At 58.5% G+C, this 57,671-nt stretch carries 52 protein-coding genes and 1 pseudogene (1 of these 53 running past the window's edge); 41 read left to right on the forward strand and 12 right to left on the reverse strand.

Translation table 11 applies throughout. From position 1 onward, the window contains the following. Positions 1 to 653: 653 nt before the first annotated feature. Together FJ145_15260 and FJ145_15265 are read right to left on the reverse strand one after the other, a co-directional pair. The gene (locus tag FJ145_15260) at positions 654 to 1,808 is read right to left on the reverse strand and encodes a cobalamin-independent methionine synthase II family protein (GenBank protein MBM4262774.1); all 1,155 of its coding nucleotides are present in this window, start codon (positions 1,806 to 1,808) and stop codon (positions 654 to 656) included. A gap of 99 nt (positions 1,809 to 1,907) precedes the next feature. Beyond that, positions 1,908 to 2,576, reverse strand: coding sequence for a hypothetical protein (locus FJ145_15265; protein ID MBM4262775.1), 669 nt, complete (start codon positions 2,574 to 2,576; stop codon positions 1,908 to 1,910). A gap of 156 nt (positions 2,577 to 2,732) precedes the next feature. On the opposite strand from FJ145_15265, the gene FJ145_15270 reads away from it, so the two are divergent. The 13 genes and pseudogenes from FJ145_15270 to FJ145_15330 all read left to right on the forward strand — a co-directional run bounded on the left by FJ145_15270 (position 2,733) and on the right by FJ145_15330 (position 12,590). Then, entirely contained in the window at positions 2,733 to 3,569 is an 837-nt protein-coding gene (locus FJ145_15270) for an alpha/beta fold hydrolase (GenBank protein ID MBM4262776.1), read from the forward strand. A gap of 173 nt (positions 3,570 to 3,742) precedes the next feature. Then, entirely contained in the window at positions 3,743 to 4,579 is an 837-nt protein-coding gene (locus FJ145_15275) for an alpha/beta hydrolase (protein MBM4262777.1), read from the forward strand. 33 nt (positions 4,580 to 4,612) lie between these two features. Continuing rightward, a pseudogene (locus FJ145_15280) lies at positions 4,613 to 4,938 on the forward strand (DUF4256 domain-containing protein). A 34-nt stretch (positions 4,939 to 4,972) separates the two neighbouring features. Then, entirely contained in the window at positions 4,973 to 5,260 is a 288-nt protein-coding gene (locus FJ145_15285) for an ester cyclase (protein MBM4262778.1), read from the forward strand. Positions 5,261 to 5,327: 67 nt separating this feature from the next. Next, a complete protein-coding gene (locus FJ145_15290) occupies positions 5,328 to 5,630 on the forward strand; it encodes a hypothetical protein (GenBank protein ID MBM4262779.1) in 303 nt (100 codons plus the stop codon). A gap of 158 nt (positions 5,631 to 5,788) precedes the next feature. Next, positions 5,789 to 6,619, forward strand: a complete 831-nt coding sequence (locus FJ145_15295; GenBank protein MBM4262780.1) for an alpha/beta fold hydrolase — start codon at positions 5,789 to 5,791, stop codon at positions 6,617 to 6,619. Between the two features lie 155 nt (positions 6,620 to 6,774). Then, a complete protein-coding gene (locus tag FJ145_15300) occupies positions 6,775 to 8,604 on the forward strand; it encodes a hydantoinase B/oxoprolinase family protein (GenBank protein ID MBM4262781.1) in 1,830 nt (609 codons plus the stop codon). Next, complete coding sequence (locus FJ145_15305) at positions 8,601 to 8,861, forward strand: hypothetical protein (protein ID MBM4262782.1); 261 nt, start codon at positions 8,601 to 8,603, stop codon at positions 8,859 to 8,861. Before FJ145_15300 ends, FJ145_15305 begins: the two co-directional genes overlap by 4 nt. Then, on the forward strand, positions 8,854 to 9,408 hold the full coding sequence (locus tag FJ145_15310; GenBank protein ID MBM4262783.1) for an isochorismatase family protein: 555 nt from the start codon (positions 8,854 to 8,856) through the stop codon (positions 9,406 to 9,408). Before FJ145_15305 ends, FJ145_15310 begins: the two co-directional genes overlap by 8 nt. Position 9,409: 1 nt before the next feature. After that, a complete protein-coding gene (locus tag FJ145_15315; GenBank protein MBM4262784.1) occupies positions 9,410 to 10,423 on the forward strand; it encodes an ABC transporter substrate-binding protein in 1,014 nt (337 codons plus the stop codon). A gap of 40 nt (positions 10,424 to 10,463) precedes the next feature. Beyond that, entirely contained in the window at positions 10,464 to 10,745 is a 282-nt protein-coding gene (locus tag FJ145_15320; GenBank protein MBM4262785.1) for an HNH endonuclease, read from the forward strand. Positions 10,746 to 10,895: 150 nt separating this feature from the next. Next, on the forward strand, positions 10,896 to 11,630 hold the full coding sequence (locus FJ145_15325) for an HAD family hydrolase (GenBank protein ID MBM4262786.1): 735 nt from the start codon (positions 10,896 to 10,898) through the stop codon (positions 11,628 to 11,630). A 156-nt stretch (positions 11,631 to 11,786) separates the two neighbouring features. Then, positions 11,787 to 12,590, forward strand: coding sequence for a ComF family protein (locus FJ145_15330; GenBank protein MBM4262787.1), 804 nt, complete (start codon positions 11,787 to 11,789; stop codon positions 12,588 to 12,590). A 5-nt stretch (positions 12,591 to 12,595) separates the two neighbouring features. On the opposite strand, the gene FJ145_15335 is transcribed toward FJ145_15330, so the two are convergent. Beyond that, positions 12,596 to 13,336, reverse strand: a complete 741-nt coding sequence (locus FJ145_15335; protein MBM4262788.1) for a creatininase family protein — start codon at positions 13,334 to 13,336, stop codon at positions 12,596 to 12,598. 112 nt (positions 13,337 to 13,448) lie between these two features. Continuing rightward, positions 13,449 to 13,847 carry a gamma-glutamylcyclotransferase gene (locus tag FJ145_15340; protein MBM4262789.1) on the reverse strand — a complete coding sequence of 133 codons (399 nt, stop codon included), beginning with the start codon at positions 13,845 to 13,847 and terminating at the stop codon, positions 13,449 to 13,451. 186 nt (positions 13,848 to 14,033) lie between these two features. Between FJ145_15340 and FJ145_15345 the strand changes: the two genes are divergently transcribed. After that, positions 14,034 to 15,197, forward strand: coding sequence for a metalloregulator ArsR/SmtB family transcription factor (locus tag FJ145_15345; protein MBM4262790.1), 1,164 nt, complete (start codon positions 14,034 to 14,036; stop codon positions 15,195 to 15,197). Then, a complete protein-coding gene (gene metH / locus FJ145_15350; GenBank protein ID MBM4262791.1) occupies positions 15,184 to 18,879 on the forward strand; it encodes a methionine synthase in 3,696 nt (1,231 codons plus the stop codon). The genes FJ145_15345 and metH overlap by 14 nt, the downstream gene beginning before the upstream one ends. Before the next feature lie 46 nt (positions 18,880 to 18,925). Here the strand turns inward: metH and FJ145_15355 are convergent, their stop codons facing one another. Further along, on the reverse strand, positions 18,926 to 20,008 hold the full coding sequence (locus FJ145_15355) for an ornithine cyclodeaminase family protein (protein ID MBM4262792.1): 1,083 nt from the start codon (positions 20,006 to 20,008) through the stop codon (positions 18,926 to 18,928). A 120-nt stretch (positions 20,009 to 20,128) separates the two neighbouring features. Beyond that, positions 20,129 to 20,602 (reverse strand): DUF1178 family protein, encoded by a 474-nt coding sequence (locus FJ145_15360; protein ID MBM4262793.1) that lies wholly within the window; start codon positions 20,600 to 20,602, stop codon positions 20,129 to 20,131. Between the two features lie 127 nt (positions 20,603 to 20,729). On the opposite strand from FJ145_15360, the gene FJ145_15365 reads away from it, so the two are divergent. The 7 genes from FJ145_15365 to FJ145_15395 all read left to right on the forward strand — a co-directional run bounded on the left by FJ145_15365 (position 20,730) and on the right by FJ145_15395 (position 27,377). Continuing rightward, the gene (locus FJ145_15365; GenBank protein ID MBM4262794.1) at positions 20,730 to 21,890 is read left to right on the forward strand and encodes an N-acetyltransferase; all 1,161 of its coding nucleotides are present in this window, start codon (positions 20,730 to 20,732) and stop codon (positions 21,888 to 21,890) included. 89 nt (positions 21,891 to 21,979) lie between these two features. Continuing rightward, entirely contained in the window at positions 21,980 to 22,756 is a 777-nt protein-coding gene (locus FJ145_15370; GenBank protein MBM4262795.1) for an ABC transporter permease, read from the forward strand. A 55-nt stretch (positions 22,757 to 22,811) separates the two neighbouring features. Continuing rightward, the gene (locus FJ145_15375) at positions 22,812 to 23,810 is read left to right on the forward strand and encodes an ABC transporter substrate-binding protein (protein ID MBM4262796.1); all 999 of its coding nucleotides are present in this window, start codon (positions 22,812 to 22,814) and stop codon (positions 23,808 to 23,810) included. 21 nt (positions 23,811 to 23,831) lie between these two features. Next, positions 23,832 to 24,626, forward strand: a complete 795-nt coding sequence (locus FJ145_15380) for an ABC transporter ATP-binding protein (GenBank protein MBM4262797.1) — start codon at positions 23,832 to 23,834, stop codon at positions 24,624 to 24,626. Positions 24,627 to 24,702: 76 nt separating this feature from the next. Then, positions 24,703 to 25,740, forward strand: coding sequence for a phosphoribosylformylglycinamidine cyclo-ligase (locus tag FJ145_15385; GenBank protein ID MBM4262798.1), 1,038 nt, complete (start codon positions 24,703 to 24,705; stop codon positions 25,738 to 25,740). Between the two features lie 3 nt (positions 25,741 to 25,743). Next, positions 25,744 to 26,406: a phosphoribosylglycinamide formyltransferase gene (locus tag FJ145_15390; protein ID MBM4262799.1), complete on the forward strand. Its 663-nt coding sequence runs from the start codon at positions 25,744 to 25,746 to the stop codon at positions 26,404 to 26,406. Then, the gene (locus tag FJ145_15395; protein MBM4262800.1) at positions 26,403 to 27,377 is read left to right on the forward strand and encodes a flippase-like domain-containing protein; all 975 of its coding nucleotides are present in this window, start codon (positions 26,403 to 26,405) and stop codon (positions 27,375 to 27,377) included. The genes FJ145_15390 and FJ145_15395 overlap by 4 nt, the downstream gene beginning before the upstream one ends. Here the strand turns inward: FJ145_15395 and mgtE are convergent. Next, positions 27,365 to 28,849, reverse strand: a complete 1,485-nt coding sequence (gene mgtE, locus FJ145_15400; protein ID MBM4262801.1) for a magnesium transporter — start codon at positions 28,847 to 28,849, stop codon at positions 27,365 to 27,367. The genes FJ145_15395 and mgtE overlap by 13 nt on opposite strands. Before the next feature lie 12 nt (positions 28,850 to 28,861). Here mgtE and FJ145_15405 point away from each other — a divergent pair, with 12 nt between their 5' ends. Both FJ145_15405 and FJ145_15410 read left to right on the forward strand, forming a co-directional pair. Continuing rightward, positions 28,862 to 30,277, forward strand: a complete 1,416-nt coding sequence (locus FJ145_15405; GenBank protein MBM4262802.1) for a DegQ family serine endoprotease — start codon at positions 28,862 to 28,864, stop codon at positions 30,275 to 30,277. A gap of 8 nt (positions 30,278 to 30,285) precedes the next feature. Further along, on the forward strand, positions 30,286 to 30,480 hold the full coding sequence (locus tag FJ145_15410; GenBank protein ID MBM4262803.1) for a twin-arginine translocase TatA/TatE family subunit: 195 nt from the start codon (positions 30,286 to 30,288) through the stop codon (positions 30,478 to 30,480). A 137-nt stretch (positions 30,481 to 30,617) separates the two neighbouring features. Here the strand turns inward: FJ145_15410 and FJ145_15415 are convergent, their stop codons facing one another. Together FJ145_15415 and FJ145_15420 are read right to left on the reverse strand one after the other, a co-directional pair. After that, positions 30,618 to 31,271, reverse strand: a complete 654-nt coding sequence (locus FJ145_15415; GenBank protein MBM4262804.1) for a methyltransferase domain-containing protein — start codon at positions 31,269 to 31,271, stop codon at positions 30,618 to 30,620. Positions 31,272 to 31,299: 28 nt separating this feature from the next. Further along, positions 31,300 to 31,494 (reverse strand): helix-turn-helix domain-containing protein, encoded by a 195-nt coding sequence (locus FJ145_15420; GenBank protein ID MBM4262805.1) that lies wholly within the window; start codon positions 31,492 to 31,494, stop codon positions 31,300 to 31,302. Between the two features lie 230 nt (positions 31,495 to 31,724). Here FJ145_15420 and FJ145_15425 point away from each other — a divergent pair, with 230 nt between their 5' ends. From FJ145_15425 to FJ145_15435, 3 genes are all read left to right on the forward strand, one after another. Further along, complete coding sequence (locus FJ145_15425; GenBank protein MBM4262806.1) at positions 31,725 to 34,841, forward strand: AsmA family protein; 3,117 nt, start codon at positions 31,725 to 31,727, stop codon at positions 34,839 to 34,841. Then, positions 34,838 to 35,107 carry a glutaredoxin family protein gene (locus FJ145_15430; protein ID MBM4262807.1) on the forward strand — a complete coding sequence of 90 codons (270 nt, stop codon included), beginning with the start codon at positions 34,838 to 34,840 and terminating at the stop codon, positions 35,105 to 35,107. The genes FJ145_15425 and FJ145_15430 overlap by 4 nt, the downstream gene beginning before the upstream one ends. A gap of 134 nt (positions 35,108 to 35,241) precedes the next feature. Continuing rightward, positions 35,242 to 35,604 (forward strand): hypothetical protein, encoded by a 363-nt coding sequence (locus FJ145_15435; GenBank protein ID MBM4262808.1) that lies wholly within the window; start codon positions 35,242 to 35,244, stop codon positions 35,602 to 35,604. Positions 35,605 to 35,689: 85 nt separating this feature from the next. On the opposite strand, the gene typA is transcribed toward FJ145_15435, so the two are convergent. Next, positions 35,690 to 37,522, reverse strand: coding sequence for a translational GTPase TypA (typA, locus tag FJ145_15440; protein MBM4262809.1), 1,833 nt, complete (start codon positions 37,520 to 37,522; stop codon positions 35,690 to 35,692). Positions 37,523 to 37,768: 246 nt separating this feature from the next. On the opposite strand from typA, the gene FJ145_15445 reads away from it, so the two are divergent. From FJ145_15445 to FJ145_15495, 11 genes are all read left to right on the forward strand, one after another. Then, the gene (locus tag FJ145_15445; GenBank protein ID MBM4262810.1) at positions 37,769 to 38,509 is read left to right on the forward strand and encodes an HD domain-containing protein; all 741 of its coding nucleotides are present in this window, start codon (positions 37,769 to 37,771) and stop codon (positions 38,507 to 38,509) included. A 240-nt stretch (positions 38,510 to 38,749) separates the two neighbouring features. Continuing rightward, on the forward strand, positions 38,750 to 40,531 hold the full coding sequence (locus FJ145_15450; protein MBM4262811.1) for an ABC transporter ATP-binding protein: 1,782 nt from the start codon (positions 38,750 to 38,752) through the stop codon (positions 40,529 to 40,531). Continuing rightward, a complete protein-coding gene (locus FJ145_15455) occupies positions 40,532 to 42,346 on the forward strand; it encodes an ABC transporter ATP-binding protein (protein MBM4262812.1) in 1,815 nt (604 codons plus the stop codon). Next, positions 42,321 to 43,469 carry a hypothetical protein gene (locus FJ145_15460; protein MBM4262813.1) on the forward strand — a complete coding sequence of 383 codons (1,149 nt, stop codon included), beginning with the start codon at positions 42,321 to 42,323 and terminating at the stop codon, positions 43,467 to 43,469. The genes FJ145_15455 and FJ145_15460 overlap by 26 nt, the downstream gene beginning before the upstream one ends. A 211-nt stretch (positions 43,470 to 43,680) precedes the next feature. Next, positions 43,681 to 44,739, forward strand: a complete 1,059-nt coding sequence (locus tag FJ145_15465) for a zinc-binding dehydrogenase (GenBank protein ID MBM4262814.1) — start codon at positions 43,681 to 43,683, stop codon at positions 44,737 to 44,739. Positions 44,740 to 44,865: 126 nt separating this feature from the next. Beyond that, entirely contained in the window at positions 44,866 to 45,927 is a 1,062-nt protein-coding gene (locus tag FJ145_15470; GenBank protein ID MBM4262815.1) for an amidohydrolase, read from the forward strand. Between the two features lie 162 nt (positions 45,928 to 46,089). Further along, complete coding sequence (locus FJ145_15475) at positions 46,090 to 47,127, forward strand: TAXI family TRAP transporter solute-binding subunit (protein MBM4262816.1); 1,038 nt, start codon at positions 46,090 to 46,092, stop codon at positions 47,125 to 47,127. A gap of 33 nt (positions 47,128 to 47,160) precedes the next feature. After that, complete coding sequence (locus FJ145_15480) at positions 47,161 to 48,198, forward strand: TAXI family TRAP transporter solute-binding subunit (protein ID MBM4262817.1); 1,038 nt, start codon at positions 47,161 to 47,163, stop codon at positions 48,196 to 48,198. A 37-nt stretch (positions 48,199 to 48,235) separates the two neighbouring features. Then, positions 48,236 to 49,270: a TAXI family TRAP transporter solute-binding subunit gene (locus tag FJ145_15485; protein MBM4262818.1), complete on the forward strand. Its 1,035-nt coding sequence runs from the start codon at positions 48,236 to 48,238 to the stop codon at positions 49,268 to 49,270. 34 nt (positions 49,271 to 49,304) lie between these two features. Then, a complete protein-coding gene (locus FJ145_15490; GenBank protein ID MBM4262819.1) occupies positions 49,305 to 50,354 on the forward strand; it encodes a TAXI family TRAP transporter solute-binding subunit in 1,050 nt (349 codons plus the stop codon). A gap of 129 nt (positions 50,355 to 50,483) precedes the next feature. Continuing rightward, positions 50,484 to 52,445, forward strand: a complete 1,962-nt coding sequence (locus tag FJ145_15495) for a TRAP transporter fused permease subunit (protein ID MBM4262820.1) — start codon at positions 50,484 to 50,486, stop codon at positions 52,443 to 52,445. Positions 52,446 to 52,465: 20 nt separating this feature from the next. Here the strand turns inward: FJ145_15495 and FJ145_15500 are convergent, their stop codons facing one another. Then, complete coding sequence (locus FJ145_15500) at positions 52,466 to 53,524, reverse strand: hypothetical protein (GenBank protein ID MBM4262821.1); 1,059 nt, start codon at positions 53,522 to 53,524, stop codon at positions 52,466 to 52,468. A gap of 333 nt (positions 53,525 to 53,857) precedes the next feature. Continuing rightward, positions 53,858 to 54,838: an ABC transporter substrate-binding protein gene (locus FJ145_15505; GenBank protein MBM4262822.1), complete on the reverse strand. Its 981-nt coding sequence runs from the start codon at positions 54,836 to 54,838 to the stop codon at positions 53,858 to 53,860. 190 nt (positions 54,839 to 55,028) lie between these two features. Here FJ145_15505 and ilvD point away from each other — a divergent pair, with 190 nt between their 5' ends. From ilvD to FJ145_15520, 3 genes are all read left to right on the forward strand, one after another. Then, a complete protein-coding gene (gene ilvD / locus FJ145_15510; GenBank protein MBM4262823.1) occupies positions 55,029 to 56,702 on the forward strand; it encodes a dihydroxy-acid dehydratase in 1,674 nt (557 codons plus the stop codon). Between the two features lie 119 nt (positions 56,703 to 56,821). Beyond that, positions 56,822 to 57,100 (forward strand): hypothetical protein, encoded by a 279-nt coding sequence (locus FJ145_15515; GenBank protein MBM4262824.1) that lies wholly within the window; start codon positions 56,822 to 56,824, stop codon positions 57,098 to 57,100. Between the two features lie 155 nt (positions 57,101 to 57,255). Beyond that, a protein-coding gene (locus FJ145_15520) for an alpha-hydroxy-acid oxidizing protein (GenBank protein ID MBM4262825.1) crosses the window boundary here: on the forward strand, positions 57,256 to 57,671 show its beginning. 664 nt of this gene lie beyond the right edge of the window; only the first 416 of its 1,080 coding nucleotides appear in the window; it begins with the start codon at positions 57,256 to 57,258; the stop codon falls past the right edge of the window.

Raw genomic sequence — 57,671 nt, forward strand, 5'->3', positions numbered from 1 at the left:
ATCGGCGAATTAAACCGAACGATTTGCGCTGATGCCTTCGCTCCTCCAGAGTTCCACTTCGATCGACACAGTGTCATCGGTTTTCCCGGTCGCATGAATAATTCGGGCTAGGCACTTGAGATATTCGTCTCGTCCCAAGTTAACCCCGGGCCATCCAGTATGAGTGCGAATCTATTGTAACGCCAAGATTCGCAACCCAACGGCGCGGTATCAAAGTCGCGTCGGCACCCTAATCGATCAGCATCGCGACGTCATTCACCGTCTTGTTGGTGTTGGAAACACGCAGGGCAACGTGGGCTACCGGAGCTGGCGGATTGAAGAGGTGAGAGTCATACGACGGCGCTAGGTTATTCCTTGATTACCTCTTTCACAAAATCCACTGCTTGTTGTGGACGGGCCAACCCGCGGGCTACTCACGAATGCAGTCGGTTTGAGATCAACGTCAGGTATGACGATGTAAACTTTCGTGCGATCTGGCAAACATATTGTGTCAGGCAGGCGGATGAGGCCGTTTTCGACGATTCCTTCTATAGTCGTTGCACCCATCGTTCACCCCGGCTTCCGAGACATGTGCGTTAGTCCAGCATGCACTTCGGCTAGCCGCCAAATCGCGCCTGTGACTGGATAAGTGCGGCAAGGTCAACCAAAGTATCTCATCGACGCCCCCACAGTTCCTTCGTCGCCAGCCTTGCTCCCTCGGCCATCGCTTCGAATTTAGCCCAGCAGATTTGCGCGCTGCCGACGCGCGGGCCCAGGCCGCAGTCGGTGCCGGCCATGACGTTTTCGCGGCCGACGATTTTGGCGTAGCGCACCAGGCGATCGGCGATGGCTTGCGGGTGCTCGACGATGTCAGTGGCATGACCGACCACGCCCAGCACCAGCACTTTGCCGGCGGGGAGTTTGACTTCTTCCCAGACGCGCCATTCGTGTTCGTGGCGCGGGTTGGCGGCTTCGATGGAGACCGTGTTGGCTTTGACTTTTAGAATCAAATCGATGATGTCGCGCAGTGGAATGTCGTATTTGTGCGGCCCGTGATAGCTGCCCCAGCAGGTGTGAAAGCGCACGCGGTCCGGCGGGATGTCGCGCAGGCCGTGGTTCAACGCGTCGACGCGCAGCTCGGCGTACTTGCGATACTCCGGCACGGTCATCTTCGACATGAACTGCCAGCCGTCGGGGAGATCGGGATCGTCGATCTGCAATAAAAACCCGGCATCGACGATGGCTTTGTATTCTTCGTGCATGGCATCGGCAATCGCCGTCAAATACTGCTCATCGCTCGCGTAGTAATCGTTTTTCATCCAGTGCTCGATGGTCCCCGGGGCGATCGCAGGGAGAAACGCTTCTTCGTATTTCTGCCCCTGCAATGCGGCTTTGAAGTCGGCGAGCTCGGCCTTGAGCGACTCATGGCCGACGTATTTCAACGGCGCGTTGCAGAAGACCCGTTTAACATTATCGCCGCGGTGATAGGTGCGCGCTTCGAAGTAATCGCTGAATTCGGTCAGATCGCGAGCGAAGATGGTTGAGGCGTGGTCGCTGGCTTTGACCTCCCGCTCTATGAACCCGCTTAGCCGGTCGCGCGCATAGCGGGAAAAGTTGGACTTCCCCTGCTCGCCATCGTTGATGATGTCGAGGCCGCAGGCGATCTGTTTTTTGACGATGTCGCTAACCGCCGTGCTGACCCGTTTGGCAAATGCATTGGCATCGAGGGCCTTGCCCGCGACCTGCGCATTGTGCAGGTCTTTTAAATCCGCCGGCTGCGGCAGCGCGCCGGCGTGGGTGGTTAATATTCTTTCGGAACTATATTTCATTGATTTCCCCCGACGATAAATAAATAGGACGGTACCTTTCTGAAAGGTGCTGTGCCGTTTTCCGAAACACGAAACTCTAAACCCGAAACACGAAACTCTTTAAGCATACGCGTCGTAGATGCCCTCGAACTTGGCGACTTTGAAGCGCACCATGTTGCGCGCCGCGACCCGAACGGCTTCCTTTTGCCGATCGGTGTTGGCGTTTTTCGCTATGGTCTCGGCGGCCATCGCCGTGTGTTCTTTGTCGACTTTGCCGTGCACCGCGAAAAACGTCCGCGCCCGGCTATCCATGCCGTAGTATTTCTCCAGCGCCGTGTCGAATTCCTCCGAATAGCGCTGCACCATGGTTTCGTTGACCAGCGCGCCGGCCCGGGTCTCCGCCTGTTCGCCGACGAACATGCCGCGAATAATCGCTCCGGTGTGAGCGACGCACTCGTAGATCATGATGCCGTTCTCAAAATCCGCTTCCGTCAAACCCATCGCTAGACCGAACCGCTTCATCAGTCCCGGGTGCGATTGCTCTTCGGTGAACAGCTCGACGAATTGATTGTACACCGCCTGGTTGCTGGCATTTTTCACCATGCAGTAGGCGAGCCCCTTGTTGATGACGTGATTGGATAAATAGTGCTGCAGCGCAAAACCGGTTATGCGCTTTTTCGACAATTTGCCGGCGCGCAGCTCGGTGAAGTAGCGCGTGTTCATGAGTTGTTCGACACCGGGATTGATAATCTCTTTCATGAGCGAATCGATGAAAGCTTGGTTTTCCATGGCGAACTCCTTCGAAAACTGATGGTTGCGCTATGAAGACTCGCAGAGCGGCAAAAAGGTGTCAAGCTTGGTTGTCAGGCCGAGGCAAATTTACGTTGACAGGCGGGTCAGACCCTCCCTATAGATAGTCAGCGCGCCAGATTGACGGAGGGATCCATGCCGAGAGTTAAGATCGATGACTTTGAGATCTACTACGAAAGTCAGGGCTCCGGTGAAGCCGTGCTCTTGGTTCCGCCCAACTGGTGGCCGTGCGCGACGTGGAACGTGCAAGTGGTGCCGACGCTGGCAATGAAATATTGCACGATCATTTATGATCAGCGCGGCACAGGCAACAGCGACAAACCGAAGGACGGCTACACCGTCGCCCAGTTCGCGCAGGACGGCATTCAATTATTGACGAAACTTGGTGTGGCGAAATGTCATCTGGTTGGCTTCGCCATCGGCGGGCAGGTCGTCCAGGCGATGGCGATCGCGCGGCCCGATCTGGTGGCGAGCTTGACGATTTCAACGACCGGTTCGGGCTCCCGCGGTCTCGACGGCAAGCCGCGCGACGTCGGGCCGGAGGCGCTGAACGAAATCGCCAAGATCGGGTTCGAAAAATATATTCTCGAACATATCGACAACGATCACATGGCGTACAATCCGGAGTATTATCACTCGCACCGCGAGCAGGCGGCGAGGTTGGCTAAAGCATTGTGGTCGGGACAGAGCACGGTGGAGCAATATCGCGTTCACGAGTTGGCGCGCTTGACTTGGGACACCTTGGCCGAGGCTCCAAAAGTGAAAGTGCCGACGCTGGTGCTGTGCGGCGCCGACGACGGCATCCAGCGCCGCGGCAGCACGCCAGAGGCGGCGGCGCGGGCGCTGGCGCCGCTGATTCGCGGCGCGGAGCTGGCGTTGATACCCGGCGTGCGCCACATGACCTTTTGGGATGGCACCGGCGCGCTGGCAAAGCTGCAAGAATTCTTCGCGCGCCATCCGATTTCGCAGTAAGAAGAAATTTAACCACAAGGTTCACGAAGGGTTCGTAGGGGCGACCGGCCGGTCGCCCTCACCTTCCGAACTTCGTGTGCTTCGTGGTGATATTGGAATTCTTGCCCGCAACAAGCTCTGCGGCCTTTGTGTCTTTGCGCGAGATACTTCTGAAACGAGCAATGAGGTGAACTATGCCAATAGCGAAGTTGGGCGATATCGAAGTGTACTACGAAGTCGCCGGCAGCGGTGAGCCGGTGTTGATGGTGCCGGCCTCTTGGTGGCCGTCGGATACCTGGAACGTGGGCGTGGTCGAATTTCTGTCCAAACGCTTCCAAACCATCATCCTCGACTGCCGCGGCTGCGGCCGGAGCAGCGCGCCGAAGGACGGCTACACGGTGCCGCAATTCTCTAGAGATTGCATCGCGCTGTTGGCTCATCTCGGCGTCAGCCGCTGCCACGCCGTCGGCTTCGCGCTGGGCGGGCAGATTTTGCAGGCGATGGCCATCGAGCGGCCCGATCTCGTCGCAACGCTGACCATCGCGGCCTCAGGAGCGGGAGCAAAAACCTTGGGCGGCGGGCAGCGAAGCTTAGACCCTGGAACCGAGCAACAGATCGCCGCCGCCGGCTTCGAGCGCTACATCCGCAATTACATCGAAAACGACACCATGGCGTTCAATCCGAAGTTTTACCGCGAGAACCCAAACACCGTCGCAGCATTAGCCAATGCCGTTTGGTCCGGCCAGAGCACGGTCGAAATCTTCCGCAAACACGAAGACGCGCGGCTGACGTGGGACACGCTCGGCAGCGCACCTAAAGTGAAAGTGCCGACGTTGATCATCTGCGGCGCCGACGACGACGTCGCCCGCCGCGGCAGCACGCCCGTGGGAACGGCCAAGCGGTTGGCGGAGGTGACACCTGGCGCGGAGTTGTTCTTGATTCCGAACACCAAACATATGACGTTTTGGGATGGGACCGGCGGAGTGAATGCGTTACAGGATTTTTTAGTGCGGCACGGCAAAACCAAGTGATGGATCGAGAAAACCAGAGAGCCGGGCCGCGGCTCTGCGGAGAGTCCTGCCGGTCGCAGAAATATTTGCTATGACCGTGAAGCCTTGGAATCCAGAAAGGAGCACAAGCCAGGCAGTTGAGCCACCGATATGGCCGCTGCCATGGGAATCGATCTCTTGACGGAAGAGCGGTATCGAGATTTGCAAAAACTGGGGGCTTTCGACACAAAAACCTCGAGCTGGGTTAAGACGCCTGCTGCGATTAGAAAGCTTGGTGGCGCACTGTTCTGTGACCGCCGCTATGACACTGTTTCGTGTACCATAACGCCGCACAGTCGTACTATGCGGCGAGGGATTTTCGTCGTGTGTTAAAAATTTAGCAGCCCAAGTCCTGGAGCAACAAAGAAGCCTCCCATGAAGCGATCGCTCGCAGCGAAAATCAGAGCCGCCAATTCAGCGCTCATCGCAAATGGAAACTTGGATGCGGAGACCGAGTTCTTCGCACCGGACTATGTCGCTCATCTCACAAACCAGGACATGACCGGCGGGCACGATGCGATCCGCAAAGTTCTCCGCATGTATCGGCGCGCGTTCCCGGATACCTTGGTTGATTATCGATCTCGCCGGGCGTCTCTTGCTGGCGAGGAAACGATGACTGATTGCGTGCCGCGAGAGCGACTGTTTTTCGCCGCCAAATTCTAAGCCTGGAGATTCTAGTTGTGAGGAAACTGAGTCAAGGTTCTCCCGCCATTCAGAGAGTTGCCGACTATTGGCGCTGCTGGTGATGGCCGCCCTGTTCATGTGCGCCGCCGCCGAGGCACAGACGAGGAAGGCCCGCGTCGCGCTGCGCATCGACGAAGCTACTGCGGCAAAGCTCTACGATTCGTCGCGTCCGATGCTGACAGCCGACGGCACGGTTAGCGGCGAGGTCGAACGGAAAATGACCGGCTTCGTCCTTAAAACAGCCGGGGCGAAAGAACCACCGCCGCCCTCTGAAAAGCTCTATGACTTCGCCCTTGTGAAGAAAGCGCATCTCGCGCTACAAGCTAGGGGCTGGCAGCCGGTGCCGTAGCAGGCTGAAAAACTCGTAAGATAAGAATGGTTCGACAGGCTCACCATGAACGGATTTTATTCGGCGATTTCAACCTCCGATCCGTTCGCCCTGAGCTTAGTCGAAGGGCTCCGATGAATTTTTAGCAGCCTGCTAGATTTACGCGAGGAAAACGACCTATGCCGAAAGCTAACCTAGGCGACATTGAAATGTACTACGAGGAGAAAGGTCGAGGCGAGCCCGTTCTTCTCTGCCCTCCCTCCTGGTGGCCGAGCGATACGTGGAACGTCGCCGTCGTGCCGTTTCTTGCAAAAAAATATCGCACCGTGATTTTTGATTGCCGCGGCACCGGCCACAGCAGCAAGCCGGATCATGGCTACACGATCGACCAATTCGCCAAGGACGGCGCAGGGCTGTTAGCGCATCTGAAGATCAACCGCTGCCACGCGGTTGGGTTCGCGCTTGGCGGACAGATCGCCCAGTCGCTGGCGATTCAGCGGCCCGATCTGGTGGCGACGCTGACGATTGCCGCCGCGGGTGCCGGTGCCACGGCCACCGACGGCGGGCCGCGGGTTGTTCGCAGCACCGATGAAGAAGAGATTCGCGAGCATGGCTTTGAGAAATTCATTCGCGGCCACATCGAAAATACCCACATGGCGTTCAACGAAAAATTTTACAACGCGCATCCCGAAGCGGTGAAAGCGCTGTCCGATGCTTTGTGGCGACGACAGACCAGCCCGGAGCAGCACCGCTACCACTTTGACGCGCGGCGGACTTGGGATACTTTGGGCAACGCGCCGAAGGTGAAAGTGCCGACGTTGATTCTTTGTGGTGCCGGCGATGACGTGAATCGCGGCGGCAGCACGCCGGTGGGCACAGCGCGAAAATTAGGCGAGCTGGTTCCTGGTGCAGAACTGAACCTGGTGCCTAACGTGAAGCACATGACTTTTTGGGATGGCGAAGGGGCTTTGCATGCGCTGCGGGGTTTTCTCGGGCGTCACCCTATTTGATCTTAGCGACCGCGGTAAATCGCGCGGAGAGAATATGATGCTGAAGTCCTACGCTTCGAAAGTCCCCTCACCCTAGCTCTCCCAAAGGGCGAGGGAACCGGATTGCTTCGGCGTCCACTAAAGTTTTAGGATTGGTATCTGCACGGAGTAAGACCATGGAAGCCAAACCGCTGATCACCAGCGTTGACCCGATTACTTTCGAAATCCTTTCACATCGCCTCTATCAGATCGCCAAGGAGATGGGCACGGCGCTGGAGCGTGTCGGCGGCACGGTCAATACGACGCAGATGCACGACTACATGGCTTCGCTCTATCTCGCCAACGGCGACGTCTTATCTGCCGGCGATTCCATGGGCTGGCATGTGGCCTGCGCCGGCTTTGCAGTGAAACGCATCATCGAGCGCTTCAGTGACAAGATTTATCCCGACGATATTTTTCTGCTCAACGATCCTTACCTCGCGGCGATTCATCAGTCGGATGTTTACTTAATTTCGCCGATTCACTTCCACGGTCGGCTGATCGGTTGGAGCGCGACGTTCGTCCACGTCATGGACATTGGCGCGCTGTCGCCTGGCGGCAATTCGCCGGACGCCACGGAGATTTGCCATGAGGGCATTCGTATTCCCGGGATCAAGCTGGTCGAGCGCGGCGAGCTGAGAAAAGATTTATTCGACGCGTTTATCAACATGACGCGCCAGCCGGTGATGGTCGGTCTCGATCTGAAATGCGAGATCGCCGCTAACAACGTTGCCAAGTCGCGCATGCAGACGCTCTACGAGCAGTTCGGACCTGAGCTGGTTACCGCCGTGTCGCAAGAGATGCTGAATTATTCCGAGGCGGTCGTGCGCCGGCGCATCGCTGAGATTCCCGACGGTAGCTGGAGCGACAGCGGCAGCATCAACGCCGGTGAAACTTGGAACGTGCATGTGAAATTGACCAAAAAAGGCGACGGTTTGTTGTTCGACTTTACCGGCAGCAGCGCCCAGGCGAAAAAGGGAATCAATCTGCCGTACCATGCCACCTTCGGCGCGTGCTACGAATCGATGCTCTGCACGCTAGCCTACGATTTGCCGAAGAATCACGGCGCCCTCAGACCGATAGAAGTGATCGCGCCAACGGGCACGGTGGTCAATCCGACGCCGCCGGCGCCGGTATCGTTGAATACCACTTCCGGCGGCGCCACGGTGAAGTTCGTCGCCAATTCAGCGATGATGCAGATGCTCGCCACCAGCGACAAATGGTCCGGCGAGGTGATGGCGCTTAACGCCGGCCATCGCCTAGCGCGCCACGCCGGCGTCAATCAGCATGGCAAGTACTACGTCTCGACACTGTCCGAGGGCGCCCTCGACGGCACCGGCGCGCGCTCCTACAAAGACGGCGACGACACCGGGCGCGGCTTGAGCTGTCATAATATCGAATGGCTCGAAGCCAACTTTCCGCTACTCTATCTATTTCGCCGCAATACCATGGGCGGTGCTGGCGCGGGAAAATTCCGCGGCGGCACCGGCGGCGAATCGGCCCTGACTGTGCACGATGCGCCGCAGGGCAAAGTCAAAGGCGTCGCGCTGGGTGTCGCCGGCGTGCGCAACTCAGGCCAAGGCATGTTCGGTGGCTACCCCGGCGCGCCGAGTCTGCTCATGCTCACCGAAGGCGCGCGCGTTGAAGAGACCATTACAGCGCAGCAAGCGCCGGATCGTTTGGAAGAGCTCCGCGGCACCAGCAAACTTTTACCCTACTGCGAGTTCGACATCGCGAAAAATTCCATCCTCTACATGCGCATGTCGAGCGGCGGCGGCTACGGCGACCCGCTCGATCGCGAGCCGGAGCGGGTCTTGAGGGACGTCGAGAACGGTCTGGTGTCGCGCCAGGAAGCGCGCGAGGTTTACGGCGTGGTTATTGACGGCATGGAGCCGGTCTTGAACTTGGCGTCCACCGAGGGCACGCGCTCTGAATTCAAAAAGAAAAGATTGCAGGAACAGCCATGAACCATCCGCTGCGAGAAAACATGGATATTGCGACCGTCGATGGCGCCGATTGGATACGCTGCACGCGCTGCCAACATCGCTACTGCCGAGCGGATCAAGACTGGCGCCAATTCGCCAAGGTCCGGCTTTTGCCGCCGACCCAGGCCGGTCAATTGATGTCGGTGTTGAGCGGCGACTATTTGCTGCGCCAGCACTACTGCCCGTCGTGCGCCGTGTTGTTGGATACCGACTTTGTCGAGGAAAAGAAAAATGGCTGACGAACAACCGAATCGGCCCGTGCCGGAGACGCTCGAGCTAGATCATCGCACGACCGCCATCGCCGTGTTGGATTTGAGCGTGCGCTGCGAAGACCCCAAAGAAGTTTGCTCGAAGCTGATGCAGCCGCTCGGTGAATTTCTCGAACGGGCGCGCAAAGCGGCGGTGCCGATTATTTACACGATTTCCGCCATGGCACTGGGGACGCCTCAGGGCGATGTGGCCGGGCCTTTGAAACGGCGCGAGAGCGAGCCGATTCTTTACCCCGACGCCTTCGACAAATTCATGGGCGGTGAGTTGAAGAAGGAGCTCGACAAGTGGAAGTGCCGCTCACTGGTGATCGTCGGCTCAGCGACTAATTTTGCCGTATTGTACACGGCGACGACGGCGGCGCGGATTTTCAAATATGATGTCGTGATTCCGTTGGACGGCGTGAATGCCAAGCGAAATTACGAGCAAGCATATGCGATTCACCAGATGACGATCTTGCCGGCGTCGGCGCATAAGCAGTTTAGGTTTACCAAGTTGGCGATGGTGGAGTTTGAGTGAGATGCGAATGGGGACAACCCTCACCCCAACCCTCTCTCAGAGGGAGAGGAAGCCGGATCGTTTTACCGTGCGGTTTCTCGTGCTGTTGATCTTTCTCGCTTGCGGTTTCTTGGTGCTCGCCAACTCACTCCACGCCCAACCCTTGACCAAGCTCCGCGTCGCCAACATCGGCGGCACATCCGACCACATCCAAATCGCCATCAACGCGGGCATCTACAAGAAGCACGGCTTCGACGTTGAGAACATTCAGGTCGGCAGCTCGGCGACCGTCGTGCAATCCTTGATTGCCGGTGAGGTTTCGTTCGCCCATGTCGGAGCAGTGCCGGTGGTCTCCGCCGTCGCCAACGGCATCGATCTCAAGATCATCGCCGTGTTCATGAACCGGTTCAACTATGTGATGGTGACTTTGCCGGAGTTGCAGAAGCCGCAGGATCTGAAAGGCAAGACCCTCGCCATCAGCCGCTTCGGGTCGGGCGATGAGTTCGCCACGCGGGAGGCGCTGCGCCGTTGGGGACTCGATCCCGATAAAGACGTGCGCATGCTCCAGGTCGGTCTCACCATGGCGCGCATGGCGGCGCTGCAAGGCAAGCACGTGCAAGCGAGCCTGCTGTCACCGCCGCAGGTCGTCGAAGTGCAGCGCCTGGGCCTGAACGTGCTCGCCGATCTCACCGATCTCGACGTCGAGTACGCCCATTACACCTTGGCGACCCGCGGCGCGCTGATCGCGGAGAATCGCCCCTTGGTCGAGCGCTTCATGCGCGCCTACGTCGAAGGCATTCGCTTTCACCGCAGCCACCCCGAAGCGGTGATCCCCTACCTGCGCAAATTCTCGCGCCAAAGCGACGCCGAGTTGAAAGTCACCTACGAGAACCTGCGCAAGCGCATTCGCGAAGAACCTGTGCCAACTCCCGGCGGTTTGCAGACAATCATTCGCAGCCTGGCGAGCCAGAAAGAAAAAGAGCTCGATCCGCGCCGAGTGATCGACACGAGCTTCTTTGCTGGAGCGGCACGGTGACAAGCGGAGCGATGGAGTGCCGGAGTAAAGGAGTGATGGGTTGAAGCCGGAGCCTTTTCTCGTTGCAGTCTCCGAGCAGGAGACTCGCCGCGAGCGCCAGAAGGCGCGCGAGCTGCGCCAGAGCCAGTGGTGGAAGCGCAAGCGTGCCGCCGGCATCTGCCATCATTGCGGCGGTAAGTTCGTGCCCAGCGAGTTGACCATGGATCACCTGGTGCCGATCATCCGAGGCGGCAAGTCGACCAAGGGCAACCTGGTGCCGAGCTGCAAGGCGTGCAACTCGGCACGCAAGCACAGGCTGCCGTTTGAGTCTAGCGAAAGCTAGACTCAAACGGCAGCGATTCCAGATTCCACATTCCAAATTACAGATTGATGACGCCGTGCATTAATCTGGAATCTGTAATCTAGAACTTAGAATCCCAATTGCATCGTAGATGCACATTGGACTAGTATCGATATCAAGGAGGATGTCGCTATGGCAGTACCCACATTTTTAGTTCGGACCATGTCCGATACCGTCGAGACCGACATCCAACGGGTGTTTACCATCGCCAACGAAATGCTGCCGCGCTATGAGATGCCGCCGCTTTCGTGGGTCCAATTCAAAAAGATTGCTGACGGTCCTTTCGATCTGTTCTTGATTCCATTGATCTTTGCCCGCGAGTACCAGCAGGACCACAATTTGCCTTTCAATGAAGCTAAGCGCGTCGAGATTCGCCGCCATGCGTTGGAGATCGCGCGCAAGCATGGCTACGACGTCAATCCGCCGGACTTTATTCCAGGCATCGAGCAATCTTTGAAAGAGACCCAAACCGCCGGGCTGAAAAATATTCTCATGACCACCGGCGGGCGACGCTACAAGCACGACGCGATGCAGAAAGTCGGCATCGGCGGTTATTTTGACGAGATCGTCGACCGCGAGGAAACCTATTACGCCAAGGAGCAGGGCCTCTATCACATCTATCGCAAGCACAAGCTGCCGGTGCTGCGCATTGTCTTGCTCACCGGCACGGCGACTTATGTGCGTGCTGGCAACAATGTTAGCGGCTGCAAGGTCGGTGACGCCGATTTGGAAGTCGTCACCGTGGCGTTGTCGACCGAGCACTCGTATAACGACGAGGAAACCTTGCTTGCCGCCAAGCCGACACTGTTGATTCACAAATATGACGAATTGCTGCCGCGTATGGCTGAGCGCGGCTGGCTATCCTAGACAGTAGGGAGAAACTGGTGAGAATGCTTCGACAAGCTCAGGAAGAACGGATTTCCTGCAACGATTTTTAACTTCGATCCGTTCGCCCTGAGCTTAGTCGAAGGGTTCCGATGAGTTTTTCAGCACTCTCATCGAAAAGTTCGCGACGAGCTTTCCATGGACGGGAGCGCTCTAGTGCCAAGAGATTTCCCGACCATGGAAAGAGCCGCGCAAAACAGATTCACCGATCGTTTCAATGGACTGGTGGATTGGCTCTACCCGCCGCGCTGCCGCGCCTGCGCCGGGCGGATCTTCGGCCGCGATGCGCAGTATTTTTGCGCTGCTTGTTGGAAGGCGATCCGGCTCGTCGATCACCCGTTTTGCAGCCTCTGTGGCCGGCCGTTTCCAGACGGTAGTGGCGACGACCATCTGTGCGCCGCATGCATCGCGCGCCGGCCGCACTTCGTGCAAGCGCGCGCCTGGGCCTGTTATCCGCGCGAAGAAGACTCCGAGCAGCCGCTGCGCCGCGTGGTGCAGCAGTTTAAGTACGGCCGCAAAGTCGCGCTTGGCAAGCCGCTGGGGCGGCTGATGGCCGAGGGCTGCGGCGAATTCTTGAGCGTCTGGTCGGTGGATGTCGTTGTCCCGGTGCCGCTTCATCCGCAGCGTTTGCGTTGGCGCGGTTTCAACCAATCGGTGCTGCTCGGGCGCCAAATCAGCCTGCACTACAACGTGCCGCTCGACGCGTTCGCATTGCAGCGGGTCGCGGCCACGCCGCCGCAAACCCAACTGACGGAAGCAGAGCGACGCCGCAACGTGCGCGGCGCCTTCGAATTGGCGCCGGAACACGCGCTAGAAGACAAGACCGTGCTGCTCGTCGATGATGTATACACTTCCGGCGCGACGGTAAACGAATGCAGCCGCGCGCTGCTCAAGGGCGGCGCCAAAGAGGTTTTTGTTCTGACCTTAGCGCACGCGGTCTGAAGACTTCAATGATGCCCTTGCTGCAGCGCGCGCACGGCCTTTTCCAAGGCGTCGAGGGCGCCGTCGTAGAGCTTCTTGCCGATCTCGACCGTGGAAGCGGAGGGCATGCCGATGACTCCCGGTTCTGAGTGATCTTTCATATTCTGGTAGCGCTTGATGCCGCTGGTCGGTCCGGGCGGCTCGATGCCGAGGGCGCCTGGGGGAATCGCCTTTTGGTCGACGAGCTGCGGCGCAAGATAAAGCATCAGGGAGGTTTCCAGCTCGCCCGAGTGGCCCATGCCGTTCGATTTCGTCGCTTTGAGCGACTTCACCAAGTCGGGAACCAAGTCCCAATAGGCCAACGTATTCACCGTCAGACCGAACTCAACGAATAGTTCTTGCCCGAGCACTTCGAGACTCGAGCGATTGCCGCCGTGGCCGTTGAGCAGCATCATGCGGCGAAAGCCGTGATGGTGCAGAGACGCGCAGATGTCGTGCAGCAAGTCGATGAATACTTTGGCGCGCAGCGTGATCGAGCCGGGATAGTCCATGTGATGGGCGGACACGCCGGCCCACAATGGCGGCAGCAGAAGAACTTCCGGTAGACGTTTTTCCAAATCCTCGGCGATGCGCGAAGAGGCGAGAATGTCCACCGAGAAGGGCAGATGCGGTCCATGCTGTTCCATGGACCCGACGGGAATCACGCAGATGATTTTCTCGCGGTCGAGTTTCTTGACATCGGGCCAATGTAGTTCCGCAAGTTTCATAACGCCTCCAGCATGATCATTTCAGTTTGAGCTATCACGCCGGAGAGATGGGCGTCAATCTTCGCTATGCTTTTGCCGCAGAGATGTGGTGTAGCGAGGTGCGGCGAGTTAACTAGACTCTGGCCAGCGATTGGCAGTACTCGATGTAATCGCCGGAGGGGATCCGCACCCGGCCAAAGGTCGCCCGTGTGTAGAGATAGGCCCAGCAGCGGATCTGATCTTCATGATCGACGCGGACGGAGACTTCCTCGCGGGTGAAGCGGCGGCCTTCGTACTCGTCAAGGTGTCCTATGACGTGGGCGGCTTCGTCAATACGGTAAATGTCGCCGATCACGCGATCTTTGGGCGATCTTGAATGCACCGCTCCCGGGTAGCGCCCTAAATCGTAAAGCTTCCCCTGAAAGTAGCCGGTGCCGAGATACGTGGCGTGGCGCACGAGCAGGTTCTGCATCGGGTGGTTCATGCCCCTGCGCAATTGGCCGTAGACGAATATGTAAGTCCAATTCTTCATTCTCACCGTTCCCCTTGCAGCGCTGGCGCAACGCAATGGCAAATAAACCGCCCGTCCGCATGGGGTTATGTAAAGGGAGATTACATTTCTCAGGCATGCAATTACAAGAAAAGAGCCTGCGATTATTCAACGGAAATCCAAAATTTCCGATGACTTGGGCTCTCTTGTGTCCCATCGTGGCACAGCATGTCAGGTTACCGGCAAAGTTTATGCGCCGTCGCGCACTGCCGGCGCCTAGAACCCCGGCGCAACGGAAAGATGGCCTTCGTCCGGCGCCACATCGAAAGTCATAGGGGCGTTGTCACCATCACAATATTTCAATATAATGATATGAGGGTAACGGCGATGGAGCTTGTCCGTGTCATAAAAGCATTGGCCGATCCGTTGCGATTGCGCATGCTGGCGGCAGTGGCCGAAGAAGAATTGAGCGTCGGCGAGGTGCAGCAGATCGTCGTCTCGGCGCAATCGGCGGTGTCGCGCAATCTAGCGATTTTGCGCGACGCCGGATTCGTGCGCGACCGCAAGGAAGGCACCAACGTTTATTTTTCTTTGCGCGGCGATATGACCGCACCGGCCCAGGAACTCTTCCAGTCGCTGCGCAGCCGCTTCGCCGAGATTCCGGAAATAAAGAAAGATCGCCTGCGCTTGGTCGAATGCCGGCGCCGCCGCCTGCATCGCTCGCAAAATTATTTCGAGTCGGTGGCGGGCGATTGGGAGCGCATCCGCAAGACCTATTTCGATGACCGGGTCGCATCGCTAGCGATTGAGAAGCTGCTGCCGCGAAGTCTAACCTTGGCTGACATTGGCTGCGGCACGGGAAGTTTGACATTCGAGCTGGCGCGTTTTGCAGAACGGGTCATTGGTGTCGATCTTTCTAAAGAAATGCTGCGCCATGCGCGGACGCTGGCCAAGGAGCGTCAATTAACCAACGTCGAGTTTCGCCACGGCGACGCGGCCAAGCTGCCGCTGGCCGACGACGGCGTCGATGCTGCCTTTAGCGTGATGGTGCTCCATTTTCTGCCCAGCCCGCAACGGGCGGTGGCCGAACTGTGCCGCATCGCGCGGCCGGACGGTTCGGTGATTCTGGTGGGTTTGGTGCAGCACAACCAGGAATGGATGCGGGAGCAGATGGCGCATCGCTGGCTCGGTTTTGACCGGGCATCGATCGAAAAATGGCTTTTGGCCGGCGGCGCAAAGTCATTCGACTACGAGCTGACCGGCTCTTTTGCCGGAGAGAAATTGGCGCGCAACGGGAACCGCCCGGTGGAGATCTTTGTCGCCCGGGCCGATATCGGCGTGTCGCCCAATCAGCCGATGATGATAGGAAAGGCAACTGATGGCGGATACTGAAAAGCAACTGCGCAAATTGTTATCCGAGCGAATCGTCTTCCTGGACGGTGCCATGGGGACGATGATCCAGTCGCACAAGCTCAGCGAAAAAGATTTTCGCGGCGCGCGCTTTGCCAAGCACGGCAAAGATTTAAAGGGCTGCAACGATCTCTTGTGCATCACCCAGAGCGCATTGATCAGCGCGATTCATGAGCAATACCTCGACGCCGGCGCCGATATTGTCGAGACCAATACGTTTAACGCGACGTCGATTTCAATGGCGGATTACGGGCTGGAAGCGCAGGTCTACGAGATGAACGTTGCCGGCGCCCAGGCCGCAAAAGCAGCAGCCCAGCGGGTGATGGCCAAACAGTCGGACCGCGGTTGCTTCGTCGCCGGCGCCATGGGGCCGACGAATCGCACCTGTTCGATCTCCACCGACGTGCATAGCGCGTCGAGCCGAGCGGTGACATTCGAAGAATTGGTCGACGCTTACCACGAGCAGGCGCGCGGCCTGATCGACGGCGGTGCCGATATTCTCTTGGTCGAAACGATCTTCGACACGCTAAACTCTAAGGCAGCGTTCTTCGCCATCGAGAAACTTTTTGACGAGCGCGGCGTCACCCTGCCGCTGATGGCGTCGGTGACCTTCATTCAAGCGGGCAGCAATCGCGGCGTCACGGGGCAGACGGTGGAAGGGTTTTGGAATTCGATTTCCCATGTGCCGCTGTTGAGCGTTGGTATGAACTGCGCGTTGGGCCCTAAAGAGATGCGCCCGTTGATCGAAGAGCTGGCGCAGATTGCGCCGATTTATGTCAGCAGCCATCCCAACGCGGGGTTGCCCGATCCGCTTCTACCCACTGGTTTTCCCGAGACGCCGGAGTCGCTGGCGCCGCAGCTGCGTGAGTGGGTGGACAACGGCTGGCTCAATATCATCGGCGGCTGTTGCGGCACCACGCCGGCGCATATCAAAGCGATCGCCGAGGCGGTGCGTGGCGCCAAGCCGCGGCTGGTGCCCGAGGTCGAACCGTATTTGCGCCTAAGCGGCCTTGAAGGCGTTACCGTGCGGCCCGAGTCGAACTTCGTCAACATCGGCGAGCGCACCAACGTCACCGGCTCGCCGGTTTTTGCCAAGATGATTTTGAACGGCGATTTCGAAAAAGCCGTCAGCGTGGCGCGCCAACAGGTCGATGGCGGCGCGCAGATCATCGACGTCAACATGGATGAAGGCATGCTCGATTCTAAGGGCGCGATGGAAAAGTTTCTCCGGCTGATCGCCGGTGAATCGGACATTGCGCGGGTGCCGGTGATGATCGACAGTTCCAAGTGGGAGGTCATCGAAGCGGGATTGCGCTGCATTCAGGGCAAAGGCGTGGTCAACTCGATCAGCTTGAAAGAGGGCGAAGAGAAATTCATCGCCCAGGCCAAGCTGATCCGGCGCTACGGCGCGGCGGTGATCGTCATGGCCTTCGATGAGCGCGGCCAGGCCGACACCTATGAGCGCAAGATCGAAGTATGCGCGCGGTCGTACAAGATTCTCACGGAGAAAGTCGGCTTCCCGCCGCAGGATATAATTTTCGACCCGAACATTCTCACCGTCGGCACCGGCATCGAAGAGCACAACAGCTATGCGGTCAACTTCATCGAGGCGACGCGCTGGATCAAAGAAAACCTGCCGCGCGCCAAAGTGAGCGGCGGCGTCAGCAATATTTCCTTTTCGTTTCGCGGCAACAACCCGGTGCGCGAGGCGATGCATTCGGCGTTTCTCTATCACGCGATCAAAGCGGGCATGGACATGGGCATCGTCAATCCCGGCATGCTGACGGTCTACGAAGAGGTGCCGGAGGAGTTGTTGGAGTTGGTCGAAGATGTCTTGCTCAACCGGCGCGCCGATGCCACCGAACGCCTAGTCGCTTTCGCTGACACGGTGAAGAAAACCGATAAGACGGCGGTCAAAGATGAAGGCTGGCGCAGCGAGCCGGTGGAGGAGCGTTTGGCGCACGCATTGGTCAAAGGCCTCACTGACCACATCGACACCGACGTCGAAGAGGCGCGGCAGAAGTATGGCAAACCGCTCGCGGTGATCGAAGGGCCGCTGATGGACGGCATGAATATCGTCGGCGACCTGTTCGGCTCAGGTAAAATGTTCTTGCCGCAAGTCGTCAAGAGCGCCCGGGTGATGAAGCAGGCGGTGGCCTATTTGACGCCGTTTCTCGAAGCGGAAAAACAAAAGGCTCAAGATACCACCCAGCGCACCAAGCTGGTGTTTGCCACCGTGAAAGGCGACGTGCACGACATTGGCAAGAACATCGTCGGTGTGGTGTTGAGCTGCAACAATTACGACGTCGTCGATCTCGGCGTGATGGTGCCGGCGGACAAGATTCTCGACACGGCGGTGGCCGAGAAGGCCGACATGATCGGCTTGAGTGGGCTGATTACGCCGTCGCTCGACGAAATGGTGCATGTCGCTAGCGAGATGAAGCGGCGCGGCTTGAAAATTCCGCTCTTGATTGGCGGCGCGACCACCAGCAAACGGCACACGGCGGTGAAGATCGCGCCGGCCTACGATTGCGAGACAATTCACGTGGTCGACGCTTCGCGTGCCGTGCCGGTGGTCGGCGCATTGACCAAACCGGAGGCGCGCAAAGCGCTCGACGCACAAAATCGCAAGGAACAAGACGAGATCCGTGCACAGTTTGAAAATCGTGCCGGCACCCAGCTAATGACTTACGAGGAAGCGCTGCGCCATCGTTTGCATACCGAGTGGGACGATCACCATATCGCGGTGCCGGAGTTCACCGGCACGCGGATATTAAGAGACTTTCCGCTGAGTGAGCTAGTGCCGTTCATCGACTGGTCGCCGTTTTTTCACACCTGGGAAATCCGCGGCCGCTATCCCGATTTGCTTAACGATCCGGCGCGCGGCCCGGCGGCGCGCGAGCTGTTCGCCAACGCGCAAGAACTTTTGAAAAAGATCGTCGATGAGAAGCTTTTTAGCGCGCGGGCGGTTTATGGTTTTTTCCCAGCCAACAGCGAGGGCGACGATATTATCATTTACAGCGATGCGACCCGGACCAAAGAGCTGACGCGCTTTCATACCCTGCGCCAGCAGAAGGAAAGTCAAAACGGCAAGCCGCAATTGGCGCTGGCTGATTTCATCGCGCCGCGCTCGAGCGGCCATGTCGATTACTTAGGTGCCTTCGCCGTCACCACCGGGCACGGCACTCAAGAGTTGGCCGACAAGTTCGACAGGCAGAATGACCAATATAATTCGATCATGGCCAAAGCATTGGCGGACCGGCTTGCCGAAGCCTTCGCCGAGTGTTTGCACAAACGGGTGCGTGGCGAGTGGGGGTACGGCAAGCACGAGCACTTGAGCAATGACGATCTGATCCAGGAAAAGTACCGCGGCATTCGGCCGGCGCCAGGTTATCCGTCGCAGCCCGATCACACCGAGAAGCCGCTCCTCTTTAAACTGCTCGATGCGACCGAGGCCACTGGTATTACTTTGACCGAGAGCTTCGCCATGTGGCCGGCGGCTTCGGTGTGCGGGCTTTACTTTGCTCACTCGGGCGCTCACTATTTTGCGGTGAGCTCGGTCGGCAAGGACCAGGCGGAGTCTTACGCCGCGCGCAAGGGGATGGCGCTGGCGGAGGTGGAGCGCTGGCTCGGGCCGGTGTTGGGGTACGAGCCCGGGAAGTGATCGGACGGATCCGACGGATTGGACCGATCGGACGGATCGGTTGGAGTCAGTCGCGAATATCTTGCAAAAACCAGTCGGTGGGAATCTCTTGGCCTAGTCCGCGGCGCTTGGCTTCGCGCACCACCCAGCCGGCCGTCGACGCGAACTGCAGGCCCTGCGTGCCGCTGTTGGCGAAGAAGGTCACCTGGTTTTTGTCGGTGCGGCCCTTGCGCTGGCCCGACATGACTTCGGTCAGCACCGGGTAGTCTCTTGAAAAGATGTCGACCTTGGGGTTGGCGATGCGCTTGATCTCTTCGGCGTTGCCGGCGACCACCGCCGCTTCACCGCCGATGCGCAGTTGGCCGACGTCGAGATTCAGCGTCGGCCGGCCCATGCGAATCACGACGTCGGATTTTTGGACGATCTCCGGGCTCCACTCGTTGGCCTTGACGCAGGTAAGATGCATGCCCGACTCGATCAAGTCGGGATTGCTGACCAGCACTTCGATCGAATCGGTGCAGGTGGCGACGATGTCGGAGCCGCGCAGCACCTCTTCCGGCTTTTCCACCGGAACGATCTCCATGCCCAATTTCTTGCTCATCTCGGCGGCGTAGGCTTCGCGGTTTTTTTTCGTCGGACTGTAAACTTTGACCTTGCTTATTTTGCGGACTTCATTGAAGGCCATTAAATAAGTTCGCGCCATGCCGCCGGAGCCGAAGACGCCGACGGACTTGGAATCATCGCGGGATAGATATTTGACGCCGAGGCCGGCACAAGCGCCGACGCGCATATGCTGAATGATGCCATCGTTGATGATCGCCAGCGGTTCGCCATTCTTGGTCGAGAAAACCATAACGAAGCCGCAGAACGTGCCCGGCTGCACGCAATATTTTTCCACGGTCTTGCCGTCGGGCCATTCGAGCATGTCGGACTTCATGCGAATCGCAAAGGTCTCGAAGGAGCGCGATGCCCCCTCCATGGTGCCCCAGCGGTACATCAGTTTGGAGTCGTCGTTGGGCACAAAGAAGTCGTAGCGGCCGCGGTAGTTGGCGCGCTCATTGACCAGATCGCGGTAGCCGATGTCGAGGGCTTCGATACAGCTCTTCATGTCGAGGATCTGTTCGACGGTCTGGTTGTTGATGAGCAGCATGGCGCCTCCGTAAAAATAGCTTACTCTCTTCTATGGCAGAACTACCGCGGCGCAATCAATAGCACCAACGAAAAACGCCGCTCAGTGGCGGCGTTCGGCAACGGCGGTGTGGCGGGTTTCCTAGCTGTCGAGCTCGGGCTTGGGCAGGGGCAGGGGCAGGGGCAGGGGCAGGAAGGGCACACCTTCTTCGGCCAGCTCCTTGACCTCGGTCACCGTGGCTGTGCCGTGAATCGGCCGTTCTTCGGCCTCGCCTTTGTGGATTTGCTTGGCCTCTTCGGCAAAGCGCGAACCGACGTCTTCGAAATTTTCCTTAACGTAATGGTGCACGCGGATCAGCGCCTCTTTGAACTCGGCCGGCGTCATCTGAACTTCCGGAGCCTGATCCCTGGCTGGCTTTTTCTTGGCCGGCGGCGTCGGCGGTTGCTCTTTCTTGACGTGGACGGCACAGGCGTGGGGGACTTTTTCTACTCTGGTCGTATTGCAGGTCGGGCAGGTGACGAGCTTTTTTTGCAGTTGCTTCTGAAAGTCTTCGAAACTGGGAAACCAGCCCTCAAAGCTATGGTTCTTCTTGCAGACCAAATCGTAGACGACCATTCGTGCACCTCGCGACGTTAAGCATTAAGAACGATGCCGAGGGTTGTCAAGGGGCCGAAGGCCAACAAGTGGCCGGTTTATCCTAAAAGTTTTCACTGGACCGCACTCATGCTAGTATCATCGGCCAATGGCTGAGCAAATTTCACTGCGCATCGCGCGGCAGATTGCCGAAGTCGCCAAGGCAGATTGGGATCGTCTGGTTGGCGGCGCGTCGCCGTTTCTCAAGTGGGATTGGCTCGATGGCCTGGAACAGTCGGGCTGCGTCAACGAAAAATCCGGCTGGCTGCCGCATCATATTGTCGTTGCAAACGGCGCAAAGCTGATCGCCGCCTGTCCGATGTACTTGAAGCTGCACAGCATGGGTGAGTTCGTTTTCGACTACGAATGGGCCGAGGCGGCGCACCATGCGGGCATTCAATACTATCCCAAAGTGCTGGTCGGCGTGCCCTTCACGCCGGTGACCGGACATCGTTTTCTTACGGCCGAGGGTGAAGATCGCACGAGCTTGATTCAGTTCATGGGCCAAGCCCTGGCCAAGATCGCAGCCGACAATAAGATCTCATCGATTCACGTTAACTTTTGTTTAGCCGACGAGCGCGACGCCCTGGCAGCAGTGGGATTTTTTCCGCGCATGGGCATCCAGTACCACTGGCAAAATCGAAAATTTGCATCCTTTGACGACTATCTCGGCAGCTTTCGCAGCGACCGGCGCAACAAGGTCAAGCGCGAGCGGCGCGAAGTGACGCAGCGCGGCATCACGATCCGCGCCTATGAAGGCGCCGAGCTGACTCAACAGCATCTGCGCACCATGTTTCGTTTGTACAAGGGCCATGTCGATCGGCTCTACTACGGCCGGCAGTATTTGACCCAGTCATTCTTCGATGAGATCCACAAGCGCTTTGCCGACAACACCTGTCTAATGCTTGCCGAACGGGACAGCAAATTCATCGCCGGCACGCTCAATATTCGCGACAACAACGCCATGTATGGGCGTTATTGGGGTTGCTTCGAGGAGCATCCGTTTTTGCACTTCAACGTTTGTTACTACTCGGCCATCGAGCATTCGATTCAACTGGGCTTGGAGCGCTTCGAGGCCGGGGCCGGCGGCAGCTTCAAGCAACTGCGCGGCCTCGATCCGGAACATACGACAAGCGTGCATTATATCGTCGACGGCAACTTTCGCCGTGCCGTCGAGCGCTTTTTGCAGCAAGAGCGTGAAATGATCCAACGCAAGCGCGACATGCAGCTCGAGCACAGCCAGTTGAAACCGCACCAAGAGGAACCGTGATTTCTGCCGGCTGGTTAGAACTTTCCCTTGCCGGGACAGTTTCTTGACTCCACTCGAGGTTTCCATTAACGTCGGCGCGAAGTGCTGCTGTGAAATCTTCCTGGAAAAATATCGCCGAGCCGATACTATTCTTTGTCGCGCTATTGATTCTCTGGGAGGTCCTAGTCGAAGTCATCAAAGTTCCGAGTTTCATCCTGCCGCCGCCGCGCGATCTTTATACTGCGTTCATCAAGAAACTGCCGATTCTCGGCACCCATGCGGTGATCACTTTCATCGAAGCTTTCGGCGGCTTTGTTCTGTCCTTGATTCTCGGCGTAGGCTTTGCCATTGCGGTGGTCTACTCGCGCCACCTGCAAAATACTATTTACCCTTTGATCGTTATTCTTTACGCCATGCCCAAGAGCGCTTTCGCGCCGTTGATGGTGATCTGGGTGGGCTATGGTCTGTTTTCCAAGATTGCCATCGCTTTTCTAGTCGCATTTTTTCCCATCGTCGTGAACACCGTGGTTGGCTTGAAAGAAGTCGAGCCCGAGCTTTTAGAATTGGCGCGCATCAACCGCGGCTCGGCTTGGGACGTGTTCAAGAAAATCCGCCTGCCCAATTCGCTGCCGTATATGTTCGCCGGTATCAAAGTCGCTATCGTTTTGTCGGTGACGGGCGCCATCGTGGCCGAGTTCGTGGCCGCTAACGAAGGTTTGGGCTATTTGGTCTTGCAAGCTAACTATAGCTTGGATACTGCCTTTGCACTGGTTATCTTGTTAATTCTTGCAGTCCTGTCCTTGGGGCTTTTTTGGCTGGCAGAGTTCTGCCAGCGCAAGCTCGCCCCATGGAGCGCGGCGGTGCGCGAAGTGGAAGGGTCGTTTTGAGTAGGCTTGAGGAGTGAGGCGCGAGTTGGAAAGATTTCAGACTAGGAGGAACGAAGTGATTCTCCGACTTGAGAAAGTTTTGTTGACTGTGTTCGTTGGGTTTTGCGCGAGCCAGACATTGGTCCATGCTGCCGAGCTGACGCCGGCGAATATTCGCATGGATTTTATCATTGGCGGTAAGCACGCACCGTGGTACGTCGCTTTAGAAAAGGGCTTTTATGCCAAGCGCGGCATCGCAGCGACGATCCAGGCGAGCACTGGCTCGGCCGACACGGTGCGCACCATCGGCTCGGGGGGCGCTGATTTCGGCTTTGCCGATATCGCGACGATGATCGTCGCCAAATCGCGCGGCACGCCGGTGGCGGCAGCGGCGCAGTTCGGCTATGTCGGCGCGACCATTCTCTGGCGCGACGAGGGGGCGATCAAGAGCATTAAAGACCTCGCCGGCAAGTCCCTGGCGATCAGCCCAGGCCAAGCGCAGTGGTACTTGATGCCGGCCTACGCCAAAATCAACAAAATCGATTTCAAATCGATCAAGATTCAAGAAACCGCCGCGCCGATTCAGCCGGCAGCGCTGGCGACCAAGAAGGCCGACTTTATCATCATGTTTCGCGCCTCCAACGACGAAGTTGCCGAGCTGGCAGCGTCCAAGGTTGGCGTCAAGCTGTCGCGGGTGTTCATGAAGGACACCGGCCTCGACATCTACGGCACCAGCCTGATTGTGAAAGACGAGGATATCCAAAAACGGCCACAGTTCGTGCGCGCCTACGTCGAGGCTACTTTGGAAGGGCTGCGCTACTCGCGCGACAATCAGGAAGAGGCGATGAAAATCTTGCTCAAGCACAAGCCCGAATTAGAGCCGGCCTTGACCACGCAGCAGTTGAAAAACGCTCTGACGGAGGTCTACCTGCCGCCGGAATCCGCCAACATCGGCATGGGTTATATGCGCCCTGAAATCATGGAGAAGACCGTCAAGGTTGTGAACGAATATTTCGAAGTGGGCCGCAAGGTGGCGGCCAAAGAAGTCTACACCAATCAGTTCATCAAGCGTTAGGGCGGGCTGAGAGTTAACGACGTGCCGCCGCTGATTGCTGTCGAACAAGTCTCGCGGATTTTTAACACCGGCGCGCGCACCGTGACGGCTCTGGACCGGGTTTCCTGCGACATCAATCCGGGAAATTTCGTTTCCATCGTCGGGCCCAGCGGCTGCGGCAAGAGCACGTTGTTGAAAATCATCTCCGGGCTGATGCCGGCATCGTCGGGCTCGGTTTCGGTGGCTGGTCAGCAAGTTGCAGAGCCGCTGGAAAACGTCGGCATGGTCTTCCAGGCGCCGGTTCTGCTCAAGTGGCGCACCGTGCTCGGCAACGTGTTGCTACCCGTCGAGTTCGCCAAGCTGGACGTCGGCAAATACGCCGATACGGCGCGCGCGCTGATCAAACTCGTCGGCCTCGCCGGCTTCGAGGAAATGTATCCCCATGAGCTCTCCGGCGGCATGCAGCAGCGCGCGTCGCTGTGCCGCGCGCTGGTGACCGATCCGCAATTACTGCTGATGGACGAGCCCTTCGGCGCCCTCGACGCCATGACCCGCGACGAGCTCGATATGGAGCTCCTGCGGATTTGGGAAGAGCGCAAAAAGACCGTGCTGTTCGTGACGCACAGCATCCAAGAAGCGGTCTTTCTTTCGGATCTGGTCTTTGTCATGTCGGCCCGTCCCGGCCGTTTGCTCGAGACCATCGGCATCGAGCTGCCGCGGCCGCGCACCATGGAGATGATGAGCACGCCCAGGTTCGGCGAATACACGCTAAAAATCCGCGGGCTGCTGGCGGCGGCGAGCGGCGCTCCGGGCGCGGTGGCGGGCTCAACTATGTGAAATTCGATTTATCCTGGGTTACAATACCGCCACTTCGGTGCACCTGCCGAAGCGAATTTCTCGCACGCAATTCTGTATGGCTAAAGGACTTACCTACGCTCAAGCCGGCGTCAGCATCGAAGCCGGCGACGAATTGGTTCAACGCATCGGCCCGCTCGCCAAAAAAACTGCGATTCCTGGCGTGCTCGCCGGCGTCGGCGGCTTCAGCGCGCTGTTCGATCTCAGCCGCCTCGGCTACCGCCAGCCGGTTCTAGTCTCATCGACCGACGGTGTCGGCACCAAGCTGAAAATCGCTTTCATGACCGGCATTCACGACACCGTGGGTATCGATCTGGTGGCGATGAGCGTCAACGATCTCTTAACCCAAGGGGCGCGGCCGCTGTTTTTCCTCGACTACTTTGTTTGCGGCTCGCTCGATGTGAAAATCGCCGCAGCGGTGGTGCGCGGCATCGCTGCCGGCTGTCAACAAGTCGACTGCGCTCTGATCGGTGGCGAAACCGCCGAGCACCCCGGTGATTTTCCCAAGGGTGAATACGATCTCGCCGGCTTTGTCGTCGGCGTGTTGGAAAAGAAAAAAATCATCCGTCCCAAAGCGATTTCTGCGGGCGATGTCTTGATCGGCTTGCCGTCCACGGGCTTGCACAGCAATGGTTATTCGCTGGCACGCAAAGTGCTCCTTGATAGAGGTCGGTTGAAGCTCAAACAAAGAATTCCTGAGCTAGGTCGCGATTTGGCCCAAGAAATGCTCGAGCCCACCCGCATCTATGCGCAAGCTATGCGTCGGCTCTTTGACAGGGGCGTCATCAAAGGCGCGGCGCATATCACCGGCGGCGGCATCACCGGCAATCTGCCGCGCGTCTTGCCCCAGGGGAAACAGGCGGTAATCGAGCGCGCCAGTTGGCGCGTGCCGCCGATCTTTGGTTTGATCCAGAAGCTGGGTGGCGTGGCGCAGGCCGAGATGGATGCGACGTTTAACAATGGCATCGGCATGATTCTCGTGGTTGCGAAAAAATCGGCCGATCTTGCGCTGCGCATTTCGCGAGAAATCGGCGAGCGCGCAGTTGTCATAGGTGCGATTCGCAACGGACCGCGGAGCGCGATCATTCGCGCCTAGCAAATGGCCAGGCAAGTTCCCATCGGGGTATTGATCTCTGGCAGCGGCACCAACCTGCAAGCGATCATCGATGCCATCGAGGCAAAAAACCTCGACGCCAAAATCGCCGTGGTGCTGAGCAACAAAGCGGATGCCTATGGCCTGGTGCGGGCGCAGAATCATGGTATCGACACGCAATTCATCGATCACAAAAAGTTTTCCAGCCGCGAGGCCTTCGACCGGGCGGTCGTTGATACGCTCCGAGCGCGGGGCGTGGAACTGGTGGTATTGGCCGGCTTCATGCGGCTGTTGTCGCCGCTGTTTGTCAAAGCTTATTCCAATCGCATTATGAACATTCACCCGGCGCTGCTGCCGGCTTTTCCCGGTCTGCACGTGCAGCAAAGAGCGCTCGACCACGGCGTGCGCTTTTCCGGCTGCACGGTGCATTTCGTCAACGAAGAGTGTGACGAGGGACCGATAATCATCCAAGCCGTGGTGCCGGTTTTCGCCGACGACACAGAAGCGAGTTTGTCGGCGCGTATTCTTAAACAGGAACACCGCATCTTTCCGCGCGCCATCCAACTCTATGCCGAAGATCGCCTGCGCGTCGCCGGCCGCCGAGTCATTGTCTCCGGCGCGCCTCAAGATGGGCAGTTGACGCTTGTCCAACCCCCGCTGCACGAATGAAAAAAGCGAAACCAGCGCTCATTCTATTGCTGAAGATCCTGGTCAGCGGCGGCCTGCTCGCGTTCTTTTTCACGCGCACCCATCCTGAGCGGTTTTTCTCGACCCTGTTGGCGGCGGATTTTTCCTATATCGCGCTCGCTATGGTTGTCTATCTCGCTACCCAAGCGGTCAGCGCGGCGCGCTGGCAGGTACTGGCGCGGCCGCTCGGTTTTGAACAGCCGTTCGGTCGTTATCTGGTGTTCTATCTGATCGGCATGTTCTTCAATCTTTTTGCGCCGGGCACGGTGGGCGGCGATGTCAGCCGAGTTTACTACCTGGCGCAGAGCGGCATGAAGCAAGACGAAACGATCCCCGGCGGACCCACGGTGCGGGGCACGGTGTCGGTATTGGTCGATCGCATCGTCGGTATGGCCGTGCTCGTTTGGGTGGGCGCCACTGGACTGCTGCTCTTTCCCGAATACCAGGTGCCAACCACGGTAAAGCTCATAACGTTCGCTTTGGCGGCAGGATTTATCTTGGCAGGCGTGATGGTGCCGCTGCTGCGCCGGTTGCTGCCGGAGGATGGCCACCCGCTGGCGGTCAAGCTACGGGTGGCGTTGCGTAGCTACCGCGCCCATGGCCGCGCTCTGCCCAACGCCGTGGCGATTTCGGTCATAGTTCACCTGATCCAGGCCTGGGTCCACTGGATCTTGGGTAACGCGCTAAGCATCGATATTCCGCTGTCGTACTGCTTTATTCTTTACCCGCTGGTGGGCACCTTTTCGGCGATACCGATTAGTCTCAATGGCCTGGGGCTGCGCGAGGGGGGATATATTTTTATGTTTGCCGTCATCGGCTTAGGCACGGAGAAGGGGATAGTCTTTGGCCTCCTGTTGTTCTTCGTCGTCGTCGCCAATAGCTTGATCGGCGGCCTGGTGTTTTTGCTGCACAAAAGCCCGCGCCCAAGCGCTGTGCCGGATCAAATCAGGTAGCTGCGAAACAGCGTCGCCAGCCCGAGGAAAGAAAAAAAACCGAAGGCATCGGTGAGGCCGGTGACGATAATGCCGGAACCTAAGGCCGGATCGACGCGCAGCGCTTTTAAGAGCAGCGGAATCACCGCGCCGGATAAGCCAGCCATCAGGCCCAGATTGAATACCAGGGCGCAGGCCAGCACCAGTCCCAGGTACGGGTTGCCTTTCCAGAGGATAGCCAAAAGGGCGACCAGTGCGCCAGCTGCCAGGGCAATCGAGATGTTCACCGCGATCTGCTTGCCAATCGCTTTCCAAGCTGAGGAAAACTCCAGCTCGCCCAGTGCGATGGCGCGAATCACCACGGTCGCTGTCTGAGTGGCGCCGTTGCCGCCAACGCCGGCCACCACCGGCATAAAGGTCACCAGCGCGACGATCTCGTGCAACGTGTGCTCGAAGAGGCCGACGACGGAAGCCGCCAAACTGGCGGTGAGCAGGTTGATCAGCGTCCACGGCAGACGCATCCGCACCGAACGCGACACCGGCGTGAAGACGCGGTCCTCTTCGGCGAGACCGGCCATCTTGTACATATCTTCGGTGGCTTCCTCGTGAATGATGTCGATGACGTCGTCGACGGTGATGATGCCTTCCAGGCGCCCCGACTCATCGACAATCGGCAGGGCGAGCAGCTCATACTTTGAGACCAGGCGGGCGGCTTCTTCTTGATCCATCATGACGTGGGCGCGGATGGGATCGGCGATCATCATATCTTTGAGCAGCCGCTGGGGCGGCGCCACCACTAGATTGCGCAGGGGCACAACGCCGACGAGCTTCTCGTCATCGTCCACCACATAGAGATAAAAAAAAGTCTCAAGCTCGCCGCGCCGGCGGATCGTGTCGATGGCGCCCTGGGCCGTGGTGCCAGGTGAAAGCGTCATGAAATCGGTATTCATGATGCGGCCCACGGTGCCCTCCGGATAGCTGATCAGCTCGCGCACTTCGGCGCGCTGTTCGGGCGCGAGCAGGCCAATGACGCGTTCACGCCGTTCCTCGGCGAGACCATCGATGAAGGCGATGGCATCGTCGGGCTCGGCGCGTTCGATCAGCCGGCCGAGTTTGTCGTCGTCGATCAGCGCGAGAATATCGGGGAGCAGCTCGGGGGGCAGCTCCTTGAGCGTTTTGGCGGCACGCCGCGCCGAGAGCAGAATATCGAACAGCTGGCGGACCTCCGGGGCTTGCAGCTCCCTAAAGAGCAGCGCGATGTCGGCGGGGTGGCGCTGGCCGATGAAGCGCAGCACGCGGTCGGGGCTGGCCGTGCGCAACAGGTCGCGCAAGGTACTTTGATCGATGGCCGGTTGTTTCATGACGATCGCGAAGGTTCGTACTTCATACCATCGGCGCGCCGGTTTGCAAATAAAACTGTCGATAAAAGCGCCCTTAAACGGCGCGCGGGAATTTGCTATGGTAGCGATCACTTGGGCGAGCCGTCGCGGCATACGTTCGAATTTATGCAAAGCAAAATGGCTAACGCACTGTTTGTGATCGGACTCCTGTCGGTGTGGCTGGGTTGCGTCGGCCGGGCCGGCGCTGCCGCCGCGGCTAGTGCCGTGGCGCTCGAAGGTCGGCCGCCTTCTTTTGCCGCAATCGCCAAAAGGACCACGCCGGTGGTCGTCAACATTTCAACGACCACGCAGAAGACCAATCGCAGCGGTAACGATCCATTAGAAGAATTTTTCAACCGTTTTTTCGGCGACACGCAGCCGCGGGAAAACAGTCAGCGCAGTTTGGGCTCGGGTATTTTGATTAGCAAGGACGGTGAAGTGCTGACCAACTATCACGTGGTGCGCAGCGCTGACATGATCAAGGTCAAGCTTTCCGACGGCAGCGAATATGAGGCGCGCTTGATCGGCAAAGACGATCGCACCGATCTGGCGCTGATCAAGATTCGCAAACCTGGAATCGAACTGCCGGTGGCGCGGCTCGGCAGTTCCAATCAATTGGATGTCGGCGATTGGGTGATGGCGATCGGCAACCCGTTCGGTTTGGAGCACACCGTGACCGCCGGCGTCGTCAGCGCCAAGGGGCGTGTCATTGGCGCCGGCCCCTACGACAATTTCATTCAGACCGATGCCTCGATCAATCCGGGAAACAGCGGCGGACCGTTGATCAACGGCCTGGGCGAAGTGGTTGGCGTCAACAGCGCGATCTTTAGCCAGAGCGGCGGCAACATCGGCATCGGTTTCGCCATTCCCATTGATCTTGCCAAGAAGGTGGCCGATCAGTTGCGCAAGAACGGCAAAGTGGTGCGCGGTTGGCTCGGCATCCGCGTCAACGACGTCTCGCCGCAGCTAGCCCAGTCGCTTGGGCTTGGCCGCCCGGGCGGCGATATGGCGATGGTCACCGAAGTGGCCGACAACAGCCCCGCCGCGGAAGCCGGAATTAAAACCGGCGATGTGATCGTCGAGTTCAACGGCAGGACCGTCCCCAAGAGCCATGACTTTCCCACGGTCATCGCCGACACCGCGCCAGGCCAGCGAGTCACGCTAAAGATCATTCATGAAAAGAGAGAGCAGACGGTTACCGCCAAGATTGCCGAGCTGCCGGAAGAAAGCGACAGCCAAAGACTCGAAAGCCGCGATGCAGAGATCGGCGTGCGCGTGCAGCGCATTACTCCCGAAGCCGCGCGCCGGCTGGGACTGAGCTCGAGCAAAGGCGTGCTGGTCATGGAAGTGCAACCCGGCAGTCCCGCCGACCAAGTGGGGCTGGAGCCGGCCGATATCATCCGCGAAGTAAACCAACGGCCTGTCAACAACGTCAGTGACTTCGATCGGGCCGTGCGCCAAGGGCGGCGCGGCGATCGTCTCCTGTTGCTTGTGCAGCGGGGGGATAACGCTGTATTCTTTGCTTTGAAACGGAAAGGTTAGGAGGCTTTATGTTTGGATTGGGTGTGCCGGAGCTGTTGGTGATCTTGGGGATCGCCCTGGTAATCTTTGGCCCCAGCAAGCTGCCGCAGATCGGTAGCGGCCTGGGTAAAGCGATCCGCGATTTCAAGAAGGGCGTGAGTGGCGACGAAGAAGAAACCGGGAAAGACGGTAAGAAAGAAAGCGCTAAAGATCTGCCGCGCTAATCTCGCTGACCAGGTAACTCATTCATTCCGGTTCGCCGGTTCGCGGCGAACTCTTTTCTTTATCAGTAGGCTGCTGAAAAACTCCTCAAACCGCTTCGACTAACGGCAAAGGGTATCGGTATCAGAGCGGTGCGGAATCAGGCCCGCTCGCGCACGGCGCGAAAGCCGTTGCGGTCGTTGCGGCCGAGCACAACGGTGTAGAGAGAGGTCTTCGACAGCTTGTAGGCCTTGTCGACTTTAAGGTGGGCGGTTTCGATAAATGGCTTGAGCTTTAAATCGGTGCGCCAGCCGAGCCAGCGCGTCAGCGGATCCAACGCTTGGGTGAGCGAGCCGACGAGGGGAAACTCGCTGGTGAAGTGGTTGACGATGACGATGCGCCCGCCCGGCTTACACACTCGCTTGGCTTCGGCGACCATGCGCACTGGGTCCGGCACGACGGTAACGACATGAAATGCCATGACGTAATCGAAAGTGTTATCCGGGAAGTCCAGTTCCAACGCGTTCATGACCCGGACATTGATATGCCGCCACTCGTTCTCGACGATTTTTTGCTTGGCACGGGCCAACATGTCCGGCGCCAGATCGATGCCGGTAATTTCACAATGGCTTGGATATGCGGGAAAAGAAGTGCCGGTGCCGGCGCCAACTTCGAGCACTTTCGCGCCGGCGGGGATGTCAATGTCCTCAATCACGCGCTGCAGGCGTGAGTAAAAGATTTTGCCGAAAACCTTGTCGTAGAGTGGGGCAAGTTCTGCGTAGAGCTTGCTTTCGTGTGCTTCAATCTCAGCCATCAACCTCACCCAAGCTCAACAAGCTCGTCTACGCATCGCGAATATCTTTGTTCTGTTTCTTGTAGAAGACGGAGATGTCGCGTTTGCGAAATCGCCACTGCTTGCCCTTCTTGAAGGCGGGCAGAATGTTCTTCCGAGCGAATTCATTGACTGTGTCGGGGCTCAAGTCGAGAATCATCGCGACTTGTCGGCTGTTTAACAGCTCCTCGTCTCTTTTTAACATGCATCCCCCTCGGAAGATATCATCCAGCGGTCGCTTAGGCAAAAAGTTTTTTTTATCTAACAAGTTCGATTTGGGGTGTCAAGACAAATTGCGCGCTCAATCGGCCTCGACGGCGCCACTCAGTTTGAGGATTGCTCGACTGCCCAATTCACTTTAGTTGCACCACCGGGCCACTTCCTTTAGCATACCCGCAAAAGAGTCGTGCATCAGCAGCTCTTTTTCTGAGATCCATGAAACGCGCCGGCAAGATTCTCGCTTTCCTCTGCTTCGGCGGCTTCCTGCTACTAGGGGCCGGAGTGCTGGCGTTTTATCATCTGATCCAGTCCGGCGATTTTCGCGCTTTTTTGGTGCACGAAATCGAGCAGCAGACCCAATTCAAAGTTCAACTCGGCGACGGCAGTTTGGAAGTTGGCCGCATCATTGGCGTTGGCTTTCGCAACGTTGCTTTTGCCGAGCCCGAGGGCGGAAGCAACGCGCTGACGGCGCAGCATGTTACGGCGCGGGTGGCGCTCTTGCCGTTGCTGCGGCGCCGTTTCATTGTCAACGAGGTCCGCCTGAGCGCTCCGGTTGTGCGCCTGGTGCGCGACCGGGACGGCAAATTTCCTTTGTTGGACCGCTTGGCCAATTTGCCCTTTCTGCAACAAGATCATGGGCAATTTAGCGTTGACCTGCGCGCCATTCGGATCAGCGCTGGGGCGGTCGACTTCGAGGACCACTATCTCGAAAAAGATCCGGTCCAGACCCAGCTGCGTCACCTCGACCTCGATCTTAAGCGATTGCGCGGCCAAGCGCTGCGCGAATTTCTCCAAAAGCTCGTGCGCCAGCAGATCGATTCGGATCAAGGGGTGCTCGAGTTCGATTTGAAAACTGCCGTTGAGCGCGAGCGCCAACGGGCCAGAGTGCAGGCCGCTGGCACGATGATGTTTCCCAGTGAGAAACTGGAATTCGCGAAGATGCGATTGAAGGCGACGGCACAGGTAAACGACGCGCCGGCGGCGCTGATCCAAGCGCTTTCCAGCGGTCGCATCGCCGCCAAATCGCTCAACGGCAACTTCGATGCACAGCTGGTCGTGGAGGGTCAAGTGCAGCAAAAGCTGCAGTTGAAGGGCGATATCAAATTCGCCGGCCTTGCCGTCGAGGCGCCGGCGCTGTTTTCGGCGCCGCTAAACCCGGGCAAGGGCGAGTTAACCGTGCAGCTAGACTGGCAGCCGCCGCACTTGCTGGACGTGGCGCGCTTCGATCTCAACACTAGCGATCTCAAGCTCAACGCCCGCGGCGTGTTGCGAAAGATGCCCAACCAGCAGGCGCAAATTCAATTGAGCGCACTGGCGCCGTCCCTATCCGTGGCGGTTTTCAAAAAATATCTGCCGGCAAAAGGGCTTGCCTCGCCGCAGCTCGATCAACTCATGACGTCGCTCCAAGAAGGCGAGATCGAGATCAAGCGCTTGGGCTTGGCGGCCAATCTCGGCGAGCTAAAGCAGCTTAGTTTCGACGGCCTGCGCGACCGGCTCAGCCTCGAAGTGGAGCTGCGCAAATTTGCCGGCCGGTTCGGCGCCAATTCTTTGCCCATGCGGGGTGTGCAGGGGAACGTGACCTTTGACAAGGGGCTGTTTTCGCTAAAGAACCTTCGCGGCAGCTATGGCCAGACTCGCCTTGATGATCTCGATGGCACCTACCGGGTTTTAGCCCAGGGGCAGAGTCATCTCGATGTGCGCAGCCAGGGAGAATTGGACCTGGCCGAGCTGCGCGAGCAGTTGAAGCAAGACGGCGCGCCGGTACAGCTCGCCAAACTCAGCCAGCAGCTGCGCGAGGCTGCCGGCCGCGCCAAGTTCGAGATCGCCCTGCAGCGCACCACGCCGGCGCCTCCGGTGGCAGAGGGAAAACTCATTCTCGATGGTGCGCGTCTGCATTTCGATCGCTATGCGTTGGCGGATGTCAAAGGCGAGCTGGTTTTCACGCCGCAAGAAATCCGCGCTGAGAAAGCGCGGGCGGTGCTCAACGGTTCGCCGGCGCAGATTCGCTTTAGCGCGCGCAATTACGCCGCGGAGAACGGCGTGTTCGACCTGCGCGTCGACTCGAACGAAATGAAGGCCGGCGTCGTCACCACACTCTTTCAACCGAAAGCCAGCTTGTCCGACCCCGGCATGGTGCGCGGCTGGGTGCGCTACCAGGGACCGTTGGCCAATCGTGAAGGGCGCAAGTTCACCGGCAATCTGGAGCTCGCCGGCGTGCAGCTCCACTTGCAGCCATTGCTGCAGCCGCTGCGTGAGTTGAACGGCACCATCAAGTTCGACGACGGCGGCATCGATTTTCAGAACATTCAGGGCTTGCTCGTGGGCGCGCCTGCCAGCGTCAATGGGCGCTGGCGCTTTGGCCAAAAAACGCCGCTGTTTTTCGACTTCGCCTCGGCCAATCTCGATCTGCAATATTTGATGACGCAGATCGACCATGAAGCCGCTGAGTTCTACGCCAATCTCGAGGCGGTGGGCAAGATTAGCCTGGCGCGCGGCCGCTACAAGTCGTTCGAGTTTACCGATCTCAAGACCGACGTCGTGATCGACCATAGGGTCTGGAAACTATCGCGGCTGGCGCTCAACGCCGGCGGCGGCACACTGCAGGGGACTGCGGTGATTCATGACAAGCCGGACGTGGTCGAGTTCAGCGTCGAACCGAAAATGCAGAGCGTGCCGGTGCGCAACCTGTTGTCCTGGTTCGAGGGCGGCCGAGCCGAGATGACCGGCCGCGTCAACATCGCCGGCCGGCTGGAATCGGTCGGTAAAGATGGCGCCGAACGGCTCAAGAACCTCTCCGGCGCGTTTCACTTGCGCGTCGAGGACGGCACTATTCGCCGCATGCGTGTCCTCGTGCAGATTCTCAACCTGTTGGATCTGTCGCGCTGGTTTACGTTTCAGGTGCCGGACTTCGACAAGCGCGGCATCAACTTCCGCAGCATCACTGCCGACTTCAAAGTCAATCGCGGTGTGTACACGACGAACAATCTGATCGTTGACAGCGACGATTTGCGCATGACGGGGGCGGGCAAAATCGATTCGCCCAAAGATGAGATGGAATTTACCATCGCCGTGCGGCCTTTTGCCGGCATCGATACCGGCTTAAATCAGATTCCGCTCATCGGTACCGGTATCGCCGCCATCAAAAATTCATTCTTGGTGGCGAATTTCAACATCAAAGGCTCCATGGACAATCCGACGATTACGCCGGCGCCGCTGAGCACGCTATCGGAATGGGTTCTGGGCATTTTGCGTATTCCTAAAAGCATGTTGACTCTGCCGGGCGGTGAGAAAAAGGATCCTGCCGAAGTGGCGCCTCGCGAGCCACCGCAATGACGGTGCGGCTCACGCTGTACACGCGCCGGGATTGCTGTTTGTGCGATGAGATGAAGGCGGCGATCCGCGATGCTGCCGCGCACTGTGATTTCTCTCTGGATGAAATCGACGTCGACGGCTCCGACGACCTGCGCGAGCGCTACGGCGACCAGGTGCCGGTGCTGTTGATCGATGGCTACAAGGCATTTAAGTATCGAGTGACGTCAAAGGCGCTAACCCGGCGTCTGCAGAAGCGTCCCTCATTGCTCAACCGGTTCTTGAGATGAGTCCAAGCAAATCTAAGGATCAAAGACCATCAGGCGATATTGCCTCGTTTGCATGCTCTCCGCCGGATGAATTTCATGCTGGGATGACCGTCAAGAGTAATGCTTACCGAAAAAATATCTGCGGGAGTCTAGTCATGCAACTCATCATCGGGAAAAAGGATTTCTTCCTGAGGGCGGCTTTGTTAGGTGCCTTGGCCGTTTCGTCATCGGTTCAGGCCGCTACCCCGGGGCGGCCAGCTGCCAAAGACGCCAACGTGAGTTGGTCGCTGGCGGGCCGAGAGGGCGAATGCACTTCCTTAGATGTGCTCAAGAAGAAATTCCCCGATCTCGGCGAAGTGAAGAGTCCCTACCAGATGGCCGACAAGCTGAAGGCCAAAGGTCTAAAAGCTGAGGTGAAAGAGCACTGGTTGGGCAAGCGCCCGTCGGTCGAAGTGCGCGTGCCGGACAAAGATGTTTACGTGATGTTCGTAAAGACCGATTTGTGCGGCAGAAAGTAAGTCTAGCCGCAAGGGATCTCGGAACCGGATTGTTTCACCGCCAAGAACGCAAAAAACGCAAAAAAGAAATCGGCGCAGATTTCGGCTATTCTGCCTCTTGGCGGCGGCGCGGCCGCTCTTGCTGTTTGAGAATCTTCTTTCGTAGGCGAATCGACTCCGGTGTGACTTCGACTAGCTCGTCGTCGGCAATCCAATCGAGTCCCTCTTCCAAACCCATTTCCCGGTGCGGTGTGATGATGATGTTCTCGTCGCGGCCGGCGGCGCGGATGTTGGTGAGCTTTTTCTCGCGCACGATATTGACGTTTAAATCGACGTCGCGCGAGTATTCGCCGACGACCATGCCTTCGTAGACCCGCGCACCGGGCGGAATGAAAATCACGCCGCGCTCCTGCAGATGAAACACAGCATAGGGAGTAGCGGTGCCTTCGCGGTCTGACACCATGGCGCCGTTGCTGCGCGCCTGAATTGTCCCATGCCAGGGCGCCCAGCCGTCGAAGAGCGCGTTCATGATGCCGGTGCCGCGGGTGTCGGTCAAAAAGCGCGAGCGAAAGCCGATCAGGCCGCGCGACGGTACTGAGAATTCTAAACGCACCCGGCTCGAGCCGGCGTGAATCATTTTCGTCATCTTGCCTTTGCGCATCGCTAGGAGCTGCGAGACCACGCCGATAAAATCTTCCGGGATGTCGATGACGAGCAGCTCGATGGGTTCATTGAGCGCGCCGTTGATCTCTCGAGTCACGACGGTTGGTTTCGAAACCATCAGCTCGTAGCCCTCGCGGCGCATGGTTTCGATGATGATCGCCAACGCGAATTCGCCGCGGCCGGTGACTTGGAAAGCATCGGGCTGCTCGGTGTCGGCGATGCGCAGGCTGACGTTTTTCTTTTGCTCGAAATAGAGCCGCTCGCGCAGTTTGCGCGAGGTGACGAACTGCCCCTCGCGGCCGGACCACGGCGAGTTGTTGGCGCTGAAGATCATCGCGATGGTCGGCTCGTCGATGCGCAGGGCCGGCAGTGGCTTGGGATTTTCCTTGTCGCTAATCGTGTCGCCGATGCCGACGTCTTCGATGCCGGCGATGGCGACGATGTCACCGGCGTCGGCGCTCGGAACTTCGACCCGCTTCAGGCCTTGCCAACCGTAGACTTGCGTGACTTTGACGAGTTGCTGGCTGCCATCGACGCGGCAAAGGGTATAGTTGCCCACCGCCAGTTTGCCGTTTTTCAAGCGACCGACCGCGAGCCGGCCGACGTAGTCGTTGTAGTCGAGATTGTTGGCCTGAAACTGCGTCGACATATTCGGGTCGATGATCGGACCCGGCAGAGTTTCGACGATCAGGTCGAACATCGGTTTGAGGTTTTCACCGGCGACTTTTAGATCTCGCGTTGCCGTGCCGGCGCGCGCGTTGGTGTAGACGACGGGAAAATCTAGTTGATCTTCGGTGGCGTCGAGATCGATGAACAGATCGTAGATTTCGTCCAGTACTTGCGTCACGCGCGCGTCGGCGCGGTCGATTTTATTGATGCAGATAATCGGCGGCAGCTTGGCTTCCAGTGCTTTCTTGAGCACGAAGCGGGTCTGCGGCAACGGCCCCTCGGAAGCATCGACCAAAAGCATGACGCCGTCGACCATGGCGAGCGTGCGCTCGACCTCGCCGCCAAAATCGGCGTGGCCGGGCGTGTCGACGATATTGATCTTCACATTGCCGTAGTGGATCGTCGTGTTCTTCGCCATGATGGTGATGCCGCGCTCACGCTCCAAGTCCATGGAGTCCATCACCCGCTCGGCGACATGCTCATTGGCACGAAAAATCCCGCTTTGGTGCAGTAATGCGTCGACCAAAGTCGTTTTGCCATGGTCGACATGGGCGATGATGGCGATGTTGCGCACATCGTCGCGCCGAACTACCGAAGATTGTGTCATCCCTACTTTGTGCGGGAGGGGGGCGGGAATGTCAAGAAAGAGAATTGTGAAAGGCAGAAAGCGGTAAGTGAAAACGGCCGACGCGAGGCGTGAGTTCAATTTGTCGGTTGGGTTAGCGCAGCGTAACCCAACGACTCCGGTTGGTCTGAGCGATTTGGTGGTTCAAATTTTTGTTGCGCAGGTATTGGCGCGGGAGTAGAGTCCGGACAAAAGCTAAAACGGGAGGGAAAAACCATGGCCAAAACTATGTCGTTGGACGAGCGGGCCGAGGCCCTTGAGCGCAAGATGAGCGATGATCTCGACAAGGTGCTGTCGAAATCAGCGCTGTTTAACATGGCGGACGGCAAGCTCGGCGCCGTCGGCGCTGACGAGACCGCTAGGCAGGGCAAGTATTTTCTTATGGGCGACGATCCACGGCTGCCGAAGATGCCAGCCAAGCCGACGCTACTCGATTATTTCGACTACCGCGCCAAGGGCATCAATCATATGCTGCAAAGCGCGACCCACGCGCTCAAGGCCTCCATGCCGGAGAAAACGATTCTCGCCTGCTTGCTGCACGACATCGCCAACGCGATCTTCATCAAGAGCGACCACGGCTACTGGGGCGCGCAGTTGATCGAGCCCTACGTCGACGAAGAAGTGAGCTGGGCCGTGCGCGCACACCAGGCGTTGCGCTTCTTTGCCGACGATTCGGTCGGCTACGCCTATCCCGAAGCGTACGTCAGAAGTTTAGGGCGCGACTACGAGCCCGACGACTACATCAAAGAAGCCTACCAGCGCGCCCGCAATCACAAATGGTACATGACCGCGCGGATGATCACCGTCCACGATATTTATTCGTTCGACCCCAACGCGGTGGTGAGCTGGGAACCCTTCGCTGACCTCGTCGGCCGGCACTTCAAGCAGCCAAAAGAAGGCTTGGGTTTCGACAACAGTCCGGTCGCGCACATGTGGCGCACGATTCGGCGGCCGACAAAATACCTGTGAGGGGAGAGCATCAAACCTTGGAATATGATCCGAGCAAAAAGCCGTAGAGGAAGAGTCAAACCATGACGCAGCGCCCACACTGTGCTTATTTGCATCACACCAGTTTGCCCTGGCGCGATCTCGAAGAGTCGAAGCGGTTCTACATCGAGGTTTTGGGCGGCGAGTTTTGCGGTTAAATCTCCGATCCGGTTGCCGCTAGGCCACTCGGCGCCCTCTGCGCTGCTGTGGTGAATCTTCCCTTTGTTGCGAACCCAGACCCCCTGGGCTATCTTTAATGATTACATGGGGCGGCTGAAGGTTTATCTGTGGCGCTATCGGCGCCGTTATTTTTTGGGCGGGTTGTGTCTGCTTGCCACGACCACACTGGTGATGTGGATTCCGTGGTGGATTCGCCAGGCGGTGAGCATCCTCGAACATGGCGGGTCGCTGCGCGATGTCACCTATTACGCGGCGATCATCGGCGCCGCGGCCATCGCCCAGGGCATCGTTCGGACCTACTCGCGCGCGCTGATCTTTAACGCCGGCCGCAACGTTGAATACGACCTGCGCAACGATCTCTTCGCCCATCTGCAAAAGCTGCCGCTGTCCTATTATCACGCACGCCGCACCGGCGACCTAATGTCGCGGGTTATCAACGACATTTCGGCCGTGCGCGTCATGTTGGGTCCCGGGGTTCTCAACGCGGTCAACGCGCCGCTCTATTATGTCTATGCTTTGGCGTTGATGTTCTCGATGGACGTCCGCATGACGCTGGCGGCGGTGGCGCCGTTCCCGCTGTTGATGTTTTTTGCTTGCCGTTTTCGCGGCCGCATGATGAAAGCGTCCCAGGAAGTGCAGGCGCAGATGGCGACCTTGAGCAGCCACGTGCAAGAAAATCTAAGCGGCATGCACGTGGTCAAGGCGCACAGCCAGGAAGAGTATCAAACCCGTCAGTTTGCCGAGTTCAACGAAGTTTACCAAGAAAAGAGCATGGAAGCGGCGCGCATGCGCGGCATCGTTCAGCCGGTGATGCAGGGCTTCAATGCTTTGACGGTTTTGATCGTGATCTGGTACGGCGGCATCCGCGTCGTGCGCGGCGACTTGTTGGTTGCCGACGTGGTGGCGTTCGTCGCCTATCTCAATGTTCTGGCGTGGCCCACCGCCGCCTTCGGCTGGATGTTTTCGTTGATCGAACGGGGCCGCGCCGCCATGCAGCGGCTCGAAGAGGTGCTCAAGGTCGAGCCTGACATCAAAGATTCGCCTAAAGCCCTGCCGGTGCCGGGGCTCAAAGCCGGCGTCGAATTTCGCGACGTGGCGTTTTCCTACGGCGGCCAAGCCAACGGCCATGCGGCGCTGGAGGGTATCAATTTTACGCTGCCAGTGGGGCGCTCGGTGGCACTGGTGGGGCGCATCGGCTCGGGCAAAAGCACGGTGGCGCAGCTCCTGCCGCGCTTGTTCGACGTCGGCGCCGGGGCGGTGCTGTGGGATGGGCAGGATACTCGCAACTTGTCCTTGCGCCAGCTGCGCCAGACGATGGGCTACGTGCCGCAGGATCCGTTTCTGTTTTCGACCTCAATTCGACGCAATCTCACCTTTGGCCGCGACGACGTCAGCGACGAAGAGATCGCCCGGGCGATTCGCCTGGCGCGGCTCGATCGCGACTTGGAAATTTTCCCCAACGGCGCCGATACCGTCGTCGGCGAGCGCGGCGTGACGTTGTCGGGTGGGCAGAAGCAGCGGGCGACGCTAGCGCGGGCGCTCTTGATGGATCCGCCGGTGTTGGTGCTCGACGATTGTCTGTCGAGCGTCGATGCGCAAACCGAAGCGGAAATCTTGGCCGGCATTCGCTCGATTCTCAAAGAAAAGACCTGCCTGATCATTTCGCACCGAACTTCCGCGGTCAAAGAAGCCGATGAAATCCTGGTTCTCGACGACGGCAAGATCGTCGAGCGCGGCAATCACCAGCAGTTGGTCGACCGCCGCGGTATTTACGCCGACATCTACGAACAGCAGCGCTTGAGCGAAGAACTGGAAAGCATCTAGATGGCCCAGGCACACAACCAGGAAGAGGCTCTCGGTAAGGCCTATGACTTTCAGCTCATTCGGCGCCTGTGGGCGTTCATGGTGCCCTACAAGAAGCTTTTCTGGCTTGCCATGTTGCTCCTGCCGCTGCAGCAAGCGTTTGGATTGGCGCAGCCCTATCTGATGAAGGTCGCCATCGACGAGTACATTGCGCAGCGAGATCTCTGGGGCTTGCAAAATGTCGGCTTGCTGTTTTTCGGCGCGCTCATCGGCGAAACCGTCACGGCCTTCTTCCATTTTTATTTGACCATGGAGGTGGCGCAGAAGTGTCTCTCCGACATGCGCGTGGCGATTTTCTCCCATGTGCAGAAATTGCCGATGGCCTACTTCGACCGCAATCCGGTGGGCCGGCTGGTAACGCGCATGACCACCGACGTCGATGTTTTGCAGGAGATGTTTTCCTCCGGCGTCATGACGCTGTTGTCGGACTTCATCATGGTCGTGTGGATCGTCGGCATCATGTTCTACATGCACCCGGGCCTGGCGTTGATTTCGCTGGCGCTGATTCCGCCGATGGCACTGGCGATCAATTTTTTCCGCGTCAAAGCGCGGCAAAACTATCGGCAGATTCGCGAGCGCATCGCGCGCGTCAATGCTTATTTGGGCGAAGCGATCTCGGGCATGGCGGTGATCCAGCTTTTTGCCCGCGAGTCGAAAACCTTCCAAGAGTTCGACGATCTGAACGCCTCGCACCGCGATGCCTACCACCTGTCGAACTTCTACGAAGCGGCGCTCTATTCGATGGTCGAAGCCGCCGGCGCCGTCAGTGTGGCGCTGCTGCTGTGGTGGGGCGGCGGCGAAGTCCTACACGCTGTGATCGGCATCGGCACGCTGGTGGCGTTCAAAGAATATATTCACCGGTTTTTTATTCCGCTGCGCGACTTCAGCCAGAAATACGCGGTCATGCAATCGGCGATGTCGTCGGCGGAACGGATTTTTCAGTTGCTTGATACGCCGGTCGCCATTGCGAGCCCCAAACAGCCCGTCGTGCCCAAGACTTTCCGCGGCGAAGTGGAGTTCGACAACGTTTGGTTTCAGTACAAAGACAACGATCCGGTGTTGAAAGGCGTGTCGTTCAAGATTGCCCCGGGAGAGCGGGTCGCAGTCGTAGGGGCCACAGGGTCCGGCAAGACGACGACGATTAAATTGCTTAATCGCCTCTACGATATTCAAAAAGGCTCGATCAAGGTGAGCGGCGTCGATGTGCGCGAGTGGGATTTGCCGGCGCTGCGCCAGCATATCGGCGTGGTTCTGCAAGACGTCTTCTTGTTTTCCGGCGACGTCGCCAGCAATCTGCGCCTGGGCGACAACACGATTCCGCTCGACCGCGTGGTGGAAGCGGCGCGCGCCGCCAATGCCGACGGCTTCGTGCAGCGCTTGTCGGCCGGCTACGAGGCGCCGGTGCGCGAGCGCGGCAGCAATTTTTCCGGCGGCCAGAAACAGCTGCTTTCGCTGGCCCGGGTGCTGATGTTCCAGCCCGATATCTTAGTGCTTGATGAAGCGACCTCGAGCGTCGACACTGAGACGGAGGCCTTGATTCAGGATGCCTTGGAAAAGATCATGCGCAACCGCACCTGTTTGGTGATCGCGCACCGCCTGTCGACCATCCGCACCGCCGATCGGATCATTGTCCTGCACCACGGTGAAGTGCGCGAGATCGGCTCCCACGCCGAGCTGATGGAGCAGCAGGGGATTTACCATCGCCTCTATCAGTTGCAGTATGAACGAGAAGAGCTCAAGAGCCTGACGCATGACGCGCCCAAGATTCTGGGATAGATTCGCGTTCGATCGCACTCACCTCATGGCCAAATTTCGCCGGCTTCGCTTAGTTCGCAGTAAAGTCCTCGCCCTAGCACTTGTCACAGTATTTCTTGCAGCCACGCTGTCGGGGTGTTCGCCGCTCTACGTCATGCGCGCCGCCTACGAGGAAGGCAAAATCCTCTGGCGCCGCGAGCCGATCGCTCGCTTGATCGAGCAGCCAGACGTCGACGTCGACAAACAGGAGAAACTAAAGCTTGTGCTCGCCGTGCGCGATTACGCGCGCGATTTCCTGCGCATGAACGTCGGCGGCAGCTATTCGAGCTTGTCCTATGTCGATCGGCCCGATCTGACCTACCTCGTGTTGGGGGCGCCCAAGACCGAGTTGCGGCCCTACACATGGTGGTTCTTGATCATCGGCAATGTGCCTTACAAGGGATATTTTTCGAAGGAAGAGGCGCAGCGCGAGATCGCACGGCTGGAAGCCGAGGGCTACGATACCAACATGCGCACTTCGGCGGCGTTCAGCACGCTCGGTTGGTTCGACGACCCGCTGTTGTCGCATTTGCTGCGCTTCGATAAAACCGCGCTGGCTGAAGTCGTCTTCCATGAGCTCTTTCACAACACGCTCTATTTGAAAGGCCAGGGCGCGTTTAACGAAAGCTCGGCCAATTTCGTCGGCCACCGCGCCGCCATCGAGTTTTTCAAAACAAAGCATGGCGAAAGCAGCGCGGAATACCAGCGCGCGTTGGTGGGGTGGGAGGAAGAAAAAGAGTTCGGCGCATTCATCGCCGAGGTCGCACGCACGCTGAGCGATTTGTACAAGAGCGATATCCGGCGCGGCGACAAGCTGCGCCTGCGCGAGTTGGTCTTCACGCGCAGCAAGGCCGAATGGGCGCGGCGCATCGCCGACCGGCCGCGGCATCGCTTTCGCGGTTTTCCCAAGCAGCCGCTCAACAACGCGGTGCTGATGCACTACGTCGTCTACTTGAAAGACTTGCAGCTGTTCGAAACCCTCTACGAATCACAGGGGCGCGACCTCGTGCGCACCGTCGACGCGCTGCGCCAAGCGACACAAAGCGGCGGCGAGCCGTTTGAGGCGGTGCGGAAGTGGATCGAACAGCGCCCGCCGATTTCGTAAGAGTCGTCCAAGAAAATATTCACCACGAAGACGCGAAGGACACGAAGTTCGGAAAAAGAATGTAGAAAAATAATCTTTTCTTGCCTTCGTGCTCTTGGTGCCTTCGTGGTGCGAATTCTCTTTCGCATTCGGCACAACTCATCGTTTGACAATCCACCATCCTGCCGTAGTACCATCGCGCATTCTTGCGACGAGGGGGGGGCTATGGCCAATGAAAGCTGCTGTCTTGCATGAACTAAACAAACCGATGAGCATCGAGGATTTCGAGATGCCCGGCATCGGTCCCGATGAAGTCTTGATCAAAGTCAAAGCCTGCGGCGTTTGTCACACCGATTACAAAGTTATCGAAGGACGGATTCCGAGCAAGATGCCGGCAATCATCGGCCATGAGGTGTCGGGCACCATCGCCGAGGTCGGCGCCAGTCAAAAAGGCGCTTTTAAAGTCGGCGACGCGGTGATCGTCGGCACGCGCTATCGCTGCGGCCATTGCCAATACTGTATGTCGGGTCGAGAAAATCTCTGCCGGGCGCGGCCGGCGCCGGCGTCGTTGAAGAGAACCGACGGGCAAGTCATAAACCGCTGGAACGTCGGCGGCTTCTCGCAGTATCTCGCGCTGCCGGGCTACATGGTTTTCAAGTTGCCGGAGGGATTGTCGCTCGATGAGGCGAGCATCGTCGGCTGCCGCATGACCACGGCTTACAACGCGGTGAAGAACTCAGCCGAAATCAAACCGGGCGATTCTGCGCTGGTGATTGGCTGCGGCGGCGTGGGACTCAACACGATTCAATTCTTGAAGACGTTTGGCGCGTATCCGATTATTGCCGTCGATCTTTACGATCATAAGCTCGAGGCGGCGAAGAAGTTCGGCGCCACACACACAATCAACGGATCGAAGCAGGATCCGGTGCAAGCGGTGCGCGATCTCACCGACGGCGGCGTCAACAAGTCCTTTGAAGCTTTGGGCAACGTCAAAACTTCCGATCAGATTGTCGCGGCAACGCGACCTGGCGGCACAGCGACGATCATCGGCGGTTTGGGCAAAGTGCCGTTCACCATCAGCGACGGCAGCTTCACCATGCAAGAAATCAAGATCGCCGGAGTGGCGCTGCGCCGGCCCACCGACGTCGTCGAAGTTTTGAACATGGTGCGCGACAAGCGCGTCGAGGTCGGTGGATTGGTGTCCAGGCGTTACAAATACGATGAGATCAATGACGCGTTTCATGATCTCGAAGCCGGCAAGAACTTGATGGGCATCACCGTGTGGAATTAGAGGATGGCGTTGCAGATGGCTCACCACGAAGGAGGCACGAAGGACACGAAGTTGGGAAAAAGAATTTAGAAAAATCCTTTTTTCTTACTTTCGTGCTCTCGTGTCTTCGTGGGGTAGTGAGGCTTTATGAACTACAAAATCATCGATGCCGACGGCCATGTGATCGAAGATGAGTCGTTGTTCGATTTTCTCGACGCTTCCTATCGCGCCAAGGATCATCAGTTGAGCTGGGATCGGATGTTTCCCTCGCTCGACTTTCATCACATCGGCGGTCATTCGACGCGCAACAAGAAATCCTTCGGCGGCGGCAAGAAAGTTGGGCCGAAGGAGTGGATGGATTTCGTCGAGATGGCCAATCTCGAATGCTCGGTGCTCTATCCGACCAAGGGGCTGCGCATCGGTAACATCAGCCACCCCGATTGGGCCTGCTACGTGGCGCGCGCTTACAACAACTGGCTGCACGAGCGTTATTTGAAGGCGAGTCCGCGCTTGAAAGGCATGGCGCTACTGCCGATGCAGGACGTTGAGGAGGCCGTCGTCGAGCTGCGCCGTGTGATTACCGAGTTGGGCTTTGTTGGCGCCATGCTGCCGTCGCGCGGTCTGCCCTTCGATCTTGGTCACAAGACTTACTGGCCGATCTATGCGGAAGCGGAGCGGCTTGGCTGCGCCCTTGGCGTGCATGGCGGCGCGCATCACAGCATGGGGCTCGATACGTTCGAAACCTTCGTGCCAATTCACGCGCTGGGTCATCCGTTGTCGCTGATCATTGGTTTCACCGGCATGGTCTATCACGGTGTGTTTAATCAATTCCCCAAGCTGCGCATGGGATTTCTCGAAGGCGGCGCCGGCTGGGTGACGTTCTGGATGGATCGCTTGGATCGTTCGCACTCTTACCATATTGAGTTGAACTTGCGGGGCAAGTACAAAGGCCCGTCGATGGAAGATGTGCCGAGCGATTACATCAAAAAAGGCCAAGTGTTTATCGGCTGCGAAGGCAACGAAGAAGGTTTGCCCTATCAAATTCAACGGGCCGGCAATCAGCATTTTCTTTTCGCCAGCGATTTCCCCCACGAGATCGGCCCCGAGGATATTTTGCACGAAATTGAAGAGGTCGCCGAAGCGCCGATCAGCGATGACGACAAGCGGGCGGTGCTGCGCGAGAATGCCAAACGATTCTATCGAATCTAGGCAATAGGCAAGTGGCATTAGGCAATAGTCAGAATTTGCAGAGGCGTGCTTGATCGCGCCCTCTGACGGTTTGAACAGGCTTTTCGCCTGCGCTCCGCTTGACAACCCCCACCCTACGTTGATAAATAGCGCCACGATTCCGGTTACCTAGGAGGAGTGGCGATGACGTTCTGGACCATCGGCTGGCGATTTTTTCTGGCGCTGAGCTTCGTGCTCATGCCGGGAATGGCGCTGCGCGACGCAGCGGCAAAACTCGATTGCAGCGCCGCCGGCAGCGGCGGCGAAATGCCGCGCACAGCGGCAATCGCCACCAACCCCGCCGGCACCGGGGCGCACGCGCTTGGCGCCGGCCTCGCCTCGGTGGCCAACAAAGCCGCGGGCGTCAATCTCAAAGTTCAGCCCTACAACGGCCCCAACGCCTGGATGCCGCTGCTGGAGAGCGGTGAATTAGAGCTGGGCGTGCTCAACATTCTCGACTCGCAAATGGCCGCAACCGGCACGGGCAATTACAAAAAAGCCTATCCCATGCTGCGCGTGATCGCCGGCGGTGTTTTCCCATTCACCGCGTCGGTGATGGTGCGCGACAAGTCGGATATCAAGCAGATCAGCGACCTCAGGGGCAAACGCATGGCGTGGGACTACGGCGGCCACATGATTTCGCAGACCTTTCTGAATGCGGTCTTGGAGACCGGCGGCATCAAGCCGGGCGATGTCCAGCAAATTCGCGTCTCCAACGTCAACGACGGCATCCGCGCCGTGCCCGAGGGAAAAGTCGATGCCACGTGGGCCTCCCTCGGTACCGGCACCAATGAAGAAGCGAATGCGATGGAGCCGGTGCGCTTTCTCAACGTGCCCAATAACGACAACTCCAATAAGATCCTCGGCCGCTACGGCGGCTCGGTGGTCAAGGCGACGCCGTCGGCCGGCGTGCGCGGCGACACCACCGTGCTCGGTTACGCTTTGCACATCGTCGGGTCGAGCAAGTTGAGCGACCGCTTCGTCGGCGCTCTGGTCAAAGCCTGGTGGGACAATCTTGCCGAGCTGCAGACGATTCATCCGCTATTCAAACAATGGACCAAAGAGAACCAGGCGATCACCAACTTCACGATTCCGTATCATCCGGGCGCGATCAAGTTTCACCGCGAGAGCGGCGTGTGGGGCGCCAAACATGACGCCCGCACCAAGGAGATTTGCGCATAGAAGATTGCCGTAAAGGATTATAGGAGTGTTGGAATGATGAGAAAGATTGGCTCGAGACGATCCCTTGCAGTCATAACGATTTCATTTTTCTTGTTGGCTCCAGTTCATTTCGCCAGTGCCAAGCTCGATTGCGGTCCAGCAGCGGCGGGCAACGATTTGCCGCGCACGGCCGCGATCGCCGCCAATCCGGCCGGCACGGGCGCCCACGCGCTCGCCTCAGGTTTGGCCGCCACGGCGAGCAAAGTGACCGGGGTCACGGTCAAAGTCCAACCTTATAATGGCCCCAACGCCTGGATGCCGCTGATGGAAAGCGGCGAGCTGGAGTTCGGCGTGTTGAACATCCTCGACGCCCAGATGGCCGCCAGCGGCACCGGCAACTATAAGAAAGCCTATCCGATGCTGCGCGTGGTGGCCGGCGGCGTCTTCCCGTTCACCGGCAGCATCATGGTGCGCGATAAGTCCGACATCAAACAATTGGCCGATCTCAAGGGCAAGCGCATGGGCTGGGACTACGGCGGCCATGCGGTGACGCAGACCTGGCTGCAGGCGATCATGGAAGTGGGTGGCTTGAAACCGACAGACGTGACCCAGTTCCGGGTTTCAACGGTCAATGACGCCATCCGGGCGCTGGTCGACGGCCGCGTCGACGCGACCTTTTCCGCCGTCGGCACCGGCACGAATGAGGAAGCCAACGCCCAAGAGCCGATTCGCTTTCTCGGCATTCAAAATGTCGAGGCGGCGAACAAGATACTCGGCCGCTATGGCGGTGCCGCAGTGAAAGCGATTCCGGCGGCGGGCATCCGCGGCGATATCAATGTCATCGGCTACGCGCTCCATATCGTCGGCTCGTCCAAGGTCAACGAACGCACGGTGACGGCCATCACCAAAGCATGGTGGGATAATATCGGCGAATTGCAGACAGTCCATCCGCTGTTCAAACAGTGGAACAAGGAGAATCAGGCGATCACCAACTTCACGATTCCTTACCATCCGGGGGCGGTGAAGTTTTATAAAGAAGCCGGTGTTTGGAGCGCCAAGCACGACGCCCGGACCAAAGAGATCTGCGGCTAGAAGAACTAGTGGGATGGAGTAAAGGAGTGTTGGAGTGATGCACGGCAAAACTCGCGCTAATATTTTTGCTCCGCTGCTGCTTCTCGCACAACTAATATTCGCGGCCGGCGCCGGCGCCAAAGTCGACTGCGGTCCGGTGACCAACAACAGTAACGATTTGGCGCGCAGCGTCGCCATCGGCACCAGCCCGGCGGGCACGGGGGCATTTTCCCTGGGCTCGGGCTTGGCCGCGGTGGCGAGTAAGGCAACCCCCATCATCGCCAAGGTGCAGCCCTATGCCGGCCCCAATACGTTTGTGCCGCTGCTCGAAAGCGGCGAAATCGAGTTCGGCATCATCAACATTCTCGATTCCTATATGGCGATGACCGGCACGGGGACCTACAAGCGTACTTTCCCTAGCCTGCGCGTCCTGACCGGCGGTGTGTTTCCGTTCACCGGCGGCATCATGGTGCGCGACAAATCGGATATTCGCCTGGTGAGCGATTTGAAGGGCAAGCGGCTGGCGTGGGATTTCGGCGGCCACGCGGTGGTCCAGGCATTGTTCAACGCGGCGCTGGAGACCGGCGGCATCAAAGGCTCGGATGTTTCCCAGGTGCGCGTGACGACCTCCAATGACGGCATCCGCGGCGTCGCCGAAGGCAAAGTGGACGCCACCTACGCATCGCTGGGCACCGGCCAGAACGAAGAAGCCAACGCCCAGGAGCCGATTCGCTTCCTGAGCATGCCAAACACCGAGGCTAACAATAAAATCCTCGGGCGTCTCGGCGCGTCGGTGGTGAAAGCCGAGCCGATGACCGGCATCCGCGGCGAGACTTTCATCGTCGGCTATCCGCTGCATATTCTCACCTCCACCAAGGTCAACGAGCGCACGGCCATGGCGGTGCTCAAAGCTTGGTGGGACAATCACGCCGAGCTGCAAACGATTCATCCGCTGTTCAAGCAGTTCACCAAGGACGTGCAGGCGATTACGAATTTCACGATTCCGTACCATTCGGGGGCGGTGAAGTTTTACAAAGAAGCCGGCGTCTGGGGCGCGAAGCATGACGCGCGGATGAAGGAGATTTGCAGTTGAAATGTCGAGAGCGATGGAAAGATAAGGAGTCGGTATGAAAGCAAAATTATTAGCGAACCTCGGCGTGATCCTGCTCGCGATGGCGTCATTCCTCTGGCCGCAGTGGAGCGTGACTGCGCTGGCGCAAACGAAAATCGCCTGCGGGCCGACGCTCAATACGAGTAGCGACCTGCCAAAAACCATTGCCATTGGGACCAATCTAGCTGGGACTGGGGCTCACGCATTGGGTTCCGGGCTGGCCGCGGTGGCGAGCAAGATCACGCCGATCATCGGCAAGGTGCAACCCTACAATGGCCCCAACGCTTGGATGCCGCTGATGGACAGCGGCGAGCTGGAATTCGGCATCATGAACATCATCGACGCCAAGATGGCGGCCACGGGCACCGGCAACTATAAGAAGGCCTATCCGACTCTCAGAGTCGCCACCGGCGGCATGTTTCCCTTCACCGGCAGCATGACGGTGCGCGATAAATCCGATATCAAGCAGATTGGCGATCTCAAAGGTAAACGGGTGGCGTGGGATTTCGGCGGCCATGCGATCACCCAGACCTGGCAAAGCGCGGCGCTGGAAACCGGCGGGATCAAAGCCAGTGACGTCGTACAGGTACGTTTCTCGAATCTTAACGATGCTCTGCGCGCCGTGCCGGAGGGCAAAGTGGACGCGTCCTTCAGCGCTATCGGCATCGGCATCGTCGAAGAAGCCAACGCAATGGAGCCGATTCGGTTTCTCAACATCCCGCCCAACGACAATTCCAACAGAATCCTCGCCCAATATGGCGGATCGGTGGTCAAATCGGATCCCGCCGCGGGTATCCGCGGCGACACCACTGTGATCGGCTACCCGCTCCATTTAGTCACATCGACGAAGCTAAGCGAAAGAACCGTCAGCACATTGGTAAAAGTCTGGTTGGATAATCTGGCGGAACTGCAAACGATCCATCCATTGTTCAAGAAGTGGACCAAGGAAAATCAGGTGATCGACAACTTCACGATTCCCTACCATCCTGGGGCCGTAAAATTCTACAAAGAGGCGGGCATGTGGTCAGCCAAGCATGACGCGCGCACCAAGGAGATTTGCAGCTGAGCGCAGGCTGGGTTCACCACGAAGGCGCGAAGTTCGCGAAGTCAAGAAAAGATTCACCTACTAAATATTCCGAACTTCGTGCTCTGCGTGCCATCGTGGTGAACGATTCCACGGCGCAAGGAAACTTCCATGGAAATCGAAGAGAATGTCCGCACCCGTGACTTGAGCGGCTTTGTCGAAGTCCTCGGGCGCTGTCTGTTGGTGGCGATCCCGCTGACGGGCATGTTTTTCCTGTTGAACCTGCCCCAATATCTAGGCTGGTTGGTTTTTAACGAACAGTATCTCGGGCTCTATCTGGGACTAGCGCTGTGCGCGACCTATCTCCTCGTACCGGCGGTGCCGCGCCCCAGCAAGAGGGTGCCCTGGTACGATGTCATTGCTTCCATCGCGGGTCTCGCGGTGGGGCTCTACGTTTTTATTTTTTACCCGGCAATCGTCAATTCGCTGGGGGAGATCTCCACCGAGCGGGTGATTCTCGGCATCGTTACGATTTTCCTGCTCGCCGAAGGCTCGCGCCGTTTGATCGGCTGGCCGCTGGTCATCATCGCCGGGTTTTTCTTCTTTTATGCACTGTTCGCCTATATCTTTCCGGGCGATTTCTACGGCAAGGGATGGTCGATCAGCCGGCTTGCCACCTATCTCTATCTCGACGCCAACGGCATCTTTGGCCAGGCGCTTCAGGTGGGCGCCAGCATCGTGGTTGTCTTCGTCATTTTCGGCGAAGTGCTGCATCGGGTCGGCGGCGCCGAATTTCTGAGCGATTTCGCCCTCGCGCTCATGGGCCGGTTTCGCGGCGGCCAGGCGAAGATCGCCATCGTGTCGTCGAGCCTATTTGGCAACATCAGTGGCAGCGCCGTGGCCAATGTGGTCGTCGACGGCGCGTTTACCATTCCGATGATGAAAAAAGCCGGCTATCCGCCGCCCCAGGCGGCCGCCGTGGAAGCGGTGGCGTCGACCGGCGGGCAGATTATGCCGCCAGTCATGGGCGCAGCGGCGTTCTTGATCGCCGAATACTTGCAAATGCCCTACGCCAGCGTGGCGCTCGCGGCGCTGGTGCCGGCGATTCTTTACTACGTTACCCTGTTCATCCAAGTCGATCTTTTGGCCGCGCGCAACGGCATCCGCGGCCTGCCGCGCGAAGAGGTGCCCGCGCTTCTGCCAGTGCTCAAGCGCTCGGCGAGCTTTGTCGTGCCGCTGGCGGTGCTGATCTTCTGGATGTTTTTCCTGAACCGCCGGCCGGAAGAGGCTGGACTTCTCGCCGCACTGGCGGCGTTGATCATTGGATTTTTCACGCCCGGCGTCAAAATCGGCTGGAGCGGCATATTTCAGATACTCATGAACGCCGGCCGCGGCATGTTGGAGATTGCCACGATCACCGGACTCGCCGGCGTGGTGATCGGCGTCTTGCAGCTGACCGGATTGGGTTTTACGCTGACGTTGACCTTGCTCAACCTCGGCCAGAGCAACGCGCTCCTCCTGCTCGTGCTCACGGCGGTCGTCAGCATCATCCTCGGCATGGGCATGCCGACCACCGCGGTCTACGTCTTGTTGGCAGTGTTGGTGGCGCCGGGGTTGGTGAAGCTCGGCATCGTGCCCATCGCCGCGCACCTATTCATCTTCTACTTTGGCATGTTGAGCATGGTGACACCGCCGGTGTGCATCGCCAGCTACGCCGCGGCCACCATCGGCAAAACCGATCCGGTGCAAACCGGCTGGCAGGCGATGAAGCTCTGCAGCATCGCCTACGTCGTGCCGTTCCTGTTTGTGTTTTCGCCGTCGCTGCTTTTGATCGGCCGCTGGTACGAAGTCGTGCTCTCGGTGGCAACCGCCATTGCCGGTTCCATCTTGCTCGGTGTCGGCATTGTTGGTTATCTATTTCGCCCGGTGCCGGCGCTGAAGCGGGCGCTGTTCCTGATCGCCGCGGTCGGATTATTGATTCCAGTCGTGCACACTGGCAAGTTCGCCATGCTCACCTGGGCAAGCAACGGCATCGGTTTCGCTCTCGCGTTAACACTTGTTTTCATCGAATGGGCGGCGCGCAGGCCGCAAGCGGCGATGTCGGTGACGGCGCGGACAGGCGCGGCGAAATAGCACGGCGCGAGCCGATCGATCTAGCGGGGGGCGGGAGCTGGCTTGGGGGCGTTCTCGTCGGCCGTCTTGGCGCTAAATATCATAACCACGCTCAGCGCCACCGTGCCGCGCTGCAGCGCCGGCAGCTGCCATTTTTGCATCTCGTCGACAATCAGTTTCTTGAAGCCGAAATCGATCAACGTCGCGCCGCTCTCGTAGATCTTGGTGATCTTGCCATTGCCGTCGCTCCACAAATCTACCGTCAAGTCTCCGGTCAAGCCGCTCACCTCGAGCATGCGTGCTTGATAGAGAGTCTTTAGCTCGGGCATTTTGCGCCCGATAAACTCGCGCAGCTTGCCGGCGCTGGCGGCATCGATATCGACGTCGTCGATTTTGGCGCTGAGTTCGCTCAGGGCGACCTCGGCCTGCGGCTGGGTGAGGCTGAGCGCGGGCGCGGCTGAGGGCTGAGCTTTTTCAACCGTCATGCTGTTTCTCCCCGAGGCGCCGCGCAGGGTAATGAACGCCACGATGGCGGCGATCAGCGCTAAACCCAAAATGAGCAGGCCAGGACGCGCGCCGATTTTCGAGTCGGCGGAGACCGCGATGAGTTGGCGCAGCCGAGCCGACCAGCCGCCTGCAAAAGCCGCTTCGAAAGGCTCGATCGAGACCTCCGCCGGTCCGCCGCTTCTGCGCGGCGATTCGTCGGGCATCTTGATCGCACCCGCGACCTCGTCGCGTGGCATCGCGGAGTCGAGCGTTTGGTTGAGCACGAGACGGCGCAGCAATCTCTGATAGCTCCACATTCGGCCATGATCCTGCTGCCGTTCCGCAGCGTCATAACAGACCATGAGTATTTTACGAACGATGCCGCGCTCGACTCCACTAAGATCGGTGTAATCGCGCAGATGCTCGACTTCGGCTTCGTGATCCGCTGGGCCGTCCAGGACGACTCTAATGAGCAGTTCGTAAAGCCGCGCGGTGCGGTCTAACGGATCGTCGCGCAACATATTGCCGGCGCGAGTGAGGGCCTCTTTGAAATCGCCGGCGCGACAAAACCGGTCGATTTGTTCATGCAGGGCGGATGCGTGTTCCGGGCTCATTGTGCCATCGCAGGGGGGGCTGCCTCGCCCATCGAGAAGCTATCGGTTGGCAAACAGAATACCAAGCCGTTGTCAGTGGAACGATGGCGAACGGAGAGATTGCCGCGCCGCGCCCGACCATGAAACTCAGAAGTTAAACCAGCCTGTCGAGTAGCCATGCCAGCGACCGTTTCTTGCAGTAGCTAGCGTACTTTCTAACAGCGAAGCTCGTGATGTCAAGAATGCTTGAAGAGTTACCGCGCGGCAGGGGATCGCCGTCGGCAAAGTGCGCCAAAAGGCGCCCTTCGCGAGTATCTTAGGGAGCCGCTGAGAGGGAGTGTGAGGCGAAACCGCTTAGTTGAGCTGCTTGAAGAAGCCTTCTTTGTCGAGCTCTTTCAAGAAGCTCGTGTCGACAAACTCCTCGGGCCGCTTGGATTTTGCCGCCGGCACGCGGCCCGCCACTTCGTTGATGGCGTTGCGCACGCCATCGAGACTGGGATAGGCGCCATAGTCCGTCACCTGCAAGAAGCTTCTGTAGCTTGCCTCAAGGATGTCCGGATCTTGAGTCTTCAAATGTTGTGTCATGGCATTTTTGGTGGCCTCAGGGTTCTTCTTTGCGAAGTGGACGCTTTCGATAAAGCCCTTGAGAAAGCGCTTGACCGTCTGCGGTTCGGCGCGAACGTATTTCTCCGTCGTCTCGACGATCAGTTGGGGATAGGGAATCTTGAGCGTGGCGATGTCGAGCAATATGTGGTGCCCCAATTTCTTCGCCTCGAAATCCAGCGGCGCCGAGAGTAGAGTTGCGTCGATGGAGCCGGCGGACAACGCTTGCACGCGGCTTGGCTGTGTACCGATCTGCAGCAGGGTTACGTCTTTGACAGGGTCGATGCCCTGTTTGCGCAACACCAAGCGCACCGCCGTGTCCGTGCCGGAGCCGAAACGGCTAATCGCGATCTTCTTGCCCTTTAGCTGCCCCCATTGGGTGATTTGTTTCGTCGTCACCAGGCTATAGGGCAGTGTATTGACCAGACAGGCCAGCATGATGGTGTCGGCGCCCTGGGTGCGCGACGCCACTGTGGTCGGGCCGGAGTTGAGCGCGATCTTGACCTCGCCTGAGCGCGCCACTTGCGCCAGCGTGCTGCCGGACTCGAAGACCGTGACTTTGGTCTCTAGGCCGTGCTTGCGCCACAAGCCGGCGTCATGGGCCAGATGGGCATAGGTCAGGCTGATCGCCGGGCCGGCGACACCAACGTTAAAAACCTTGTCCGATTGGGCAGCGGCCGGCGGCGCCGCCAGCAACAACCAGACACTGAGCAGCTTTAGTGGATGCTTCATTGTATATTTCACACCCGCCTGCGGCGGATGTTTCCTTTGCCTATTAGGTGTTGTTTGTAGCAAATTCGCTGCGTCGGGTCGAGAGCGTTTCGCGATAGGTGTGTACGAGTCAGGCGCCTTGAAAATAGTGCCCCGCCATAGTTTAGTGAGTTTCTCATCAATTCATCGACTAAATCAGGAGCTTTTTCTCATGGCTGATAATTTGAAACCGCGCAGCGGCGTCATCACCGATGGTCCCGATCGAGCGCCGACCCGAGCGATGCTGAAAGCGGCGGGTTTTTCCGACGATGACCTGCGCAAGCCGATCATCGGCGTGGCCAACACGTGGATCGAAATCGGGCCGTGCAATTTTCACCTGCGCCGGCTGGCCGCGAAAGTGAAAGAAGGCATCCGCGCGGCCGGCGCGACCCCGATGGAGTTCAATACCGTCTCGATCTCCGACGGCATCAGCATGGGCGTCGAAGGCATGAAGTGTTCGCTGATCAGCCGCGAGGTTATCGCCGATTCCATCGAATTGGTCGCGCGCGGCAACCACTTTGACGGGCTCGTCTGTTTGTCGGGCTGCGACAAGACTAATCCGGGCGTGGTGATGGCGCTGGCGCGCCTCGACATTCCCGGACTGGCACTCTACGGCGGTTCGATCGCGCCGGGGCATTTGGGCGAAAAGGATCTCACCATTCAAGATGTCTTCGAAGCGGTCGGTGCGTACGCGAGCAAGCGCATCGATGCCAATCAATTTCTCGCCGTGGAAAACGCCGCCTGCCCTGGCGCCGGTGCCTGCGGCGGCCAATTTACCGCCAATACCATGTCGACGGTGATGGAGTTTCTCGGCATCTCACCGATGGGCAGTAACGGCATTCCTGCCACCGTCTCCGAGAAAGACGACGCGGCGTTTAACGCTGGCAGACTGGTCGTCGAACTGCTGCGTCAAGACTTACGGCCATCGAAAATTCTGACCCGTAAAGCGATCGAGAACGCGATCGCATCCGTCGCCGCCACCGGCGGCTCGACCAACGCCGTGCTGCATTTGCTCGCAATCGCTCGCGAAGCGGGTGTGGACTTGAACATCGACGACTTCGATCGCATCAGCGAGAAAACGCCGCTGATTGCCGATTTGAAACCGGGCGGCCGCTTTGTCGCCAACGATCTCTACAAAGCCGGCGGCATTCAACTGGTGGCCAAACGGTTGATCGAGGCCGGTTTGATTCACGGCGATACGATCACCGTGACGGGAAAGACGCTGGCCGAAGCGGCGCAGATGACCAAAGAAGTCGCCGGCCAAGAAGTCGTGCGGGCGATGAATAGTCCCCTCAAAGCGACTGGCGGGTTGGTGATTCTCAAAGGCAATCTCGCGCCCGAAGGCTGCGTCGTCAAAGTCGCCGGCCACGAGCGCCTGCTGCACCGCGGCCCGGCGCGGGTGTTCGACCGCGAAGAAGATGCCTTTGCTGCCGTGCAAGCGGGCCAGATCAAAGACAACGACGTCGTGGTGATACGCTACGAAGGTCCGAAGGGCGGCCCGGGCATGCGCGAGATGCTCGGCGTCACTGCGGCGCTGGTCGGCGCCGGTTTGGGTGACTCCGTTGCGCTGCTCACAGACGGCAGATTTTCCGGCGCGACCCATGGTTTGATGGCGGGACACGTCGCGCCGGAAGCGGCCCATGGCGGGCCGATCGCCGCTGTGCGCGACGGCGATTCGATTGTCTTCGATATCAAAAAGCGCGAGCTCAACGTCGAGATTCCACAAGCCGAATTGCAAGCGCGCTTGAGCCAGTGGCGCGCACCGGCACCGCGTTACAAAACCGGCGTCATGGCGAAGTATGCCAAGCTGGTTTCGTCGGCTGCTGAGGGCGCAGTGACGCGCTAGCCGAGAGGAACCTCGCCGCGTTTGGCCGATCGCGGCTGCAGCCGGTGCGCTGTTTTGGGCCTTGCTATCGAACGCAAATCTGCTTAAACCAATAGCGATCTCTGTTCGTGAGGTAGGTCATGTCGTCCTGGGGATTGTTCGCTTTGGCACTGTTGATTGGAATCATTATCTCTGCGGCGGCAGCGTTTGTGATTTTTCGCATGCTCATCCAACAGACCAACGCCCGGGTGCTGCGTCTCGAGCGCGAACTGGCGCTGATTCGCGCCAGCGAAGACGACAAACAGCAGCGGCTCAATGAAATATTCCTCGCGGTGACGGGTCTGCACCGGTCGACCGAGGAACGCTTGAGCAGCATTCGCGAAAAGATCGAGCGATACTTTGCCACCAATAGCCACTGAGTCGGTATAACTTCCCGGCACCGCCTTGCCGGATTCGCAAGTTCTCTGAAATTCTGCCGCGAAATTTCCGCCGTTTTCTTTTGACAGCTCGCCACGCTCTTAGATAGTCTCGGGCGCAGTTTGCTACTTTCAACCCGCCAAGAGGAGTGTGTGTCATGGCTCTGGACTTTGTCACCAATCAAGAAGTCATCGTCGCGGCGCGCAAAATTCTGCCGCAGGACGTTTGGGACTATCTCAGCGGCGGCGCCGAATCGGAAACCACCATGCGGCGCAATCGCCTGGGCTTCGACTACCTGGCGCTGCGGCCGCGCATCTGCGTCGACGTTTCCAAGATCGATACGTCGACGACCTTTCTCGGCCAGAAACTCAGAATCCCGGTCATGCTCGCGCCGATGGGCTCGCTGCAATCGATCACGCCGGAAGGCGGCGTCGCGGTGGGCAAGGCGGCGGCGCAATTCGGCTCGATCAATTTCGTAAGCTCAGTGACCCAACCGACGTTGGAAGAGATCGCCGCGGCGACGACTACGCCGAAAATCTTTCAGCTCTATATTCGCGGCGGATTGGACTGGTG

Source organism: Deltaproteobacteria bacterium, assembly GCA_016874755.1.
Classification (GTDB): domain Bacteria; phylum Desulfobacterota; class Binatia; order UBA9968; family UBA9968; genus DP-20.

Coding starts and splice junctions, on each gene's coding strand:
- FJ145_15260 (MBM4262774.1), bottom strand. CDS start 1,808: ATGAAATATAGTTCCGAAAGAATATTAACCACCCACGCCGGCGCGCTG.
- FJ145_15265 (MBM4262775.1), bottom strand. CDS start 2,576: ATGGAAAACCAAGCTTTCATCGATTCGCTCATGAAAGAGATTATCAAT.
- FJ145_15270 (MBM4262776.1), top strand. CDS start 2,733: ATGCCGAGAGTTAAGATCGATGACTTTGAGATCTACTACGAAAGTCAG.
- FJ145_15275 (MBM4262777.1), top strand. CDS start 3,743: ATGCCAATAGCGAAGTTGGGCGATATCGAAGTGTACTACGAAGTCGCC.
- FJ145_15285 (MBM4262778.1), top strand. CDS start 4,973: ATGAAGCGATCGCTCGCAGCGAAAATCAGAGCCGCCAATTCAGCGCTC.
- FJ145_15295 (MBM4262780.1), top strand. CDS start 5,789: ATGCCGAAAGCTAACCTAGGCGACATTGAAATGTACTACGAGGAGAAA.
- FJ145_15300 (MBM4262781.1), top strand. CDS start 6,775: ATGGAAGCCAAACCGCTGATCACCAGCGTTGACCCGATTACTTTCGAA.
- FJ145_15305 (MBM4262782.1), top strand. CDS start 8,601: ATGAACCATCCGCTGCGAGAAAACATGGATATTGCGACCGTCGATGGC.
- FJ145_15310 (MBM4262783.1), top strand. CDS start 8,854: ATGGCTGACGAACAACCGAATCGGCCCGTGCCGGAGACGCTCGAGCTA.
- FJ145_15315 (MBM4262784.1), top strand. CDS start 9,410: ATGCGAATGGGGACAACCCTCACCCCAACCCTCTCTCAGAGGGAGAGG.
- FJ145_15325 (MBM4262786.1), top strand. CDS start 10,896: ATGGCAGTACCCACATTTTTAGTTCGGACCATGTCCGATACCGTCGAG.
- FJ145_15330 (MBM4262787.1), top strand. CDS start 11,787: ATGGACGGGAGCGCTCTAGTGCCAAGAGATTTCCCGACCATGGAAAGA.
- FJ145_15335 (MBM4262788.1), bottom strand. CDS start 13,336: ATGAAACTTGCGGAACTACATTGGCCCGATGTCAAGAAACTCGACCGC.
- FJ145_15340 (MBM4262789.1), bottom strand. CDS start 13,847: ATGAAGAATTGGACTTACATATTCGTCTACGGCCAATTGCGCAGGGGC.
- FJ145_15345 (MBM4262790.1), top strand. CDS start 14,034: ATGTCAGGTTACCGGCAAAGTTTATGCGCCGTCGCGCACTGCCGGCGC.
- metH (MBM4262791.1), top strand. CDS start 15,184: ATGGCGGATACTGAAAAGCAACTGCGCAAATTGTTATCCGAGCGAATC.
- FJ145_15355 (MBM4262792.1), bottom strand. CDS start 20,008: ATGCTGCTCATCAACAACCAGACCGTCGAACAGATCCTCGACATGAAG.
- FJ145_15360 (MBM4262793.1), bottom strand. CDS start 20,602: ATGGTCGTCTACGATTTGGTCTGCAAGAAGAACCATAGCTTTGAGGGC.
- FJ145_15365 (MBM4262794.1), top strand. CDS start 20,730: ATGGCTGAGCAAATTTCACTGCGCATCGCGCGGCAGATTGCCGAAGTC.
- FJ145_15385 (MBM4262798.1), top strand. CDS start 24,703: ATGGCTAAAGGACTTACCTACGCTCAAGCCGGCGTCAGCATCGAAGCC.
- FJ145_15390 (MBM4262799.1), top strand. CDS start 25,744: ATGGCCAGGCAAGTTCCCATCGGGGTATTGATCTCTGGCAGCGGCACC.
- FJ145_15395 (MBM4262800.1), top strand. CDS start 26,403: ATGAAAAAAGCGAAACCAGCGCTCATTCTATTGCTGAAGATCCTGGTC.
- mgtE (MBM4262801.1), bottom strand. CDS start 28,849: ATGCCGCGACGGCTCGCCCAAGTGATCGCTACCATAGCAAATTCCCGC.
- FJ145_15405 (MBM4262802.1), top strand. CDS start 28,862: ATGCAAAGCAAAATGGCTAACGCACTGTTTGTGATCGGACTCCTGTCG.
- FJ145_15410 (MBM4262803.1), top strand. CDS start 30,286: ATGTTTGGATTGGGTGTGCCGGAGCTGTTGGTGATCTTGGGGATCGCC.
- FJ145_15415 (MBM4262804.1), bottom strand. CDS start 31,271: ATGGCTGAGATTGAAGCACACGAAAGCAAGCTCTACGCAGAACTTGCC.
- FJ145_15420 (MBM4262805.1), bottom strand. CDS start 31,494: ATGTTAAAAAGAGACGAGGAGCTGTTAAACAGCCGACAAGTCGCGATG.
- FJ145_15425 (MBM4262806.1), top strand. CDS start 31,725: ATGAAACGCGCCGGCAAGATTCTCGCTTTCCTCTGCTTCGGCGGCTTC.
- FJ145_15430 (MBM4262807.1), top strand. CDS start 34,838: ATGACGGTGCGGCTCACGCTGTACACGCGCCGGGATTGCTGTTTGTGC.
- FJ145_15435 (MBM4262808.1), top strand. CDS start 35,242: ATGCAACTCATCATCGGGAAAAAGGATTTCTTCCTGAGGGCGGCTTTG.
- typA (MBM4262809.1), bottom strand. CDS start 37,522: ATGACACAATCTTCGGTAGTTCGGCGCGACGATGTGCGCAACATCGCC.
- FJ145_15445 (MBM4262810.1), top strand. CDS start 37,769: ATGTCGTTGGACGAGCGGGCCGAGGCCCTTGAGCGCAAGATGAGCGAT.
- FJ145_15455 (MBM4262812.1), top strand. CDS start 40,532: ATGGCCCAGGCACACAACCAGGAAGAGGCTCTCGGTAAGGCCTATGAC.
- FJ145_15460 (MBM4262813.1), top strand. CDS start 42,321: ATGACGCGCCCAAGATTCTGGGATAGATTCGCGTTCGATCGCACTCAC.
- FJ145_15465 (MBM4262814.1), top strand. CDS start 43,681: ATGAAAGCTGCTGTCTTGCATGAACTAAACAAACCGATGAGCATCGAG.
- FJ145_15470 (MBM4262815.1), top strand. CDS start 44,866: ATGAACTACAAAATCATCGATGCCGACGGCCATGTGATCGAAGATGAG.
- FJ145_15475 (MBM4262816.1), top strand. CDS start 46,090: ATGACGTTCTGGACCATCGGCTGGCGATTTTTTCTGGCGCTGAGCTTC.
- FJ145_15480 (MBM4262817.1), top strand. CDS start 47,161: ATGATGAGAAAGATTGGCTCGAGACGATCCCTTGCAGTCATAACGATT.
- FJ145_15485 (MBM4262818.1), top strand. CDS start 48,236: ATGCACGGCAAAACTCGCGCTAATATTTTTGCTCCGCTGCTGCTTCTC.
- FJ145_15490 (MBM4262819.1), top strand. CDS start 49,305: ATGAAAGCAAAATTATTAGCGAACCTCGGCGTGATCCTGCTCGCGATG.
- FJ145_15495 (MBM4262820.1), top strand. CDS start 50,484: ATGGAAATCGAAGAGAATGTCCGCACCCGTGACTTGAGCGGCTTTGTC.
- FJ145_15500 (MBM4262821.1), bottom strand. CDS start 53,524: ATGAGCCCGGAACACGCATCCGCCCTGCATGAACAAATCGACCGGTTT.
- FJ145_15505 (MBM4262822.1), bottom strand. CDS start 54,838: ATGAAGCATCCACTAAAGCTGCTCAGTGTCTGGTTGTTGCTGGCGGCG.
- ilvD (MBM4262823.1), top strand. CDS start 55,029: ATGGCTGATAATTTGAAACCGCGCAGCGGCGTCATCACCGATGGTCCC.
- FJ145_15515 (MBM4262824.1), top strand. CDS start 56,822: ATGTCGTCCTGGGGATTGTTCGCTTTGGCACTGTTGATTGGAATCATT.